The organism is Methylobacterium sp. AC832 (assembly GCF_979256025.1).
Map to the genome: position 1 here is coordinate 168,994 of NZ_CEEDMV010000006.1, position 54,059 is coordinate 223,052.

Annotated in this window: 53 protein-coding genes; 17 read left to right on the top strand and 36 right to left on the bottom strand. The window is 64.8% G+C overall.

Features of this window, described 5'->3' with window-relative positions:
- The first annotated feature begins 80 nt into the window (after window positions 1–80).
- Window positions 81–671: an orotate phosphoribosyltransferase gene (pyrE, locus tag AC0IXR_RS19765; protein ID WP_056423759.1), complete on the top strand. Its 591-nt coding sequence runs from the start codon at window positions 81–83 to the stop codon at window positions 669–671.
- Between the two features lie 352 nt (window positions 672–1,023).
- The gene (locus AC0IXR_RS19770) at window positions 1,024–1,722 is read left to right on the top strand and encodes a LabA-like NYN domain-containing protein (RefSeq protein WP_056423758.1); all 699 of its coding nucleotides are present in this window, start codon (window positions 1,024–1,026) and stop codon (window positions 1,720–1,722) included.
- 79 nt (window positions 1,723–1,801) lie between these two features.
- Here the strand turns inward: AC0IXR_RS19770 and AC0IXR_RS19775 are convergent, their stop codons facing one another.
- Window positions 1,802–2,608 (bottom strand): prephenate dehydrogenase/arogenate dehydrogenase family protein, encoded by an 807-nt coding sequence (locus AC0IXR_RS19775; RefSeq protein WP_471761907.1) that lies wholly within the window; start codon window positions 2,606–2,608, stop codon window positions 1,802–1,804.
- Between the two features lie 30 nt (window positions 2,609–2,638).
- Between AC0IXR_RS19775 and AC0IXR_RS19780 the strand changes: the two genes are divergently transcribed.
- The gene (locus tag AC0IXR_RS19780; RefSeq protein WP_471761911.1) at window positions 2,639–2,812 is read left to right on the top strand and encodes a hypothetical protein; all 174 of its coding nucleotides are present in this window, start codon (window positions 2,639–2,641) and stop codon (window positions 2,810–2,812) included.
- A gap of 223 nt (window positions 2,813–3,035) precedes the next feature.
- Here the strand turns inward: AC0IXR_RS19780 and smpB are convergent, their stop codons facing one another.
- Both smpB and dapA read right to left on the bottom strand, forming a co-directional pair.
- Window positions 3,036–3,509, bottom strand: coding sequence for an SsrA-binding protein SmpB (gene smpB, locus AC0IXR_RS19785; RefSeq protein ID WP_018044478.1), 474 nt, complete (start codon window positions 3,507–3,509; stop codon window positions 3,036–3,038).
- 136 nt (window positions 3,510–3,645) lie between these two features.
- Window positions 3,646–4,545: a 4-hydroxy-tetrahydrodipicolinate synthase gene (gene dapA / locus AC0IXR_RS19790; RefSeq protein WP_056424428.1), complete on the bottom strand. Its 900-nt coding sequence runs from the start codon at window positions 4,543–4,545 to the stop codon at window positions 3,646–3,648.
- Window positions 4,546–4,730: 185 nt separating this feature from the next.
- On the opposite strand from dapA, the gene AC0IXR_RS19795 reads away from it, so the two are divergent.
- Window positions 4,731–7,037, top strand: a complete 2,307-nt coding sequence (locus AC0IXR_RS19795) for a lytic transglycosylase domain-containing protein (protein WP_471761877.1) — start codon at window positions 4,731–4,733, stop codon at window positions 7,035–7,037.
- 28 nt (window positions 7,038–7,065) lie between these two features.
- Here the strand turns inward: AC0IXR_RS19795 and AC0IXR_RS19800 are convergent, their stop codons facing one another.
- From AC0IXR_RS19800 to AC0IXR_RS19820, 5 genes are all read right to left on the bottom strand, one after another.
- A complete protein-coding gene (locus tag AC0IXR_RS19800) occupies window positions 7,066–7,449 on the bottom strand; it encodes a hypothetical protein (protein ID WP_471761878.1) in 384 nt (127 codons plus the stop codon).
- 12 nt (window positions 7,450–7,461) lie between these two features.
- Complete coding sequence (locus tag AC0IXR_RS19805) at window positions 7,462–9,471, bottom strand: BON domain-containing protein (protein WP_471761879.1); 2,010 nt, start codon at window positions 9,469–9,471, stop codon at window positions 7,462–7,464.
- Window positions 9,472–10,282: 811 nt separating this feature from the next.
- On the bottom strand, window positions 10,283–12,097 hold the full coding sequence (locus AC0IXR_RS19810) for an ABC-F family ATP-binding cassette domain-containing protein (protein ID WP_419952682.1): 1,815 nt from the start codon (window positions 12,095–12,097) through the stop codon (window positions 10,283–10,285).
- 370 nt (window positions 12,098–12,467) lie between these two features.
- Window positions 12,468–12,785 carry a polyhydroxyalkanoic acid system family protein gene (locus tag AC0IXR_RS19815; protein WP_027172816.1) on the bottom strand — a complete coding sequence of 106 codons (318 nt, stop codon included), beginning with the start codon at window positions 12,783–12,785 and terminating at the stop codon, window positions 12,468–12,470.
- Between the two features lie 213 nt (window positions 12,786–12,998).
- Window positions 12,999–13,304, bottom strand: a complete 306-nt coding sequence (locus AC0IXR_RS19820; RefSeq protein ID WP_018044485.1) for a septal ring lytic transglycosylase RlpA family protein — start codon at window positions 13,302–13,304, stop codon at window positions 12,999–13,001.
- Between the two features lie 646 nt (window positions 13,305–13,950).
- On the opposite strand from AC0IXR_RS19820, the gene AC0IXR_RS19825 reads away from it, so the two are divergent.
- On the top strand, window positions 13,951–15,144 hold the full coding sequence (locus AC0IXR_RS19825; protein WP_280136564.1) for a site-specific DNA-methyltransferase: 1,194 nt from the start codon (window positions 13,951–13,953) through the stop codon (window positions 15,142–15,144).
- Between the two features lie 67 nt (window positions 15,145–15,211).
- Here AC0IXR_RS19825 and mutY read toward each other — a convergent pair whose 3' ends face one another.
- Window positions 15,212–16,537: an A/G-specific adenine glycosylase gene (mutY, locus tag AC0IXR_RS19830; protein ID WP_471761908.1), complete on the bottom strand. Its 1,326-nt coding sequence runs from the start codon at window positions 16,535–16,537 to the stop codon at window positions 15,212–15,214.
- Between the two features lie 136 nt (window positions 16,538–16,673).
- Between mutY and AC0IXR_RS19835 the strand changes: the two genes are divergently transcribed.
- The 9 genes from AC0IXR_RS19835 to AC0IXR_RS19875 all read left to right on the top strand — a co-directional run bounded on the left by AC0IXR_RS19835 (window position 16,674) and on the right by AC0IXR_RS19875 (window position 22,797).
- Complete coding sequence (locus AC0IXR_RS19835) at window positions 16,674–17,165, top strand: DUF721 domain-containing protein (protein WP_311274722.1); 492 nt, start codon at window positions 16,674–16,676, stop codon at window positions 17,163–17,165.
- 130 nt (window positions 17,166–17,295) lie between these two features.
- Window positions 17,296–17,949, top strand: coding sequence for a DsbA family protein (locus AC0IXR_RS19840; RefSeq protein ID WP_056430592.1), 654 nt, complete (start codon window positions 17,296–17,298; stop codon window positions 17,947–17,949).
- 204 nt (window positions 17,950–18,153) lie between these two features.
- A complete protein-coding gene (locus AC0IXR_RS19845) occupies window positions 18,154–18,549 on the top strand; it encodes an AtpZ/AtpI family protein (protein ID WP_471761880.1) in 396 nt (131 codons plus the stop codon).
- Between the two features lie 82 nt (window positions 18,550–18,631).
- The gene (locus AC0IXR_RS19850) at window positions 18,632–19,387 is read left to right on the top strand and encodes a F0F1 ATP synthase subunit A (protein ID WP_018044492.1); all 756 of its coding nucleotides are present in this window, start codon (window positions 18,632–18,634) and stop codon (window positions 19,385–19,387) included.
- Window positions 19,388–19,477: 90 nt separating this feature from the next.
- Window positions 19,478–19,705 carry a F0F1 ATP synthase subunit C gene (locus tag AC0IXR_RS19855; RefSeq protein WP_018044493.1) on the top strand — a complete coding sequence of 76 codons (228 nt, stop codon included), beginning with the start codon at window positions 19,478–19,480 and terminating at the stop codon, window positions 19,703–19,705.
- Window positions 19,706–19,811: 106 nt separating this feature from the next.
- Window positions 19,812–20,375 (top strand): F0F1 ATP synthase subunit B family protein, encoded by a 564-nt coding sequence (locus AC0IXR_RS19860; RefSeq protein ID WP_207410551.1) that lies wholly within the window; start codon window positions 19,812–19,814, stop codon window positions 20,373–20,375.
- Window positions 20,376–20,447: 72 nt separating this feature from the next.
- Window positions 20,448–20,933 carry a F0F1 ATP synthase subunit B family protein gene (locus AC0IXR_RS19865; RefSeq protein ID WP_207410765.1) on the top strand — a complete coding sequence of 162 codons (486 nt, stop codon included), beginning with the start codon at window positions 20,448–20,450 and terminating at the stop codon, window positions 20,931–20,933.
- Window positions 20,934–21,082: 149 nt separating this feature from the next.
- Entirely contained in the window at window positions 21,083–22,009 is a 927-nt protein-coding gene (locus tag AC0IXR_RS19870; protein WP_471761881.1) for an ABC transporter ATP-binding protein, read from the top strand.
- A 26-nt stretch (window positions 22,010–22,035) separates the two neighbouring features.
- The gene (locus AC0IXR_RS19875) at window positions 22,036–22,797 is read left to right on the top strand and encodes an ABC transporter permease (RefSeq protein WP_207410766.1); all 762 of its coding nucleotides are present in this window, start codon (window positions 22,036–22,038) and stop codon (window positions 22,795–22,797) included.
- Between the two features lie 6 nt (window positions 22,798–22,803).
- Here the strand turns inward: AC0IXR_RS19875 and AC0IXR_RS19880 are convergent, their stop codons facing one another.
- Window positions 22,804–23,568, bottom strand: a complete 765-nt coding sequence (locus tag AC0IXR_RS19880) for an alpha/beta fold hydrolase (RefSeq protein ID WP_471761882.1) — start codon at window positions 23,566–23,568, stop codon at window positions 22,804–22,806.
- A 263-nt stretch (window positions 23,569–23,831) separates the two neighbouring features.
- Here AC0IXR_RS19880 and AC0IXR_RS19885 point away from each other — a divergent pair, with 263 nt between their 5' ends.
- On the top strand, window positions 23,832–24,278 hold the full coding sequence (locus AC0IXR_RS19885; RefSeq protein ID WP_419952677.1) for an SRPBCC family protein: 447 nt from the start codon (window positions 23,832–23,834) through the stop codon (window positions 24,276–24,278).
- A gap of 81 nt (window positions 24,279–24,359) precedes the next feature.
- Here the strand turns inward: AC0IXR_RS19885 and AC0IXR_RS19890 are convergent, their stop codons facing one another.
- Window positions 24,360–25,706, bottom strand: coding sequence for an MFS transporter (locus AC0IXR_RS19890; RefSeq protein ID WP_471761883.1), 1,347 nt, complete (start codon window positions 25,704–25,706; stop codon window positions 24,360–24,362).
- 422 nt (window positions 25,707–26,128) lie between these two features.
- On the opposite strand from AC0IXR_RS19890, the gene AC0IXR_RS19895 reads away from it, so the two are divergent.
- On the top strand, window positions 26,129–26,977 hold the full coding sequence (locus tag AC0IXR_RS19895; protein ID WP_419952675.1) for an FkbM family methyltransferase: 849 nt from the start codon (window positions 26,129–26,131) through the stop codon (window positions 26,975–26,977).
- A 353-nt stretch (window positions 26,978–27,330) separates the two neighbouring features.
- Here the strand turns inward: AC0IXR_RS19895 and AC0IXR_RS19900 are convergent, their stop codons facing one another.
- From AC0IXR_RS19900 to AC0IXR_RS19965, 14 genes are all read right to left on the bottom strand, one after another.
- Window positions 27,331–28,512, bottom strand: a complete 1,182-nt coding sequence (locus AC0IXR_RS19900; protein WP_471761884.1) for a calcium-binding protein — start codon at window positions 28,510–28,512, stop codon at window positions 27,331–27,333.
- 751 nt (window positions 28,513–29,263) lie between these two features.
- Window positions 29,264–30,796, bottom strand: a complete 1,533-nt coding sequence (locus AC0IXR_RS19905; protein ID WP_471761885.1) for an acyl-CoA carboxylase subunit beta — start codon at window positions 30,794–30,796, stop codon at window positions 29,264–29,266.
- 116 nt (window positions 30,797–30,912) lie between these two features.
- Window positions 30,913–31,701, bottom strand: coding sequence for an ATP12 family chaperone protein (locus AC0IXR_RS19910; protein ID WP_471761886.1), 789 nt, complete (start codon window positions 31,699–31,701; stop codon window positions 30,913–30,915).
- Window positions 31,702–31,777: 76 nt separating this feature from the next.
- Complete coding sequence (locus tag AC0IXR_RS19915) at window positions 31,778–32,491, bottom strand: HAD-IA family hydrolase (RefSeq protein ID WP_471761887.1); 714 nt, start codon at window positions 32,489–32,491, stop codon at window positions 31,778–31,780.
- A 7-nt stretch (window positions 32,492–32,498) separates the two neighbouring features.
- The gene (locus tag AC0IXR_RS19920; RefSeq protein WP_471761888.1) at window positions 32,499–32,876 is read right to left on the bottom strand and encodes a hypothetical protein; all 378 of its coding nucleotides are present in this window, start codon (window positions 32,874–32,876) and stop codon (window positions 32,499–32,501) included.
- A 112-nt stretch (window positions 32,877–32,988) separates the two neighbouring features.
- Window positions 32,989–34,407, bottom strand: a complete 1,419-nt coding sequence (locus tag AC0IXR_RS19925) for an RluA family pseudouridine synthase (protein WP_471761889.1) — start codon at window positions 34,405–34,407, stop codon at window positions 32,989–32,991.
- An 86-nt stretch (window positions 34,408–34,493) separates the two neighbouring features.
- Window positions 34,494–35,741 (bottom strand): Hsp70 family protein, encoded by a 1,248-nt coding sequence (locus AC0IXR_RS19930; protein WP_471761890.1) that lies wholly within the window; start codon window positions 35,739–35,741, stop codon window positions 34,494–34,496.
- A gap of 77 nt (window positions 35,742–35,818) precedes the next feature.
- Window positions 35,819–36,376, bottom strand: a complete 558-nt coding sequence (locus AC0IXR_RS19935) for a tellurite resistance TerB family protein (protein ID WP_471761891.1) — start codon at window positions 36,374–36,376, stop codon at window positions 35,819–35,821.
- 153 nt (window positions 36,377–36,529) lie between these two features.
- Entirely contained in the window at window positions 36,530–38,026 is a 1,497-nt protein-coding gene (locus AC0IXR_RS19940) for a carboxypeptidase M32 (RefSeq protein WP_471761892.1), read from the bottom strand.
- A gap of 67 nt (window positions 38,027–38,093) precedes the next feature.
- Complete coding sequence (locus AC0IXR_RS19945) at window positions 38,094–39,410, bottom strand: replication-associated recombination protein A (RefSeq protein ID WP_056430586.1); 1,317 nt, start codon at window positions 39,408–39,410, stop codon at window positions 38,094–38,096.
- A 258-nt stretch (window positions 39,411–39,668) separates the two neighbouring features.
- Entirely contained in the window at window positions 39,669–41,120 is a 1,452-nt protein-coding gene (locus tag AC0IXR_RS19950) for a DegQ family serine endoprotease (RefSeq protein WP_056430390.1), read from the bottom strand.
- A gap of 73 nt (window positions 41,121–41,193) precedes the next feature.
- Window positions 41,194–41,946, bottom strand: coding sequence for a hypothetical protein (locus AC0IXR_RS19955; protein WP_471761893.1), 753 nt, complete (start codon window positions 41,944–41,946; stop codon window positions 41,194–41,196).
- Between the two features lie 171 nt (window positions 41,947–42,117).
- A complete protein-coding gene (locus AC0IXR_RS19960; protein ID WP_311274735.1) occupies window positions 42,118–42,477 on the bottom strand; it encodes a phasin in 360 nt (119 codons plus the stop codon).
- Window positions 42,478–42,788: 311 nt separating this feature from the next.
- Window positions 42,789–44,039 (bottom strand): glycosyltransferase, encoded by a 1,251-nt coding sequence (locus AC0IXR_RS19965; protein ID WP_471761894.1) that lies wholly within the window; start codon window positions 44,037–44,039, stop codon window positions 42,789–42,791.
- 216 nt (window positions 44,040–44,255) lie between these two features.
- On the opposite strand from AC0IXR_RS19965, the gene AC0IXR_RS19970 reads away from it, so the two are divergent.
- A complete protein-coding gene (locus AC0IXR_RS19970; RefSeq protein ID WP_056430377.1) occupies window positions 44,256–44,438 on the top strand; it encodes a hypothetical protein in 183 nt (60 codons plus the stop codon).
- Between the two features lie 73 nt (window positions 44,439–44,511).
- On the opposite strand, the gene AC0IXR_RS19975 is transcribed toward AC0IXR_RS19970, so the two are convergent.
- From AC0IXR_RS19975 to AC0IXR_RS20025, 11 genes are all read right to left on the bottom strand, one after another.
- Complete coding sequence (locus AC0IXR_RS19975) at window positions 44,512–45,315, bottom strand: succinate dehydrogenase iron-sulfur subunit (RefSeq protein ID WP_056430374.1); 804 nt, start codon at window positions 45,313–45,315, stop codon at window positions 44,512–44,514.
- A 62-nt stretch (window positions 45,316–45,377) separates the two neighbouring features.
- Window positions 45,378–47,198, bottom strand: a complete 1,821-nt coding sequence (gene sdhA / locus AC0IXR_RS19980) for a succinate dehydrogenase flavoprotein subunit (protein WP_056430371.1) — start codon at window positions 47,196–47,198, stop codon at window positions 45,378–45,380.
- A gap of 28 nt (window positions 47,199–47,226) precedes the next feature.
- Entirely contained in the window at window positions 47,227–47,640 is a 414-nt protein-coding gene (gene sdhD / locus AC0IXR_RS19985; protein ID WP_056430368.1) for a succinate dehydrogenase, hydrophobic membrane anchor protein, read from the bottom strand.
- 11 nt (window positions 47,641–47,651) lie between these two features.
- The gene (sdhC, locus tag AC0IXR_RS19990; protein WP_207410576.1) at window positions 47,652–48,053 is read right to left on the bottom strand and encodes a succinate dehydrogenase, cytochrome b556 subunit; all 402 of its coding nucleotides are present in this window, start codon (window positions 48,051–48,053) and stop codon (window positions 47,652–47,654) included.
- 156 nt (window positions 48,054–48,209) lie between these two features.
- A complete protein-coding gene (locus AC0IXR_RS19995; RefSeq protein WP_471761895.1) occupies window positions 48,210–49,532 on the bottom strand; it encodes an SLC13 family permease in 1,323 nt (440 codons plus the stop codon).
- A 159-nt stretch (window positions 49,533–49,691) separates the two neighbouring features.
- Entirely contained in the window at window positions 49,692–50,327 is a 636-nt protein-coding gene (locus AC0IXR_RS20000) for a response regulator transcription factor (RefSeq protein WP_207410580.1), read from the bottom strand.
- On the bottom strand, window positions 50,324–50,872 hold the full coding sequence (locus AC0IXR_RS20005; RefSeq protein ID WP_471761896.1) for a hypothetical protein: 549 nt from the start codon (window positions 50,870–50,872) through the stop codon (window positions 50,324–50,326). Before AC0IXR_RS20005 ends, AC0IXR_RS20000 begins: the two co-directional genes overlap by 4 nt.
- Entirely contained in the window at window positions 50,869–51,822 is a 954-nt protein-coding gene (locus AC0IXR_RS20010) for a YncE family protein (RefSeq protein WP_471761897.1), read from the bottom strand. Before AC0IXR_RS20010 ends, AC0IXR_RS20005 begins: the two co-directional genes overlap by 4 nt.
- Window positions 51,819–52,370, bottom strand: coding sequence for an SRPBCC family protein (locus AC0IXR_RS20015; RefSeq protein WP_056430350.1), 552 nt, complete (start codon window positions 52,368–52,370; stop codon window positions 51,819–51,821). Before AC0IXR_RS20015 ends, AC0IXR_RS20010 begins: the two co-directional genes overlap by 4 nt.
- Window positions 52,371–52,373: 3 nt before the next feature.
- On the bottom strand, window positions 52,374–53,363 hold the full coding sequence (locus tag AC0IXR_RS20020) for a vWA domain-containing protein (RefSeq protein WP_471761898.1): 990 nt from the start codon (window positions 53,361–53,363) through the stop codon (window positions 52,374–52,376).
- Window positions 53,360–53,926: an MxaK protein gene (locus AC0IXR_RS20025; protein WP_471761909.1), complete on the bottom strand. Its 567-nt coding sequence runs from the start codon at window positions 53,924–53,926 to the stop codon at window positions 53,360–53,362. The genes AC0IXR_RS20020 and AC0IXR_RS20025 overlap by 4 nt, the downstream gene beginning before the upstream one ends.
- Window positions 53,927–54,059: the final 133 nt, after the last annotated feature.

Sequence of the window (54,059 nt, forward strand, 5' to 3'; positions counted from 1 at the left end):
CGTCGGCGCGCGCCTTGCGCCAGGTGGCCCGCGCTGCCACAAACGCGGCCCTCACTCGCTATCCAAGGAACACGTTTCTCATGACGCCAGACGCGGTGCTCGCGGAATTCCGCGATGCAGGGGCTCTGCTCGAAGGACATTTCGTGCTCAGTTCCGGGCTCCATTCCGGCGTCTTCCTGCAGAAGATGGCGATCTTCTCCGATCCGGTCCGGACCGAGCGCCTGTGCAAGGCCCTGGCGGAGGTCATCGTCGCCCGCTTCGGCCCGATCGACATCGTCGTGTCCCCGGCGATCGGCGGGATCGTTCCGGGATACGAGACGGCGCGTCATCTCGGAGCACGCGCCATCTTCGTCGAACGTGATCCCGGCGGGCCCTTCAGCCTTCGTCGCGGCTTCAGCATTCCGGCCGGCCAACGCGCCGTGATCGTCGAGGATATCGTGACGACGGGGCTTTCCGCCCGCGAATGCCTCGCATCGCTCCAAAGCGAGCCCGGGGAGGTCATCGGCGCGGCCTGCCTCATCGACCGTTCGGGCGGGCGCGGCGAAATCGGCCTGCCGCTCGTTACCCTGGTCACTCTCGACATTCCGGCTTATGCTGCCGATGCCTTGCCGCCGGAACTTGCCGCGCTGCCTGCCGTCAAGCCGGGTAGCCGGGTGATGCCTCCCGCCTAATCTTAAGCAAGGCTAAAACTGAATGTGGTCGATGAACTGATGCGCAATTGGGCGCAACAGTTGTAGACCGTCAAATATTCTCGGCAGAACCTGGTTTTATCCTCAATTTCAGGTGATTGTATACCAATCGTGGTTGACAGGTATGTCAATCCGACAATAACAAAGGAGAGGCTTGGCCGTTGCCTGTGGCATTCGACCGGTTCTTAGAATTTATTATTAATTCTAACGTTCTGTCCGTTATCAACCTTGGGTTGTCAAGGCATCGGGCGGCGAATGATCAGTCAAATGTGACGAATTATTAGGACTGCAACATCTTACGTCTGAAAATTCTGATGAGAAAATGGATCTTTCAATGAGCGCACAACAGCGCAGTGCTCTGTTTATCGACGGAGCGAATCTTTACGCGGCAACGAAGGCGCTTGGCTTCGATATCGATTATCGCCGTCTGCTTAAGGAATTTCAAGCTCGCGACAATTTGATTCGGGCTTTTTACTACACAGCCATGGTCGAAGACCAGGAATATTCATCGATCCGCCCGCTGATCGATTGGCTCGATTATAACGGTTATCGGGTTGTGACCAAACCGGCTAAGGAATTCACCGATTCCGCCGGTCGTCGCAAGATCAAAGGCAATATGGACATCGAACTCGCCATCGATGCCCTCGAACTCGCGCCCCGCATCGATCATATGGTCCTGTTCTCGGGCGATGGCGATTTTCGCTCCCTGGTGGAGGCGATGCAGCGCCGCGGGGTCCGGGTCACCGTCGTCTCGACGATCCAGACACAGCCGGCCATGATCGCCGACGACCTTCGCCGACAGGCCGACGAGTTCGTCGACCTCGTCCACCTCATTCCCCGCGTCGGTCGCGATCCGGGCGAGCGCGGCGTCCGGACCCAGGGTGAGGGCCTGGCCCGCAATCCTCGGGACGTGCCGCGGGAGGCTCCACGGGACATGACGCGCGACGTGGCCGAGCGGCCGGTCGCCCGCGCCAATCCCGGACTGGAGACCCGCTACGGTATCCGTCAGGGCGACGACGTTAGCGAGCAGTAGACGTTCACTCGACCGGGGGAAGTCTGCGTCTCGCCTCCCTCCCCCCGGTATGCGGATGGCCGAAGCCGCGATTGCCGGTTCACCCCATGGCGTTGGAGCGAGGCTCCGAGAGTTCACGCTCCAGCCGTGATGCATGCGCGAAGAACCGGCGGCGCACATCCGCCGCGTAGGGGTTCGCGCGCTCGATCGCGTCGAAGACTTCCGGGGCATCGTTCCTGATCATGCCCACCGCCTGCATTAGCAGGTCGAAGCTCTTCGTCGTCATCCGGGTCGGGAGCGGCTCCATCTCGACGAAGACCTTGGCGATGAGATGCGTCAGGCCCTGAACCGAGGCGGCTGCCCGGTCATGTGCCTCGGGATCCGTGAGGATGACATCGAGGCCGAGATGCTTCCGTAGGAAGGCCGCGGCGCGCAGGCCTCCCCGCCCCCGGATCGGACATACGGCGATCTTCAGCCCCTTCAGGCCGGAGCGCGCGCTTTGCGGGCCGAAGAGCGGATGCGTGGCGACGATCCCGACGTGATCGGGCAACCCTTCCGCCATGATCCGTGCGGCGACCATCTTCACCGAGGCGACATCGAGGACGAGTGCGCCCGGCCGCAGATGAGGTCCGATGGCGGAGACCACCTCGGCGAGCTTGGAGACCGGAGCGGCCAGCACGACCACGGGACAGGAAGCCGCCTCGGCGAGCGAGCCGAGCCGCACCCCGGCTTTCCTCGCCCCTTTCTGCGTACCGGATTCACATGTCTGGTCGCCGGCCGTTCTCCCTTCCCAAGTGGGTTCGACATGAGGCGCGACGGGCTCCCTCTCCTGGAAGGAGAGGGCTGGGGTGAGGTGTGGTCCGCCTCCGAAAAGGTCACACACCTCTCCCTGTCCCTCTCCTTCCAGGAGTGTGGACCCGCGCATCCCGCGAGATGTGTGAACGCCGTAGCCTTCCAGGAGAAGAGACCCGTGCTGCCCGCGAGATGCCTGAATATCGTCGGCGTGCGGCAGGGCGGGATCGTAGGCGCGCAGCGCGAAATACCGCCCGAGATGTTGGGCGATCAGCTGGCCGAACGCGCCGAATCCGATGATCCCGACGGTGATGCGTGATGGAGGGGACGTAACCAAAGACACGGAACTGACCTCTATGGAGCCGAGGGGCCAGCGGTGCTTGGAAAAGGGTCAACCGCCGACGACCGGGGCGGTTGAGACGTGACAGAGCACCTCGCCGCTAAGGGAGCGGCGCGTAATACAATCCAGAAAGGATCGGGTTCGTCGTCATGGGCGGTGTCTTGGCAGGACGGGCATCGCCCGTCAACGGAGCGTTCGCCGATCAGCCCTTGTCGCGCATGATCCGGGCGCGGTCGCGCTCCCAGTCCCGCTCCTTGGCGCTCTCGCGCTTGTCGTGGAGCTTCTTGCCCCGGCCGAGGCCGAGTTCGATCTTCGCGCGGCCCTGCTCGTTGAAGTAGATCTTCAGCGGCACCACCGTGTAGCCCTCGCGCTTCGTGGCGCCGATGAGCTTGTTGATCTGTTTGCGGTGGAGCAGCAGCCGGCGCGGACGCTTGGTCTCGTGGTTGAACCGGTTGGCTTCGAGATATTCCGGGATGTAAGCGTTGAACAGGAACAGCTCGTCACCCGACGGACCGGCATAGGCCTCGCCGATGGCCGCCTTGCCCTTGCGCAGGGATTTGACCTCCGTCCCGGTCAGGGCGATGCCCGCCTCAAGGACGTCGGAGATTTCGTAATGGAAGCGGGCGGCGCGGTTGTCGGCGACGACGCGGCGGGTGTCTTGCGGTTTGGGAGCCATCACATCGTCGGTTCTGGTGCATCGGCCTATCCGAGCCGATGCCCCTTGTCTGGAAGGAAGCTGATGCCGTCGCCGGCCGCGCGACGCGGCCGATCGACACTCATATGGTTCGCGGGGGTTTCGCCTGCGAGGGGGCTCAGCCGTCGATCAGGCCGGCATGGCGCAGGGCGGAATCGACGATCGCCTTCGTGGCATCGCTGACCGTGAGGAGCGGGAGGCGCACCTCGTCGCTCATATGGCCCAGCCGCGAGAGACCGTATTTCACCGGTGACGGGTTCGACTCCGCGAACAGACCCACATGCAGCGGCAACAATTGGTCCTGGATCCGCAGGGCCGTGGCGTAATCGCCGGACAGGGTCGCTTCCTGAAGCTTGGCGCAGAGGCGCGGCGCCACGTTGGAGACCACCGAGATGCAGCCGACGCCGCCCTGAGCATTGAATCCGAGCGCCGTCGCATCTTCGCCCGAAAGCTGGATGAAGTCTTCACCCATGGCTTGGCGTTGCAGGCTGACACGGTCGAGCTTGGCCGTGGCGTCCTTCACGCCGGCGATGTTCTTGAGTTCATACAGCCGCGCCATGGTTTCGACGCTCATGTCGACCACGGAACGCGGGGGAATATTGTAGATGATGATCGGAATACCGATGGCGTCGTTGACGGCCTTGAAATGCGCGTAGAGCCCGGCCTGCGTCGGCTTGTTGTAGTAGGGCGTCACGACGAGAACGGCGTCGGCACCGGCCTTCTCCGCGTTGACGGCCCGGTCGACGGCCTCGGCCGTGGAGTTCGAGCCCGCGCCCGCGATGACCGGTACCCGGCCGGCGGTCTCGGCGATGCAGGCAGCCACGACACGGTCGTGCTCGTCATGGCTCAGGGTCGGCGTCTCGCCGGTGGTGCCCACGGGCACGAGGCCATGGATGCCCTGCTCGATCTGCCAGTTCACGAATTTGCGAAAGGCGTCCTCGTCGAAGGCGCCATCGCGAAACGGAGTGGCGAGCGCGGTCATGGCGCCCCTGAGGCGCTGTGTCGTGGTGTCGGTCATCCTGGCGTTCCCGGCCGTCGATTTTTCGGTGGGCCGGTGTGCCGGCCGCATCACCGCTCTCGCGGACGGGCAGACATAGGGCCTTGCCGGCACGCGCGCAAACGCTCTGTCGGCGCGGTTAATGACTTCTTAATGCCCTCCGGGACAGCTTAGGCATGTCCGCATCTGACGGGACTTGAAGAACCATGGCGTTCTGGACACGCTCGCATCGTGCCGCCCTCCCCGTTTCCCTCGCCCTTGCCTTGGCGGGGACGACGATGCTGGTCGTGCCGAACACGATCTTCCCGGCCGCCGCGGCTCAGGGGGAGGATGTCACCACCCGCCCGTCGAGCGACGCCGTCGCCCCCTCCGTCATGGTGCCGGACAGCAAGGCCGCGGAGACCGAGGCGGTCGCCGCCGATGCGCTGAAGCTGGATGACCGCAGCGCCGAGACCGTGGCGAGCAAGGCCCTGCCCGCCGCCGCCAAGGCCTATGCCTCCGCCGATCCGGAAGCGCCGATCGCCTTCCCTCTTCCCGACGCCGCCATGACGCCGGCCGCGCCCGTACCGGAAGTGCCCGACCCCGCCCGCGCGGCGCAGGTCGCGCCGGATGTCGACCTCCCCGCTCTGCGCCAGGCCATCGACGCCTATCGGCGCGGCAAGGTCTCCGAAGGCGACCGCCTGCGCGACGGCTTCACCGATCCGGCGGCCCTCGCTCTGCTCGAATGGGTGGCAATCCGCGCCGGCTCCGGCATCGGCTTCGAGCGCACTGTCTCCTTCACCCGGACGAACCCGGAATGGCCGGCAGGTCCGCTCCTGCGCCGCCGTGCCGAGGAGGCGCTTCTCACCGAGCGCAAGAACCCGGCGACCGTGCGCGCCTTCTTCGCCGGAACACGTCCGTCGAGCGCTCCCGGCAAGTTCGCCCTCGCGCTCGCCTTCCGGGCCGATTCCCTCGACGAGGACGCCGCCTCCCTGGTCCGCGACCTGTGGCGCTCGGAAACCTTCGGGCGCGCCCTCGAGACCAAGGTGATGGATGCCTTTCCGAATGTCCTCACCCGCGTCGATCACCGCTTCCGCATGGAGCGCGCGCTCCTCAAGGAGGATTACGAGACGGCCGGGCGGGCCGCCTCCTATGCCGGCGGCGGCTACGCCAGTCTGGTCCGCGCCCGCCGTGCCGTGGAAGACAAGAGTTCCTCGGCCGCCTCCGCGTTGAACGCCGTGCCGCCGTCGCTCCGCAGCGATCCGTCCTACATCCTGTCGCGGGCGCAATACCTGCGCCGAGCCGACAAGGCGGTGGAAGCCGCCGCGATCCTCGCCACCGCCCCCACCAACGGCGATGTCCTGGTGGATGGCGACGAATGGTGGGTCGAGCGCCGGATCGTCGCCCGCAAGCTCATCGATATCGGCAATCCGAGCCTCGCCTACGAGGTCGCCGCCGGCCATAGCGGCCGCACCGTGGAGAAGCGGATCGAGGCCGAGTTCCATGCCGGCTGGATCGCCCTGCGCTTCCTCGACGATCCGGCCAAGGCTACCAACCATTTCGCCAAGGCCGCGACCATTGCCGAGACGCCGATCTCGCTGGCCCGCGTGGCCTATTGGCAGGGCCGCGCCGCCGAGGCGGCCGGCGAAGCGGGCCTCGCCAAGACCTTCTACGAGCGCGCCGCGCTTCAGCCCATCGCCTATTATGGGCAGCTCGCGCGGGCGAAGCTCGGGCAGGCGAGCCTGCCGCTCCGCGTCGTCCCCGATCTCGAGCCCGCTGCCGCGGCCGCGTTCGACAACCGCCTGACCACGCGGGCGCTGCGGATGCTGGAGGCGGCTTCGCTGAAGGATCTGGCGCTGCCGCTCTACATCGACACGGCGAATCGCCTGACCAACCCGGCCGAGCTCAGCGCGCTCGGCAACCTCGCCGTGGAGGTGCGGAATTCGCGAGCCCTCGTGGCGGTGGGCAAGCTCGCGGTGCAGCGTGGGCTGCCCCTCGATGCCCATGCCTACCCGACCATCGGCATTCCCGAGTACGAGGCCTCCGCCGCCGTTCCCCTGGTGGAGAAGGCCATGGTCTTCGCCATCGCCCGCCAGGAAAGCCAGTTCGATCCTCGCGCCCAATCGAGCGTCGGCGCCCGTGGGTTGATGCAGATGATGCCGGCCACCGCCCAGCGCACGGCGCGACGGGTCAGCGCCTCCTACGACCAGGACCGCCTCACCAGCGATCCCGCCTACAATGCCCGCCTCGGCCAGGCCCATCTCGGTGAGCTGATGGAGGATTGGCGCGGCTCCTACATCCTCGCCTTCGCCTCCTACAATGCCGGTGGCGGCAACGTGAAGAAGTGGATCGACGCGTATGGCGATCCGCGCCGGACCGGCGTCGATCCCATCGACTGGGTCGAGCGCATCCCCTTCACCGAGACCCGCAACTACGTCCAGCGCGTGATGGAGAATTTGCAGGTCTATCGCAGCCGGCTAGAAGGCAAGAGCGCGCTGCTGATCGAAGGGGACCTTCAGCGCGGGGCGCGGTGAGCGGAGGGTTTATCCTCCCCCGGCCACCTCATCCCGAAACTTTCCCTCGAAGCTTCTGCTCGGCACTGGCAGCCCGTCTCGGTGATGGAGCGAGGCGGTCGGGGGAGCGGCCGACACCGTCGAGGCCCGACACCCTCGGCGATGGACGCGCCAGCCTCGCCAGGGCTCCGGTTCCGGCGCCGACGAGGTAGGCCGTCAGGTTCAGCGCTGCGCTCTCCACCCAGAAGCCCGGACGGCCCGGTACGAGCCCGCTGAACGCGAGCCCAGCGAGCGCAACGGCCCCGGATCCGGGTCCGAGCCCGATGGCGGTCGAAAGCCGATCGCGTGGCGGTCCGAAGTGCCATCCGATGGCGGTGCCCAGTGCGAAGCTGGCGGCCAGCGCGGGCCAGAGAATCGTCAACAGCAGAAGCATCGGGACGATCTCTCAGGAGCGCAGGGCGAGGCCGACGCCCTGCCCGGTGGCATTGGCGCGACCGGCGAGCGCGGCGACGATCCTGTCCGCCGGGATGCCGGCTTGGAGCAGATACTCGACGATCACAAGCGCTCGCTGTCGAGCCATGTCGGGTTCCGGCTCCGCCGGTTTCGCCTCTTTCGGGGCCTCCGTCTTGGTATCCTTCTCCTTCGCCGCCTTGTCGCCGGTCGCCTTGTCCTTGCCGTCCTTCGCCGATGCTGGTTTGGGATCTGCGGGCTTCACCGTGGGCTTGTCGGCCTTCGCGACCACCGGTTTCGAGGCCTTGTCGGCGTCCCGAGCCTTCCCCGAATCGACGGAAGAAGTGTTCTCCACTCCCGCATCGAGGGCGGGTTTCGGTGCGCCCGCGGCACCGGCCGGGTCGACATGCCCCGTCACCTCGATGCGCAGGCCGGTGCAGGCTTTCGCGGCTGAAGCCACCGCGTCGAGGGTCGGATAGAACTCCGCCTTCAGGGTGACGCTGCCGGGTGCAAAGAGCAGGCGGCGCCCCTCGATCGCGCGGTCGAACGAGCCCCGGCAGGCCTTATCCTCCATGGTCTCGCTGGCTGGCGGCTTGACCTCGGCCTGCCCCTGCCAACCGGCCGGCATCCGCCGGGAGAGGTCCATTTCGAAGCGTCCGGCGCTCTCGCGGTAGAGGCTATTTCCGGAGAGCGCGAGAGTCCTGTCCGAGATGCGGATTTCGCCCGTGGCGAGCAGGGACAGCGCGCTGATGCCGGCCTCGATGGCGCCGGTGAGATTGGCCGGCGCGCCCTCCGCGATGCGGCTTTTGTCGACGATGCGTTCGCGGAAGAAGCGCGGTCGCAGCGTTGCCAGGATACGGTCACGTGTCGTGCTGTCCGGCAGATGCCCGGTCAGGGTCACCGCGTCGCTCTCGCGGCGGACCATGAAACGATAGGGCGAGAGCGGCATGGCTGCGAGATCGACCGGCCCGGCCCTGGTGCCGGACGGTCGCCCGTCGCGCAAAAGCGCGTCGATCTCGCCGATGGCCTGCCCGTCGAGGGCGGTTCCTGAGACCGACAGGCGCGAGTCGGAATAGGTAACGCTGCCGTCCTGCAACAGGGACGAAAGCTGGAAGGCGAAGCGGCCGAGCGTGGCCGGATCGATCCCATCCGCGAGACCACGGGCGGTCTGCATCCGGTCGTCCACCGTGGCGCCATCGGCGGCGTCGTCGGCCATGGCGCGGATCTCCTCGCGTGCCGTCTCCGACACGACATTACCCGAAAGGACGAGGTTGCCGCCGCGCTCGCGGGTCACTGCAAACCGGAAATCGGGGGTCGCTGCCGGCCGGATGTCGACCTTGCCCATGGTGAAGCCGGTCGGGGGATGGGCCAAGGCCTGCCTGACGGCCTCGTAATCGGCCACCGTCGATGCCTCGCCGCTGAGCGACACCGTGGTGTCGGCGATGGTGGCGCTGGCGCCCGGAGCCAGCGGCTTCAGCTGTTCGAGCGCGAAGGCGGAAGCAGCGGAAAAGTCCGGCGGTGCCCCGCGCGCGGCTTTCGCCTGATCGACGATCCTGGTCTCGGAGGGAAGTTCCGGGGCGAGCTTCGCGGCAAGGGCGCTCGGACCGATCTCGACAGGCCGGTTGCCGGTCAGTTCGATCCGTTCCGGGCTGGTGCGTGTCGCCGTCCAGACGAAGGGCGAGGCATCCTCGACGATACCGATACGCCCGACCACGTGGCGCAGGCCAGGCAGGCGCTTGAGCCTGTCGAGGGCCGCGACGCGCCCGGCCTCGTCCGGCGCCTCCCCGGTGGCGATGAGGTCACGGCCCCGTACCGTCAGGCGCAGCCAGGGCTCCAACCCCATCTCGGCCGTCGCACGCACGACCGCCCCGGCGTTGTCTTCGAGCCGCCGCTCCGCGCGGCTGGCGAGGAACGGCGTCGCAACGCCGACGATGAGCGCCAGTCCGGGCAGGCCGACGGCCCAGCCGAATTTCTGGAGCAAGGGGGAGGACGGGAGGGCGGGCAATGCGAACCTCGGGGATCGGCCGCCACCAGACACCCGCTTCGCGGCATCTTGAAGACGCCGCAGGCTCATTCCCATCGATCGCCGCCTCTTTCCTCGTTCACATGCCTTCACCCCCGCGCGCGACAGCGCCGGGGGCATGGCCCAAGAGAAAACCCAAGAGGGGGACGCGGGACGCCGCGGAACCCATTGAGCGCTAGAATTGTTTGCCGGTCCCTCGGCGTCCCGTCAGGCTCCGGCGTTCCCGCCGGGGCCTGTTTTGTCGTCACGGTGTCTCCAGCGGTCCTCGCGTTGCGTCGCGCCTGAGGTGGTCGTGTTGCATCCCAGCCCGGCTGTTCGAACGGACTTTGCCCCGCACGCCCTCTCGTATTGGAGGGGCCGCAAACCTCGTCATGGCAGCCCAGAACGGGGTCAGTGCCGGGGCATTTAACTCCCGACCTACCGCGCCCCCATTCGAGCCCCCAGACTATCGAGCCGCCGCCCGGGGCGATGGTGACCGACACCACCGACGCAGGCACCGCCCCACCGCCCCTTTCGGCCCACACGGTCGGTCACCGGACAGGCCCCCTTCGCTGGGCGGCAGGTGCGGGGATATAGGCATAGAATAGGAATTTTATCAAGGAGTTTCATGTGGCGGAGAACGGTCTCGGCCATGGGACCCATATCGGGAAGCCTCGGAGTTCTCTGGCATCCCATCGGGGGCGAAGGTCTCGTGAACGCTCCGTCTTCCCCCGGTCGAGGGGCGCGCGTCATCGAGCGGGGGAGCCCGAGCCGACACGCTCTGCCGGGCGTCCGGTGCGAAGGGCGACCCGCCTCACCCTTCCCGCTGCATCTCCAGCTCCAGCCAGCGGTCCTCGGCCGCCGAGAGGTCGGCCTCCGCCGCCGCGAGGGTCGCCGAGGCCTTCTGGAACAGGGCCGGATTGCGGCTGTAGAGCTGCGGGTCGGCAAGGACGGTGCGGATCTTGGCGATCTCGGTCTGTAGCTTCGCGATTCGCTCCGGCAGGGTCTTCAGCTCGTGCTGGTCCTTGAACCCCATCTTCGTCTTGGGCGCCGGGGGCGCGGACGTGCTGACGAGGCGGCCCGGCTTCACCTTGCCGTCGGGGCGAGGCGCGGTGGCACTCTTGCGCGCCTCGACGCCCTGGCCGCGCTGCGTCACCATGTCGGTATAGCCGCCGGCATACTCGACCCAGCGCCCCTCCCCCTCGCTGACGAGGACGCTGCCAACGACGCGGTCGAGGAAGTCACGGTCGTGGCTCACCAGGATCAGCGTGCCGGAATAATCGGACAGCATCTCCTGCAGGAGGTCGAGGGTCTCTAGGTCGAGGTCATTAGTGGGCTCGTCGAGGACCAGGAGGTTGGCGGGCTGGGCCAGGGCTCGGGCGATGAGGAGGCGGTTGCGCTCGCCGCCGGAGAGCACCCTCACCGGGGTCCGGGCCTGTTCCGGGGCGAACAGGAAGTCCTTGAGGTAGCCGATGACGTGACGGCTCACGCCGCCGACGACTACGCTGTCGCCGCTGCCGCCCGTGAGCACCTCGGTGACCGTCATCGATGGGTCCAGCACAGCCCGGGCCTGGTCGAGGAGCATCATCTTGAGGTTCGTGCCCAAGGCGACGGTGCCGGAATCCGGTGCAGATTGTCCCGTGAGCAGGTTGATGAGGGTGGTCTTGCCGGCGCCGTTGGCGCCGACGATGCCGAGCCGGTCGCCACGCATCACCCGGATCGAGAGATCGTCGACGATACGGCGCTCACCATAGGCCTTTGCGGCATTCTTGGCCTCGATCACCAGGGCGCCGGAACTCTCCGCCTCGGTGGAGGTCATCGTCGCGGTGCCGACGGGGCGGCGGTCCTCCCGTCGATCCTTGCGCAGGGCGTGGAGGTTGCCGAGCCGCCGGACGTTGCGCTTGCGGCGCGCCGTGACGCCGTAGCGCAGCCAATGCTCCTCGTCGGCGATCTTGCGATCGAGCTTGTGCCGGTCGCGCTCCTCTTCCTCGAAGAAGGCGTCGCGCCAGGCCTCGAAGGTGGAAAAGCCCTGCTCGATCCGCCTCGTGATGCCGCGATCGAGCCAGACGGTGGTCTTCGACAGGGCGGAGAGAAAGCGTCTGTCGTGGCTGATGAGAACGAGTGCGCCGCGCACGGACTTCAATTCCGCTTCGAGCCATTCGATGGCCGGCAGGTCGAGATGGTTGGTAGGCTCGTCGAGCAGCAGGATGTCGGGCTCGGGTGCCAGCGCCTGCGCCAGGGCCACGCGCCGCCCCTCCCCGCCCGACAGGCTCGCCGGGTTCTCGGCGCCGGTCAGGCCCAGGCTCTCCAGCAGGTAGCGGGCGCGGTAGGCGTCGTCGCCATGGGTGAGACCGTGCTCGACAAAATCAAGGGTGGTGGTGAACCCCGAGAAATCCGGCTCCTGCGCAAGGTAGCGGATCGTGGTGCCGGGCTGGACGAAGCGCACGCCCTTGTCGGGCTCGATGAGCCCACAGGCGATCTTCATCAGCGTCGACTTGCCCGAGCCGTTGCGGCCGACGAGGCAAGTCCGTTCACCGGGGGATATCGCAAGGTCAGCCTGTTCGATCAGCGGAGTGCCGCCGAAAGTGAGCGCGACGTTCTGGAGGGTGAGAAGCGGGGGAGCAGCCATGATGCGGGCTTATGGCAGCGCAGCCGCTCCCGAACAAATGCGGTTTTGCCTGTGAGGCTACATCGTCGGGTTAGCCGGGCCGGTTGGCGACGGATCGGGCGAGACGGGAGCGGGGCTCGGGTCGATCACGGGGATCTCCGTTGGGCTCTCGGTGGGCGCCTCGGCCGGCGTAGACGCGGGGATATCCGGCCCTGGAGCCGGCGGCGGCGTCTGGGGGGCCTCGTAGGGCGTATCGGGAACCGGAGCTTCCGGGATGGGCGCGGGATCTATCGGGCCTGGATTCGACATGGGCGGCGCCACCTGCTCGCGAAGTTTCGGGAGAGGGCTGGAAACGGGCGAGTGCCCGTTGCCGTTCCCCCGATGGCGCTCCTCAGCCCTTCTTGATCAGGAGCTGGTTGCCTTCCTTGCCGATGATCTTCTTCATCCGCTCGGCGAACAGGGCCAGCAGCATCGGCAGGCGCACTTCGATACGGACCGTCTCGGGAAGGACGTCGACCTCGCCGTCCACCTTCTGGCCCATGGCGGACATGGCGAAGTTCAGACGGTCGTCTGTCCAGGTCATGTGTTCGACATTGATTCCGGCCTTGGCGCAGGCCGCCTTCGCCTTGTCCAGCCCGCTCGAGATCCGCCGTTTCGCCTCGACGGGGCCGATCTCGTGGGGAATCTCGACGATCAGGGGCTTTGCCATGGGGGAACCATCCTCAAACACGCATCCAGCCGTCAAGATGGGGCCGATCGCCATCCATGCAACGGCAACCGGCCCCTTAGTTGATCAAGCGCGGCAGTGAAACCCGCCTTTCGCGGAATCACCATGCGGCATCAGGAGGATGAGGCATGCCGCACGTCGTCGCGACCCGGCACCGCCATCCTCTGGCATGCCCATGACGTCACGGGTTCCGCGTCAGTTCACGACCTTGAGCGAGACGTAGGTCGTGCCGCCCATGCCGAGCGCTCGGGCAGAGCCTTTGGCGAGATCGATGATCCGTCCGCGCACGAAAGGCCCGCGATCGTTGATGCGCACCACCACCGAGCGGCCGTTGCGCTTGTTCTCGACCCGGACACGGGTGCCGAACGGCAGGCTGCGATGGGCGGCGGTCATCCCGTTCGGATTGAAGCGCTCGCCATTCGCGGTCTTGCGACCGCTGCCGTACCAGGAGGCCGCGCCGGATTGGGCTGCGGCCGGTGCACTGAGTGCGGCGAGAGACATGGCGGTTCCAATAGCGGCAGCGGTCCAACGAACAGGCTTCATATTCATCCGCATTCCCTTTGTTGTTGCAGAGGCTGCGGAGCATAGAGCCAATGAAGGCTGAAATGAGATCAGTAGAATGTGGCAAGGCCTGCCTTCATTAGCCTTCGTCGGTCTCATGACGTGTGAATAAAATCTAAAGATATTGCAAATCGGGCGTACGCTGAAATTCTATATTGAGAGCGGATGGAGGCGGTCGTTGACAGCTTCGTTCCCGTTCTCCAACTCCGTCACGGCCCCTGCCACATTGATGGCGAGACATCGCCGTAACCCGGCGTGCGGTGCATGGGAGGCGCGCGTCGCCCGTGACCCTGACGATGCGGGAATGGCTGCCGATGGGGTGCGCGTGGGCTGAAAGCATCCGCGACGGGCTCGGACGAAGTTCCAAGTCGAACTCCAGATCGGCTGGTTGATATACGTTCGACTGTGATTTCATGGTGAACGGATAGTTAGATTGGTCAAGCAAGAGATGAAAATTCGTCAGTATTGGAGCGGGTAGGCAAAATCTGCAGCCCCAAATCGAGACGCATTGTCTACACCCCGGCAACCTGCCCTTTACGTTAACGGCCCCATGGTCTGCCGGTCAGTCGCGTAACCGGTGTTTGCCATGGCTTCCCTGCGTACCGCGGTTGCCGACACCGTCGCCCGGAAAAGTGTCTCGCGTACCGGGCGACTCGTGTCGGCGCCGCGGATGGGTCTCGTACCCGCCGCCCAGCGTCTTCCTCTCGACGAAATCCTCGTCGGGGATTGCATCGCCGCCATGAACGCCCTTCCGGCGGCAAGCGTCGACTGTGTCTTTGCCGACCCGCCCTACAATCTCCAACTCGGGGACGGCTCGCTGTTGCGGCCCGACCAGAGCCGGGTCGACGCCGTCGACGACGCCTGGGACCAGTTCTCGAGCTTCGCTGCCTATGACGAGTTCACCCGTGCCTGGCTCACCGCTGCCCGCCGGGTGATGAAGCCGAACGCGACCCTCTGGGTCATCGGCTCCTACCACAACATTTTTCGCGTCGGTTCGGTGCTTCAGGACCTCGGGTTCTGGATCCTCAACGACATCGTCTGGCGGAAAGCCAACCCGATGCCGAATTTCCGCGGCAAGCGCTTCACCAATGCCCACGAAACCCTGATCTGGGCCTCCCGCTCGGCGGAATCGAAGAGCTACACCTTCCATTACGAGGCGCTGAAGGGCGGCAACGACGACGTCCAGATGCGTTCGGACTGGTTCATCCCGCTCTGCACCGGCGACGAGCGCCTGAAAGGCGCCGACGGCCAGAAGGTCCACCCGACCCAGAAGCCCGAAGCCCTGCTCGCCCGGACCCTGCTCTCGGCCACGAATGCCGGCGATGTGGTGCTCGACCCGTTCTTCGGCACAGGCACCACCGGGGCCGTCGCCAAGCGGCTCGGCCGGCGCTTCATCGGCATCGAGCGGGAGACGGTCTATGCCGAGGCGGCCCGCGCCCGGATCGACGCCGTGGAGCCCCTGTCCAAGGCCGCCCTCCTCGTCGCCCCGACCAAGCGGGCCGAGCCACGCGTCGCCTTCCTCAGCGTGATCGAGGCCGGCCATATCCGTGCCGGCGAGATCCTCACCGATGCGCGCGGTCGCCATGAGGCCGTGGTACGTCCCGACGGGACGCTGATGGTCGGGCCGGCCATGGGCTCGATCCACAAGATCGGCGCCCTCGTCCAGGGCTTTCCCTCCTGCAACGGTTGGGATTTCTGGCACGCCAAGCGTGACGGAAAACTGGTTCTGATCGACGTGTTCCGGGGCCGGATGCGGGCCGCGATGGGGTCGGCCGCATAGTTCTCTCAACGGTGAGAAGATCGGACGCGAGCCGACTTCTCCCGCAGGGGAAGGGTTTGCGCTTGTCCTATCGAGGACGCGTTTTCGGCCTGCCGCGCTTGCGCGGCGCCACAGGCGGGGGCGATTCCTCCGGCTCGTTGAAAAACCCCTCCCCGTCCTCGATCGGCGGCTTCACCACCGCGCGCGGCGCCGGCTTGGGCACTGGGCGAAAGCTCGGGCGCGGCTCGGGCGGCGGAGCCTCGACTTCTGCGAAGAGTGGCGTGTCCTGGACCGCCCGCATGGCCTTCGGCCGTCCGCGCTTCACGGCCTCTGGCTTCGGATCGAACGCATGGGCCAGCACCTTTTTCATGACGCCGGGCAACGGTTCCTCCTCGAGGTCGCGTCTGGGCGTGAAGCGCATGCCGGCCGGTGCCTTCGTGGCGAGGCCGACGCGGGCGACGAAGACGGTCAGTCCCAACGGGAAATGCGTGAAGACGTGGCGCACCACGCCCGGTAGCCGCTTCCATCGCGCGTCCAGCGGAGCGTCGAGCAGGGCCTGGGCGACATCGTAACCGCTATCCCATGCGCTGGTCGGAGGCTCCGCCATGGCACCGAGCAGCCCCTCGGGGGGGCGGGTCCGCAGCAATACGGCCTCGTCCCCGCTCCGGATCGCCACGAACGCGGCGCCATAGCGCTCGACGCCCTTCGTTTTCTTGATCTTGCGTGGAAACGTTTCCTGCAGCCCCAGGGTGCGGGCCTCGCAGGGTGCCATCCAGGGGCAGAGGGCGCAGGCCGGTCGCTTCGGCGTACAGATGGTCGAACCGAGATCCATCAGGCTCTGGGCGAAGTCACCGGGCCGCTGCGCCGGGACGAGGCTCTGGGTCAGCCGTCGGATCTCGGGACGCGCGGCGGGGATCTGCGTCTCGATTGCGAAGAGCCGGGTCACCACCCGCTCGACATTGCCGTCCACTGCCGCTTCCTGCCTGTCGAAGGCGATGGCCGCGATGGCGCCGGCCGTATAGGCGCCGATCCCGGGCAGCTTGCGCAAGCCGTCGAGCGTATCGGGGAAGGCTCCCGCTTCCACGACCGCCTTGGCGCAGGCATGGAGGTTGCGGGCACGGGAGTAATAGCCAAGGCCGGCCCAAGCCGACATGACGCTCTCCTCCGGCGCCGCCGCGAGGGCCTCCACGGAGGGGAAGCGTTCGATAAAGCGCAGGAAGTACGGTTTGACCGCCGCGATCGTGGTCTGTTGCAGCATCACCTCGGACAGCCAGACCCGATAGGGGTCCGGAGCTTCCCCCGGCAGGGCGCGCCAAGGGAGGACGCGGCGATGCCGGTCGTACCATGAAAGGAGATCGGCGGCCTGCGGGCCTCCAACAGAAGAACCGGTCGCTGCCGTGAAGTCCGGTGACATGAAATCCCGCGACATGAGATCCGGCGTGTTGGGCGCCCGTCCATACAGGGTGGCGGCGAACGATCAAAGCATTCGAAAGCCGACGCCGTTCGGGCTATCATGCGGCGTCCGCCCGCATCGGAAACTCTCGGAGCTCATGGCCCGCATCAAACCCCTCGCCGAGCTGATCGAGACCTGTATCGGACCGGCTTTCGCCGCGCAGGGGTTCGCCTCCACCGATATCCTCGCGGCCTGGCCCGATATCGTCGGCGAGCGCCTCGCCCGTTTCTGCCAGCCCTCGAAGCTCGAATGGCCCCGCCGCGCCCGCCGCGAGGAGCAGGGCCGGCCGGATCCAGGCACGCTCGTGGTGCGGGTGGAGGGTGTCTTCGCCCTGGAATTGCAGCATCTGGCTCCCGTGGTGATCCAGCGCATCAACGCCCATTATGGCTGGGCCTGCATCGGCAAGCTCGTCCTCAAGCAGGGGCGCGTTCATCAAGCCGTTCGCAAGCGGGTCGTGCCGCCCCTCGATCCGGTGAAGCGCGGGGAAGTCGCCCTGGCCGTGTCGTCCATCGGCGACGACGCGTTGCGTGACGCCCTCGATAGGCTCGGCGTGGCGATCGTGGCTTCCTCACCACCGCAATCTCGCTGAATCTCACTTCCGACACCATCCGTGTCGCGGCGCATGGAAGCGGGACCGCAGGTCCCGTCTTGTCAGATTGTTCGCGGGTCTCTACCGCAAGCCGCATGGATCGGATCTTCGAGCGGAGCCCGTCGACATCATGATCACCCGTCGCGACACCTTGAAACTCACCGGCATGGCGATCGGCGCGGCCGCGCTCCTGCCCCGGCTGACCCTCGACGCCTTCGCCCAGGATGCGAACCTCGCTTCCCTGATGGAGCCGGGTCCCCTCGGCGATGTCTGGCTGGGGCCGAAGGACGCCAAGGTCACGATCATCGAATATGCCTCGATGACCTGCTCGCACTGTGCCGCGTTTCACAAGAACACTTGGCCGGCTTTGAAGGAGCGCTACGTCGACACCGGCAAGGTGCGCTTCACCTTGCGCGAATTTCCGCTCGATCCTCTGGCGACCGCGGCCTTCATGCTGGCCCGCTGCGACGGCGACGCGAAATACTATCCCATCACCGATCTGCTGTTCGACCAGCAGCAGGGCTGGGCCTACGTGCAGAAGCCGCAATCGCCGGTGGATGCCTTGGAGCAGATGTTGCGGCAAGCCGGATTCTCGAAGGAGAAATTCGAGACCTGTCTCAAGGATCAGAAGCTCTACGCTGCCGTGAACGCGGTGAAGCAGAAGGGGCTGGACACCTTCAAAGTCGACTCGACGCCGACCTTCTTCATCAACGGCGAGCGCTTCAAGGGTGAGATGACGATCGACGGGATGGAAAAGGTCATCAAGCCGATTCTGGGTGCCTGAGACCGAAGCTTGGCCTCCGATTGCCCTTCATGCACGGGGCGCATCGTTCAGGATCGTCGCAAGGGCCTGTTTATCTATATTTTACAGGAACTTAAGGCCCATTCGGCGCGCCTTGACACCCAAGATGGGCGAAACTATGGTGCGCCGCGCTTGACGGGGTTTTCAGGCCGGTTCCCTCCACTCTCGCCAATGTGAGTTTTCGCCGTGAGCGGTAACGACGCAGGGGATGGGAATGGAGACGGACGGCAGAAGCCGGACGAGGATCTCTCGGCGAGACTGAAGCGTCTCGAGAAGCGGATCGAGGAGAAGCGGCCCGCCGCTCCTTCTCGCCCCTCGTCGGGTGCCGGTGGCTCCAACGGGGCGTCATCCTTGGGCCTGGCGATGCGACTCTCCACGGAGTTCATCGCCGGTGTCCTCGCCGGAGGCATTCTCGGCTGGTTGTGCGATCAGTTTCTGGGGACGAAGCCCTGGGGTCTGATCGTTCTGCTCATGCTGGGCTTCGCAACCGGCGTCTATAACGTCATGCGTGTCTCGGGCTCGCTCTCGAGGCCGGCCGCTAAAAACGCGGTCGACAAAAACCGGGATCGGGAACGGTCCTGATCGGCGAATTTTGCCGCTTTCGAGCGGTCCTGAGGCAAAGCGGGCATCTCGCCCGCTCGTGGACAGAAGGACGGTAGCGGCAATGGCCGTAAAGATGGATCCGATCCACCAGTTCGAGCTCAAGCCGCTCGTATCCTTCGGTCATATCGGCAATCAGGAAATCGCGTTCACCCAGTCGGCGCTGTACATGTTCGCCGCCGTCGGGATCATCGCGCTGATCACGATCGTGGCGACGGCGCAGCGCTCGGTGGTGCCGGGCCGGATGCAGTCCGTGGCCGAGGTGTTCTACGAGTTCATCGGCTCGACCCTCCGTCAGTCGGCCGGGCATGGATCCGAGCGGTTCATGCCGCTGATCTTCTCCCTGTTCATGTTCGTCCTCGTCCTGAACATGTTCGGCATGATCCCCTATGCGTTCGCCGTGACAAGCCACATCATCGTGACTTTCGCGCTGGCGCTTCTCGTGATCACCACCGTCATCGTCTACGGCTTCATGGCCCACGGCACGAAGTTCCTGAAGGTGTTCGTGCCCTCGGGTGTGCCGGGCTGGCTGATGCCGATGATCGTCGCCATCGAGATCGTCTCCTTCGTCTCGCGGCCGATCAGCCTCGCGGTGCGTCTCTTCGCCAACGTGCTCGCCGGCCACATTGCCCTCAAGATCTTCGCGGGCTTCGTGCCGGCGCTTCTCGCTGCGGGTGCCTGGGGTGCGATCTCTCCTCTGCCGCTGGCTCTCAGCGTCGCGGTGACGGCCCTCGAGTTCCTCGTCGCCGGTCTGCAGGCCTACGTCTTCGCGACGCTCGCCTCGATCTACCTCAGCGACGCCCTCCACCCCGGCCACTAGGCCCCGGCGGTATCCCCTTCCGTCCCCGGTCCGCGGTTGCGGCCGGATTCCTCTCCACGCAACGAACGAACCGATACCAGGAGCAATTTGATGGATCCCTTAGCCGCTAAGTACATCGGTGCCGGCCTCGCCTGCCTCGGAATGGCGGGTGCCGCCATCGGCCTCGGCAATCTCTTCGGCCAGTTCTACGCCGGTGCCCTTCGCAACCCGTCGGCCGCTGACGGCCAGCGCGGCAACCTGCTCCTCGGCTTCGCGCTGACGGAAGCGCTCGGCATCTTCTCGCTGCTCGTCGCGCTGCTCCTCCTGTTCGCCGTCTAAGTCAGACGACGTTCGTCGACCCGACAGCAGACCCGGACCGGGCGCCCCATTCTTCTGGACGCGCGCCCGGTCCTCATTCACGAACTTACTTTGAGCGAAGGACGTCATGGCTCAGCCGGCCCATCCGACCGCAACCCATGAAGGCATCATGGCATCGCCCGCGTCCGAACATGGCGGCGGCTTTCCGCCGTTCGAGAGCCATACCTTTCTCTCGCAGCTGATCTGGCTCGCACTGGCCTTCGGCCTGCTCTATTACCTGATGGACAAGGTGGCCCTGCCCCGCATCCAGGCGATCCTGCACGACCGTGCCACGCGCCTCTCGTCCGATCTCGACGAGGCCCAGCGCATGAAGTCCGAGGCCGAGGCAGCCGGAGCCGCCTACGAGAAGTCGCTGGCCGATGCCCAGGCGAAGGCCCGCACCATCGCCACCGAGACCCGCGCTGCCCTGAGCTCCGAGGCTGAAGCCCGTCGCAAGACGCTCGAGGCCGAGCTCAACGACAGGATCGCCGCCTCTGAAGCCACGATTCGCACCCGCACCGCCGAAGCCATGGGCAGCGTTCGCTCCATCGCCGGCGAAACGGCCTCCGCCATCGTCGAGCGCCTCACCGGAACGGCTCCCGACCAGGCCAGCCTCGATACCGCATTGAACCGCGTCGCCATCCCGCACTGAGTGCGCCTGCAGCAGACGTGACCGGTCCGGCCCTGCCCTGCCGGACGCCAACGAAATAGGACGACGAGAATGTTGTTGGATGCCGAGTTCTGGGTCGCCGTCGCCTTCGTCCTTTTCATGGGCGTCGTGTGGAAGGTCGGCGGCTTCGCTCAGATCACCAAGGCCCTCGACACCCGCGGCCGCCGCGTTCGCTCCGAACTCGACGAGGCCCGCCGCCTGCGCGAGGAGGCCGCCACGGTACTGGCCGACTACAAGAAGCGCCGCAGCCAGGCTGAGTCCGAAGCCGAAGCGATTGTCGCCGGAGCCCGCGAAGAGGCCCAGCGCATCGCCGACGAGGGCCACGCCCGTCTGAACGAGTTCATTGCTCGCCGCACCAAGTCGGCCGAGACCAAGATTGCCCAGGCCGAGGTTCAGGCGACCGCGCAGGTTCGCGCCGCCGCCGCCGATGCTGCCGTAAAGGTGTCCGAGGTGATCCTGCGGGAGCGCCTCCGGGGCGATGCGGCTCTATCGCTCGTCCGCTCCAGCCTGGACGAGGTTAAGGGGCGCCTTCAGGCCTGAGTGTCACCTCCATCGACGTTCGGAGAAAGCCGCCGCAAGGCGGCTTTTTTGTTCTCCGGCGTGCCGCTTCACACTCGTCCGCGGCACCCATCTCCATGGTATGGCAGCGCCGTTAGTCGCTCCGAAGAAAAATAATCCACGGAGATTCGATGCCGCCAATCATCTCCATCGCGGGCTTGTCCAAAGTCTACGCATCGGGTCTCCATGCCCTGAAGGATATCAACCTCGATATCGCTAGGGGTGAAATCTTCGCTCTGCTCGGCCCCAACGGCGCCGGTAAGACGACACTGATCAGCATCGTCTGCGGACTCGTCCGGGCAAGCGGCGGCACCGTTACGGTGGACGGCAACGACATCGCAAAAGACTATCGTAATGCGCGAAGAGCCATCGGCCTCGTGCCGCAGGAGCTCACTTCGGACGCGTTCGAGACGGTTTGGGCGACAACGAGCTTCAGCCGGGGACTGTTCGGTATGAAGGCCGACCCTGGTCATATCGAGCGGGTGCTGCGTGACCTGTCGCTGTGGGACAAGAAGGACAGCCGCATCATGACGCTGTCCGGTGGCATGAAGCGGCGCGTACTCATCGCCAAGGCCCTCAGCCACGAGCCGCGTATCCTGTTCCTGGACGAGCCGACCGCAGGCGTAGACGTGGAACTGCGTCAGGATATGTGGCGCTTGGTGCGGAAGCTGCGTGACCAAGGCGTCACCATCATTCTCACGACGCATTACATCGACGAGGCCGAAGAGATGGCCGACCGCGTCGGCGTGATCCGAAAAGGGCAGATCATCTTGGTCGAGGAGAAGGCCGAGCTGATGCGCAAGCTCGGCAAAAAGCGGCTGACTCTGCAATTGCAGGCTCCGCTCCCTGCCCTGCCGGTCGAATTGGCCCAACACGGCCTCGCGCTATCGGCGGATGGTCAGGAGCTCGTCTACACCTACGATACCAAGGGCGAGCGCACCGGCATCACGACTTTGCTCACCGACCTCGCTGCGGCGGGAATCCCATTTCGCGATCTCTCCACGAGCCAAAGTTCCCTCGAAGACATCTTCGTCGATCTCGTGAGGGAGCAGGCATGAAGGTCGCCCCGATGAATCCGCTTGCGATGAATTGGCCGGCGATCCGCGCCATCTACCTCTTCGAAATGGCGCGTTTCTGGCGGACGGGCCTTCAGAGTATCGTGGCTCCGGTCATCGCCACCTCTCTGTATTTCGTGGTCTTCGGCGCAGCGATCGGTGCACGCATGGCTTCCGTGGATGGAGTCGCCTATGGCGCCTTCATCGTGCCAGGCCTGATCATGCTCTCTTTGCTGACGCAGAGCATCGCCAACGCATCCTTCGGCATCTACTTCCCGCGCTTTGCCGGGACGATCTACGAGATCTTGTCGGCACCGGTCTCGCCGTTGGAGATCGTGCTCGGCTATGTCGGTGCCGCGGCTTCGAAATCGATCCTGATCGGCCTAATCATCTTGGCGACGGCGGCCCTGTTCGTACCGTTGAGGATCGAGCATCCGCTTTGGATGGTAGCGTTTCTCTTGCTGACCGCGACCACGTTCAGCCTGTTCGGTTTTTTGATCGGATTGTGGGCAGATGGGTTCGAGAAGCTGCAACTGGTGCCGCTTCTCATCGTCACGCCGCTCACCTTTCTCGGCGGCAGCTTCTATTCCATCGAGATGCTGCCGCCCTTCTGGCGGACGGTGAGTCTCGTGAACCCGGTGGTCTATCTCATCAGCGGCTTCCGCTGGAGCTTCTTCGGCACGTCCGATGTCGGGGTGGAGATCAGCCTCGCGATGACGTTGATCTTCCTCGCCCTTTGCCTTGCCAGCGTGACGTGGATCTTCCGCACCGGCTATCGGCTGAAAAGCTGATCGCCGTCACGGCCGCTCGTCGAGGAAGGCCAGAACGCCCTGCCGGTGCAGCTTGTCGCCGACAGCCGTGCTGTGATCGCGGTTGGGGAGTTCCAGGCTCTTCGCATGGGGCATGAGCGCCGCCAAAGCCGGGGCCGAGCCCGCTACAGTATCGAGGGTGCCCACCGTGACGAGCGTGGGAGCGTCGATCTGAGAGACTTCCTCCCGTGACAAGGTCTGGCGTGAGCCGCGCATACAGGCGGCGAGCGCCCGAAGGTCGCTTTTGGTCTGTTCGGCGAAGGTACGGAAGGCAGCGGCCGTGAGATTGGGCGCCTTTTCGCCAGCCGGAGCCTCCAAAGCCTCGGCGATGCCATTTGGCAGGCCTTTTCCCTCCACCAGATGCAGGCCGAGGCCCCCTAACAGCACCGAACGCACCCGCTCCGGGTTGTCGAGTGCGAGATAGGCCGAGATCCGCGCGCCCATGGAATACCCCATGATGTCGGCGCGCTCGATACCGAGATGGTCGAGGAGCCGCCTTGTATCCTGCGCCATGATGTCGGAGCCATAGGCTTCCGGCTCGTAGAGCTTCTCGCTCTCGCCATGGCCGCGATTGTCGAGAGCGACGACCCGGCGCCCCGCCTCGGACAGGGTCTTCACCCAGAGTGTATTGACCCAGTTCACGGAATGGTTGGAGGCGAAGCCGTGGATCAGTACGATCGGATCACCGCTGCCGCCCTTCGCCGGCACGTCGATATAGGCGATGGTGGTCCCGTCGGAATCGAACGTCTGCATCGCGCTGCATGCTCCTGTCGGAAGGTCGATGGCGGCTCGAGGGCCATGCCTATTGGTCGCCAAAATCGTCCTTGAGCGGCATTGAGGCAAGGCGCGAGTGATCAGAGGGGTGACAGGACGGCCTTTCCCTTGTCCTCATCGTGCTCCAACCGTCTTCCTCCCCTTGCCGCACGGAACTTGCGGGGCGAAGAACGATCTGGCCGCCCCAGCTAAACGATTCAGGGCGTGCCATGCGGCTCGATCTTTCAGGATATGGACGGCCCATGATTCAGATCGTTCCCGTCGTCGTTCTCAAACACGTGGTGCGCGCCCCGCAGCCGGACGTCTTCCAAGCCTGGACGGACCCATCGCTCGCGCGAGGCTGGATGGCGCCGGTCGGAACCGTGGCGGATCATGTGGAGATCGACCCCCGAGTCGGGGGGACATTCCTGCTGCGGGGGCGGGATGAGGCGGGCGCACTTCACGCGGTTACCGGTTATTTCGAAGAGATCAGACGCGGGCATCACCTGCATCAGACGTGGACTTATGACGGGCCGAACGAGATGCTGCGCATCGGCGAGACTATCGTGCAGGTGGATCTTCTGTCGGTGGGTGACAAAGCCACGGAGATCACATTAACGCACCGCCGGATCGTCAGCGTGGACGTACGCAACGCCTATCGGTTGCATTGGCGCGACCGCTTCGAGAAGCTCCACGCCTCGCTGGCCTGAACGAGCTCCGCGGCGTCTAAAGCCGACAAGGGGGCAACGACTAGCGTCGCTGCTCCCCTTGTCGCGGATGCGATGAGCGATCTAGGCGAAGGCGGGCTGGCCGCTGGCGACGGCGCGTTGGGCGACCGCTTCGTCGTACAGCTTCTGCTCGTTCTCCTTATGGGTGAGCGAGAAGCGCACGGAGATCGCGCAGAGCGACGAGATCAGCACGGCGATGCCGAGAATGAACAGCGCGCCGGGCAGGTTGCCGACCCCCTTGAGCAGGAATCCAGCCGCCACGGCGCCGACATTTCCACCCGCGCCGATGATGCCGGCGACACCGCCCAGCGCCTTGCGATCGATGAACGGTACGAGGGCATAGGTCGCGCCGCAGGCCATGTGGGTGAACAGACCGAAGGCGAGCATGGCGATGACGGCGAGCGCGACCGACCCCGCATAGGCGAAAGCGAGAAGGCCGAGACCCTCGCCGACCATCAGGACGAACAAGAGCAGGGTGCGGCCGTCGAGGCCTTTCTGACGTGCGACCCGGTCCGACGCGATGCCCCCGAGCGCACGGGCGAAGAGAGCGAGAAGTCCGAAGCTGCCGGCCGCCATTCCGGCCTGGGTCAGGTCGAGGCTGAATCGTTCGACATAATACGTCGCCGCTACCGCATGGATGAAGATCTCGACTCCGAAACAGGCGCCGTAGGTGATCGCGAGCATCCAAACGCGATAGTTCGCCATCGCCTGTTTGAAGACGGCCCAGCCGCCCTTCTTGCCGGCGTCAACCGAAACGCCGCGCGCACGAAGCTCGGTGATGTTGCCCTCGGGCGTGTCCTGCGTGAAGCGGTAATACAGGAATGCCACGACCAGCATCATGACGCCGGGCACGATCATCGACAGGCGCCAGCCCATCGTCTTCTCGACGCCGATGCTGACGAGGGCCGCCAGAATCAGCGGCATCACGCTCTGGGTGACACCACCGCCGGCATTGCCCCAGCCGCCGACCGTGGCGTTGGCCGTACCGACCACGTTCGGTGCGAACATGACCGAGGTATGAAACTGCGTGATGACGAAACTCGCCCCGATGGCGCCGATGGCGAGGCGAAAGAACAGGAAGCTCTCATAGGAATTGGCGAAGGCGATGCCGATCACCGGAATCGCACCGAGGGTCAGCAGACCCGTGTAGGTCAGGCGCGGCCCGAACCGGTCACACATGGGACCTATCAGGAGGCGCACCAGGATGGTGATACCGACTGCGGCGATGTTGATATTGTAGACCTGATCGTTGGTCAGCTTGAACTCACCCTTGATGACCGGCATCAGCGGAGCGACCGCGAACCAAGCGAAGAAGCAGACGAAGAAGGCGAGCCAAGTGATGTGGAAGGCCCGCATCTGGGGCGTGGCCAGACTGAAGAGATCGATTCGGGTCGCTTTTTGGGACTGCATGCGGAGAGGCTCCAGGCGATCGGATATCTCCCGGCACTCCTCGCGAGTGGCCCCCATGAACGGGGTGGGGAGAGATTGGTCGCTCACGCCACAGTGAGCACGAGCCGCCCGTCATCGAAGGCGTCTCTCGCAGGCGCCGTTGCCCACCTGAAGCCATCTGCATGGTATGTGCCAGCTGCTCTAAGCGATTCCGTAAGGCCGCCCGTCACTGCGGCTTTCCCTGGGGCTGCATTGTTCCCCTACCCTTTTCATGAAGGCGCCAGTCCTACGGAGGATGCCTCCCGGATAACCGTTTGCGCAGTCGATAATCGGGGACGTGCGCCGTTTGTGGGCATGGCGTCGGATTATGCAGGCTTCAGGGGCGGTGCTGGACGACAGGAGAAGCTTGCCGTCAGGCTGCCGGGCTGGCATCACCCGGCGCAATGACCGATACGCATTCTTCCGGCATCCCACCCTTCGGCACCCACGCGCCCAAGGGGCTTGTGGCACGCATCACCAAGCGCACGGTGAACCTCTCGGGCAAAAGCTGGGCGGGGCGGCGTCTCGGCTTCCTGCTGAGGCGACTCGCGATCACGATGCTGCAGGGTCAGCCCCTCGACGTGGAGCGTTTTGGCGCACGGATGCGGCTGCACCCCTACAACAACAATTGTGAGAAGAAGGTGCTGTTCACGCCGCAATTCTTCGATCCCGAAGAACGTGCGCTTCTGGCGTCACGGCTGGAGCCCGGCTGCACCTTCCTCGATATCGGGGCCAATATCGGCGCCTACGCCTTGTCCGTGGCCGCCTTCGCCGGTCCCCGCGCGCGGATCCTAGCCGTGGAACCTCAACCCGACATCTTCGATCGGCTCACCTACAATATCGCCCAGAACCCGTTCGGCACGGTGAAGGCCGTGGCTTGCGCGGTGGCCGATAAGGCCGGTGAACTGACCTTGTTCGTCGATCCGCGCAACCGGGGCGAATCGAGTCTGAAGATTGTCGGCACCAACGAAGGTGCACAGATCCGAGTGCCTGCAGTCACCCTTCTGGGCCTTGCCCAGGGCGAAGGCATCACCCGGATCGATGCGATCAAGCTCGACGTGGAGGGGGCCGAGGACCTGATCCTGGAGCCGTTCTTTCGTGAGGCGCCGGTCTCCCTGCACCCTCGCCTGCTCCTCATCGAGGATGGCACGGCGCAATGGCAGATCAACCTCGTCGGCCTGCTCGAATCGCGCGGCTATCGCCAGATCGCCCGCACGCGGCTGAACCTGATCTTCGAGCTGAGAGGCGCCTGAAGCGATTGTCGCCCACTCGAATGGCTCGAGCGGACTCACCGCACGGTCAGGGTGGCGACGGACAAACACTGCCACGCTTGGCCAAGCGGAGTTTTGCGCTCACGATCGACCGCTCAGCGCCATCCACCTACCCTGCCGCCAGAATACCTCACATGGCCTCACGAGCGATAAGGGCGTCTTCAGGGGGCGCGACCGACACCGCCGCTTGAGTACAGTACCCCAAGGCCATTGTAAAAATGCGCCTCTCTCGAGGATCCGGCGACTGCGTCGCCGGAATGCACTCGTAGCAGGAAGCAATGCCTGCCTGTCAGGCGCATGCTGATGCTTTCTGTAAAGTTGCCGTGTAGGAACAGCTAGATAATAAAACTACCGTCCGTCAGGCTCGATGCCACGACATCGTGCAAGATGATTTTCTGCGCAGGGTCTGCAATCCCAGCAAACGTAACTTGCGTATCCTGCCCGCCGTTGATCGCTTTAATTTTAATGTCACTGAAGTTTTTCGCGATGAGTGTTACATTAAGGCGATCGATATCGACGTCGAATTTATAAATATTGTCTCGGCCGAAATTACTGTCCGTATAGCCGAAAATGGTTTCGCCCGAACCTGCAAACAACTTATCGTTGCCGGCGCCGCCAGTGATACTGTCGTTGCCGTCGCCGGACAAGATCCAATCATTGCCCTGGGTGCCATAGATGACGGTGCTATTTTCCAAAGTCGTCTGAGATACGATGGTTTGACCTTGCGTTACGAACTCGAACGACACATCACCGCCGTTCCGAACGTAGGTCCTTTCGATACTATTGAAGTTGCTGTTTGTGAGTTCGATAACGCCCGTGACAATCAGTACGTCTTTCCCGGTGCCTCCGTCGATGATGACGGGATCCTCGGAAACGACGAGGCGGTCATTGCCACCTAGGCCGTAAAGAGAGTCGTTTCCTCCGTTGCCGATCAAAGTGTTGGCGGCGGCGTTGCCCGTGAGATGGTCTCCATGGGTGCTGCCATTGATCTTGGAGATACTGATCAAGACGTCGCCTTCGGCATCGCCACCTCGATTGACGCCCGTGCTCAGGTTGACGGTGACTCCCGCGGAGGAATGCTCGTAGCTCGCCGTGTCGGTTCCCAAGCTGCCGTTCAAGATGTCAGCGCCAGCGCCTCCTTCCAGCACGTCGTTGCCGCGACGACCGTTGAGCGTGTCGTCTCCGAGCCCTCCAAGAAGACTGTCCGAGCCGGATCCACCGGTCAGGACATCGGCGAAATTTCCACCCTCGAGTGTCGTTTTTCCAAGGCGGTCGGAGAAGTTGAAATCGTAGCCTCCCGAAAACGCCGTAGCATGGTGCGACAAGCGATCTTCAGAAAAGTAGAATAATGTTGTCCCGTCTCCATCGCTATCGCGAATCACGAGTCGCTCATCGACCCCGACGGAGCGGACATAAATATCTGCTTCCGGATCGTCGTCATACCGTTGCGGAGGAAATACAGTGATGGAATCTTCATCATTGTAACCTGTACCTACCGTGATTTTAATGGTCGGCATGGCGAATCCTAGAATCTATCCAATAAGGATCTCGATCACTAGGTTGAGCGTAGCGGTCAAATTTAAGGTTGCAACTGAAAAAAGAGAGGCAGGTTGTTTTTAAGGCAATAATCGTTGGAGCGGTTTATTTCTGTATTGATGAGCCGGTAACCGGTGATAGCGATTTGCGGGTTTGTTCACGGCAGTGCTGACAATGCCCTTGAAAGAAAAGGTACTGTTTGTCTTGCCACGATGGGGCGTTGGGGAAGCTCAAAAGCGGAGATTCCGGTCCAACCCAACCCAGCGAGCTGGTAGCCGGCCCTTGCCGGCGCAAGCCGCGAACCATCGGCGCAAGCTCTCGATCTGTCCCTCCTGCGTCGGATCATCCTGGCAGCATCCGGGAACAATCGCGATATGGGTGAGAGTGCCGAGCCTTTGGTAGGTATGGCGGCTTTCCGGGGCGACTGTCAGATCACCCGGACCGGACGGAGCCGGAACTTCGAGCGGACGGTCGGCTGGGCACGTTCGCCCATCGCATCGAACCACCTCATCCAGATGTGCCCCGCGTATGTGGGTCTTGAGGAACTCGTTCGTTCGCTCAGGTCCGGCTGGAGCCTTTCTCATCGTCAGGTGCCGCGGCACCTGACGATGGGGTCGAGATTGGGATGGCCGAAGATGTCATCGCGGCTCCCGCACCCCACGTCATGGCCCACCATCCACTTCGCGGCGGGCCACTGGGAATAGGCTTCCCCGGTGGGAAGCCTTCCACCGCTTAGAGCGGGATGTTGTCGTGCTTCTTCCAGGGCTGCTCCATCTCCTTGGTGCGGAGCATGCCGAGCGCCCGGGCGATGCGTTTACGCGTCGAGTGGGGCATGATCACCTCGTCGATATAGCCGCGCTCGGCGGCGACGAAGGGCGAGAGGAAGCGGTCCTCGTATTCGCTGGTTCGTGCCGCGATCTTGTCGGTATCGCCGATCTCACTTCGGAAAATGATCTCGACCGCGCCCTTGGCGCCCATGACTGCGATCTGCGCGGTCGGCCAAGCGTAGTTGATGTCGGCACCCACGTGCTTGGAGGCCATCACGTCGTAGGCGCCGCCGAAGGCTTTGCGGGTGATGATCGTCACCAGCGGCACCGTGGCTTGGCTGTAAGCGAAGAGGAGCTTGGCGCCGTGCTTGATGAGACCGCCATATTCCTGTGCGGTGCCGGGTAGGAAGCCGGGGACATCGACGAAGGTGACGATCGGGATCGAGAACGCGTCGCAGAAGCGCACGAAGCGGGCCGCCTTGCGGGAGGCATCCGAATCGAGCACGCCGGCCAGCACCATCGGCTGGTTGGCGACGAAACCGACGGTGCGGCCCTCGAGGCGGCCGAACCCGGTGATGATGTTGCGCGCATAAGTCGACTGGATTTCGAAGAAGTCGCCTTCGTCGGCCACCCGGCGGATCAACTCACCCATGTCGTAGGGCTTGTTCGGGTTGTCCGGAATCAGGGTATCGAGGGACTTATCGAGCCGGAGCGGGTCGTCGAAGCTTTCGATCTCCGGCACGCCGTCGATGTTGTTGGCGGGCAGGAAGTCGAGCAAGCGGCGGATCTGAAGGATCGCCTCCACGTCGTTCTCGAACGACCCGTCGGCGATGGAGGACTTGGTGGTGTGGACCTTGGCACCGCCGAGCTCCTCGGCCGTGACGACCTCGTTGGTCACAGTCTTCACCACGTCCGGGCCCGTGACGAACATGTAGCTCGTGTCACGGACCATGAAGATGAAGTCGGTCATGGCGGGCGAGTAGACGTCGCCGCCCGCGCAGGGGCCCATGATGACGGAGATCTGCGGAATGACGCCGGAAGCGGCGACGTTGCGGCGGAACACCTCGCCGTAGCCGCCCAAAGCAGCGACGCCTTCCTGGATGCGGGCGCCGCCGGCATCGAAAATGCCGATGATCGGGGCGCGCATCTTCAGCGCCATATCTTGGACCTTGACGATCTTGGCGGCATGCGTCTCGGAGAGCGAGCCGCCGAAGACGGTGAAGTCCTTGGAGAAGAGGAACACGGTGCGGCCGTTGATGGTGCCCCAGCCGGTGACCACGCCGTCACCGGGAATCTTCTGCTTCTCCATCCCGAAATCGGTCGAGCGATGCTGCACGAACATGTCGAATTCCTCGAACGACCCATGGTCGAGGAGGAGTTCGATACGCTCTCGTGCCGTCAGTTTGCCGCGCTTGTGCTGGGCCACGACGCGGTTTTCGCCGCCGCCGAGACGGGCTTGAGCGCGCCGCTCTTCCAGCTTCTCGAGAATATCCTTCATGCGTGGTGAGCCTTGAGATGGGTTCGTGGGGGTGAAGCCGTGCCGTGTCCGACAGCATGGCTTGGCGGTATACTTCAAAAGCGCCTTAGCACGGGGGAAAGGCAGCGAAAATGAATTTAACGAGCCAGGGTTGCCAGCGTCGCTGCGGCCTCGAATTCAGCCTTCCGCAGGGCATGCCGAGCCTCAGCTTCGGCATCGCTACCCCAGACGCTGGCCTGATAGGCCTCGTCCACATGCGCCGCCGCCCAGGCCTCCATTGGAGTGAGATGTCCGCGCAGCGTGGCGAGGGCGATCAGGAGAGAGCCAGTCAAGGTCGTCATCGTGTGGAGCGCGGCCAGCCGGAAAGGCCCTTCGACGGCAGCGATCGCAGCGCGAAGTGCGTTCACCGACGTCTCCGGCTGGGTCACATGCATCACGCCTTCGCTGAGGATCAGGCGTACGCCCAGGGTCTCGTGCGCCCAGTCGATCACGGGGTTCCAGGCACGGGCTTGATCGGCCACGAGACGTTCCGGGTCTCCGGCGCGGTAGGCGACGAGATCCGTCCCTGCATAGGCCGAGAGATCATCGATCACCGCGTCACGGCGGGGAGCGACCCCGTCGATGGCGGTGTTGGCGAGGCGAGTCAGCGGCATGGTCGAGGGGTCGATGAACTCGGCCTGCGCTGCCCATTCTGCGGCGATAGCTTCGCCAAGTGAGCGGGTCGGCAAGGTCAGCGGATTACGGGCCGGTGTATTGGCAGATCGCCCGTCGAGAATCAGGCGAAACCCCTCCTCGCTACCCGCGAGGCCGGCCACTTTGTAGAACCGCTTCGGCAATGCGGGGCGGGTTTGTGCGCGCACGGCCTTGTGCGGATCGTGCACCGGAGGGGCGTCGCCAAGCCATTCGGCAGGATCGTCTGTACTCATGGCGAGAGGTTCTAGCGCATCGTCTCGCAGCCTGCGAGCAGGAAGCCGGCGCGATACTGAATGGCTGTTGCGAACTTTACTCCCGGGTAAGATCCGCAATCGTCATGTCTACAGCGACCTTCCGAATTCCGCCCGTGAACAGATCTGCCAGCGCGGAAGCGGTTTCGACCACGGTCACTGCCCCAGCGCCAAGCAGCGCTCCCGGCGGATGGTAACCCCAGGCGACGCCAATGGCGGCCGCGCCGGCACTCACCGCCATATCCATGTCGTAGGTGGTGTCTCCGATCATCACTGTCGTCTCTGGCGTTGCTCCAACCGCGGCCATGGCCTGATGCAGCATCGCCGGGTCGGGCTTGGATGGCGCGTCGTCGGCAGTCTGGATGGTGGCGAAGACGTCGCCCCAGCCATGGCTTTCTACGAGCCGATCGACACCGCGCCGGGATTTCCCCGTGGCGAGTCCGAGGCGCAGATCGTCTCGGGCATGCAGACGTTCGATCAGATCGCCCATTCCGGGGAACAGTGGCTCTTCATAGGCCGGATCCAGGCGCAAGGTATTGAAGGCCCGCTTGTAGCTCTCGGACAGGCCTTCCACAGGCCCATCCTCGCCTACGAGACGCCGGAAGGCCTGCGGCAGTGAAAGGCCGACAACGGAAAGGGAGACTGATCGCGAGGGTGGAACGATGCCGTGCTCGGCGAAGGCCATGCCTTGGGCCGCAACGATGAGGTGCTGGCTATCAACCAGCGTACCGTCAACGTCGAAAACGACGAGCTTCACGGAAGAGTCCTGCATGGCCGCATTACGGCTGACGCCCTGGCTGCAGTTGTTGCGCCGCTGCCTGGCCTGGCTTCTGGCGTTCGTAGCCGAGCTTGCAGCGGATCAGAAAGCGCCGCCGTACCCCGCCGCGCAGGCCGCGCGCGTGCGAAAGCCGGTTGCAACTGGCATAGGACCGCCGCCTGCGTTCGCCCGCCCGCGCCTGTGATCCATGGCGGCCGACGGCGGGAGGTGGCGGAGCTGGGTTCGGCGTTGCCGGAGCGGGAACCGCTTTTACCGCGGGACTTGGCGGGGTCTGTTGTGGACCCGCCGCCTGCGCGGCAGCCTCGGCGGTCAGCGACGCTGATCCGAAGCACACGAACAGGCCGATCAAGGCGGTGCTGGCCATGGTCGCGAACGTCATCGGCATTATGTCTCGCTGCAACGACGGGTGAAGTCGACCACAAGGATAAGGCATGGCGCCCAATTGCCAAGGCGCATCCATAGACGCTTCTCGCCGATGCGCACCGGGCGGATCACGCCTCCGGCGCCTCGACGATGGGATCGTAGCGCGAGGCGTCGAAGCCCAGCAGGTTCCAGCTCTGCGCCATATGCGGCGGTAATGGTGCCGTGACGTCCACCGGCTTCAGCGTGCGCGGATGCGGAATGACGATGCGACGTGCCAGGAGATGCAACCGGTTCTGGATGCCTCCCGGCAAAGCCCAGTTCTCGACGCTGAAATACTTCGGATCGCCGACGATGGGGTGGCCGATATGCGCGGCATGGGCACGGAGCTGGTGCGTACGCCCCGTCACAGGCTTCAGGGAGAGCCAGGACAGCTTCTGCGCCGCATTGTCGACCATCGCGTAATAGGTCAGCGCGTGGGCCGCGCCTTCGTCGCCATGCTGGGCGACCCGCATTCGCGCATCGCCGTCGTGAGCTTCTTCCTTGGCCAGATAGGTCGAGATCCGGCCTTGGGGCACGCGTGGGACGCCGGCGGTGAGTGCCCAATAGACCTTGCGGGCGGACCGCGAGCGGAAGCTCTTGGCGAGGGTCGCTGCTGCGAGGCGCGTCTTGGCGACGATGAGGCAGCCCGCAGTGTCCTTGTCGAGGCGATGAACGAGGCGCGGCTTTTGCCCGTCCGGCCCGGTCAACGCCTCGAGAAGCCCGTCCACATGGCGTACCGTGCCGGAGCCACCCTGGACCGCGAGGCCGAAAGGCTTGTTCAGCACCATCATGTCCGCATCCTCGTAGAGGATCAGCGAGCGTAGGAAGTCGGCATCGGTGGCGTCACGCGCGACACTGCGCGGTCGTTCCGCCACCGGGTCGAGCTTGAGGGGGGGCACGCGCACGCTCATGCCCGGCAGGAGCCGGTCGTTCGGCTTGGCGCGCTTACCGTCCACACGCAGCTCACCCTTGCGGACGATGCTTTGAACACGGGTGAAGGGTAGCTGCGGGAAACGCGTCGTGAGGAAGCGGTCGATCCGCATTTCGGCTTCGTCTTCCTCGACGATCAGTGTCTGTACGCCGGAGGCCAAAGTCGCGGAGGCGGCGGCGCGCTGTTCGCGCCGGGTCGGTCCTTCGACCACTGGTTCCGGGGACTTGGCACCAGCGCGGCGCGGACGCGGCGCGTCCAACGATTTCTCCACGACCTCATTGCGGGGCGCCCGCGTCCGAGGCGCACGGGCCACCGGGATTTCGTCATCGGACGGCGTCTCCGGGGCATCGCCGGGGCGCCAGGGCGCGCGCTTGTCGGCCTCGCCGCGCAACTGCGCCGCGCGATGGGCGGCGTCGAGGGCGCTGGTGCGGGGGCCAGTGCCTTCGCGGTCTGGCCTGCGGAACGCGCCGGGCTTGCCGGGACGGTAAGGCTTGCCGCCGCTGCCGGGCGGCCTGCCTTTGCCGGCGCCGGAACCTTTACGTCCGGCATTGCCGCGTGATGGTGGTCTGGTGGTCATCGCGTGCTCGTAACACCCTCGCCCCTCTGGGCAAAGCGCTTCGAGGATGGGGCGCTTCGAGAACGCGACGTTGCATGAACCGCAGTTCAGGCGGCGCGGCGGCCCGCCTCAATGGTCAGCCCGGTCCCGACGGAGCCGAACGTATCACCGTCCACAACTCTGGCATTCGGGACGCCCGCCACCAATGCGGCACGGACATGCGGCAGGCCCGTGGACCCGCCGGTCAGGAACAGGGCGTCGATGCCCTCGGCCGGCAAGCCCGCCTGATTCAGGCAGCGCCCGATCCTCTCGGCGATTCGCCGAGAGAGCTCTTCCGTCTGCGCCACGAGGCCGGCATGGTCGAGGTTGGCGGCGAGACCCGGCTCGACCCAGCCGAGCGCGACGCCGCCCTGGCCGGCATCCGAGGCAGCGATCTTGGCGCCCTCGACTTCCATCGCCAGGGAATGCCCGCGTTCGGCTTCCACCACGGTGTAGAGCCGAGCGATCAGGTCCGGCCGGCGCGCGTCGCGGCGGACCTCCTCGATCTCGCGGAGGGTCTTGGCATTGTAGAGCCGGTTGATGCTCGACCAGGTGGCGAGGTCGTGGAAATACCCGCTCGGCACGTCGAGGTCGCCTCGGTTCATCGGGCTGCCGAGGCCGAAGAGCGGCATTACCGTGCCGAGGCTGAGCCGCCGGTCGAAATCGGTACCGCCGATGCGTACGCCGTCATTGGCAAGGATATCGCCGGACCGGTCGACCTTGGTATGGCGCTCCGGTGAGAGCCGGACGATGGAGAAATCCGAGGTGCCGCCGCCGATATCAGCGATGAGCGCGATCTCCTCCCCCGTCACCTGCTGCTCGTAATCGAGCGCCGCCGCGATGGGCTCGTATTGGAACGAGACGTGGCGGAAGCCGATGCTCTGGGCGATCTCGCGCAGGGCATCCTCCGCGCGGGCGTCGCCCTCCGGGTCGCCATCGACGAAGTGGACCGGGCGGCCGTGCACCACGGTATCGATGCCCGTTCCCGCCTGCGCCTCGGCGCGCGTCTTCACAGCGGAGAGGTAGCGGGCGATGACGTCGCGGAAGCGGATTCGCTCACGCCCGACTGGCGTCGTCTCCTCGAGTAGCGAGGATCCGAGCACTGACTTCAGGCTGCGCATCAGCCGGCCCGGCGTGCCCTCGACGTACTCCGCCATGGCCGCGCGGCCGACGAGGGGCGTCCCACCCGGCGGGAAAAAGATCGCGCTGGGAATTGTCACGTGGTCGCCCTCCAGTCGCAGCAGGGCGGGCCGTCCCTCGGTGACAAGGCCGAGCGTGGTGTTGGACGTGCCGAAATCGAGGCCACAGGCCGCCATGTAGGATCTCCGGACGCTGGTCCGCTGGAATGGGGGGCCGTCGACCTACAGGCTGGGCCCGTCCCGGTCCACCGGTCTCAGCGCTCGAAATCGCCGGCCCGGCTCGCCTTCAGCGCAGGGCTCCCAGCCGTGAGCCGCCGCTTGAGCCGCACGATCGCCTCTCGCTGCAACTCGCTGGCGGCGGAATGGGCGTTGGCGACCTGTGAAAGCATGTCGATGAAATGCAGACGCTCGGCCGCGGTCAGGTTGTCCCGCAGTAGGGGCAGCATTTCGTCTGCCACGAGGGAGAACGGTCGTCGTGCCTCGGTGTAGGTCCACGCTCGCTCGAACGTGGCCGAGATAGTATCGATCTGGAGCGGAGAATCCATGAATTCCAGGATCTTGGTCTTCTCGGCGGCGGTGACGGGGCTACCCGTGCGGACCAATTGAATCATCAGGATCACCGCCGCCAGCCTGACGTCCCGCACTCGCTTCAGTGGCGTGCCGATGATGTCCTCAAGGGTTGATTTCGCCCTCCTCTGAAGGCCCTTTGTGTCTCGATTGACCTCCCTCAACGCCGTCGCGGTTCCGTGCGCGCGGATGATCCAGAACAGGATGGCACCCACGATCCCGATCGCTGCGACGATGACGACCATTCAAGCGAACCTTTCCCCAGATCCGATCCGGCTCGGACGATTGTTTCGGCTCTGAGCATAGCGCCATGGCTCCAGCGGCAAACCCCGAGGGACGTCCGACCCCGCGAAGGATCGCCACGCAGCAACCGATTCGCAACCAGCCGATGCGAGCGTTCAGCCTTCCCCGAGATAGCGGTGGCGCAGGTGGCGCATGTAGTCTTCTGCGCCCAGGGGCTTGCCGGTGGTGGCAACGAGCAACTCGTCCGTCTCCAGGAAACTGCCGCGTCCGTGCACGTTCTCGCCGAGCCAGCCGCGCATGGCGGTAAAATCGCCCTCGGCCAGGTCGGATGGGATTCCGGGCAGGTCCTCACAAGCGGCGCGGAAGAACTGCGCCGCCGCCATGGCGCCTAGGGTATAAGTCGGGAAATATCCGAAACTGCCCCCGGGCCAGTGGATGTCCTGCAGGCAGCCGAGCCGGTCGCTCGGTACCGCGAGACCAAGTAGCGAGCGCATGCCTTCATTGAATGCGCCCGGCAGATCGGTGATTGCGAGATCACCGGCGATCATCGCGGTTTCGAGATCGTAGCGGAGGAGGATGTGAGCCGGATAGGTCACTTCGTCGGCATCGACTCGGATCAGGCCCGGCTCAACTCGTGTGTAGAGGCGGTGCAAGTTGTCGGCATCCCAGTCGCTTCCCTGCCCGCCGAACGCCTCGCGCAGCCGAGGTGCCAGGTAAGCACAGAACTCGGCTGAGCGGCAGGCCTGCATCTCGATCAGCAGCGACTGGCTTTCATGCAGGCTCATCCCCCGGGCGTTCCCCACGGGCTGGTGAAGCCATGCGGCCGGCCGGCCCTGCTCGTAGAGCGCGTGGCCGGTCTCGTGCAGCACGCCCATCAGGGCGCGGGTGGCGTCGGCCTCGTCGTAGCGCGTGGTGATGCGCACGTCGTCGGTGGCCCCGCCGCAGAACGGGTGCAGGCTGATATCGAGCCGTCCGCGCTCGAAATCGAACCCGGCAGCGCGCATCAGCGCCAACCCCAGGGCCTTCTGCGCCTCCACCGGGAACGGTCCCGGCAGTGGCATCGGCGCCGGCATCTTCGCCTGTCGGTCACGGATCGTTCCGATCATGCCCGGCAGGGTCGCGCGAAGCTCGGAGAAGAGCGGGTCGATCACCGCCCGGCGCATGCCGGGATCGTAGCCGTCGAGGAGCGCGTCGTAGGGCGCGAGGCCCAGAGCGGCGCCCTTCGCCTCCCCGACCTCTTGTTGCAGGCGCAGGGTCTCGGCGAGATGAGGCGCCAGCATCGCGAAGTCGGATGCCGCCCGCGCTTCCCGCCAGACCATCTCGGAGCGGGACGACGCCTTGGAACTCGCGGCGACGAGATCGCCCGGCACGGCCGAAGCATGAAGGTAGGCGCGGCGCATCTCACGCAGGTTGGCCCGCTCCCAGGCACCGAGGCCGGCCTCGTCGTCCGAGGCCTGCGCGATCAGGTCACCGGTCTCGGCGGCAGTGAGGATCTCGTGGGCAATGACCCGCAACTGGGCGAGCTGCTCGGCCCGGCCTTCCGCCGCGCCATTGGGCATCAGCGTCTGGGCGTCCCAACCGAGGATGCCTGCAGCATCCTCGACGGCGCCGATGCGGGCAAAGCGGGTGGCGAGGCTACGATAGGCGTGCATGGTCGTGGCTGGCCTTCTGGATGACTGAGCGCCGCCCTATCATGGGATCAAGGAGCGGACGACGAGATCAGCGCTCCTCGTCACGGCGCTGCTTTCGCAAGGCCTCCCAATGGGCAAGGCGGTCACCGTAGCGGGTTTCCATGCCACGGTCGGTGGGCTCATAGAAATACTGGCGACCGAGCGCCTCGGGCCAATAATCCTGGCCCGAGAACGCATCCGGCTCATCATGGTCGTAGCGGTAGCCCTCGCCATAGCCGATCTTGCGCATCAGCTTGGTGGAGCCGTTGAGGATGGTCCGGGGCGGCGGCAGTGAGCCGTGCTCCTTAGCCACTCGCGTCGCCGCCTTGTAGGCATTGTAGACCGCGTTCGATTTCGGCGCGCAGGCGAGGTAGACGGTGATCTGGGCGAGCGCCAATTCCCCTTCCGGCGAGCCAAGGAAGTCGAATGCGTCCTTAGCGGCAGTGGCGACGACGAGGGCCTGGGGGTCGGCGAGGCCGATATCCTCCACGGCCATGCGCACGAGGCGCCTTGCGATGAAAAGCCTGTCCTCGCCTCCATCGAGCATGCGGCAGAGATAATAGAGCGCCGCATCGGGGTCGGAACCACGCACAGTCTTATGCAGTGCGCTGATGAGGTTGTAGTGCCCCTCCTGGCTCTTGTCGTAGATCGGCGCCCGGCGCTGGACGATCTCCTGCAAGGTGGCAGCGTCGAAGATCTCGTCTCGCTTGGCAGAGCGCCAGACCTCTTCCGCCAGGGTGAGGCAGGCCCGTCCGTCACCGTCGGCCATGCGGACGAGGACGCCGCGCGCGTCTTCGTCCAAAGGCAGCGAACGCCCCGTCAGTTCCTCTGCCCGGACCAGTAGCTTGGCGATGGCGACGTCGTCGAGCGAGCGGAACAGCAGGACGCGGGCGCGCGAGAGAAGCGCGGCGTTGAGCTCGAAGGAAGGGTTTTCGGTAGTGGCGCCAACGAGCGTTACGGTTCCGTCTTCCATCACGGGAAGGAAAGCGTCGAGCTGAGCCCGATTGAAGCGGTGGATCTCATCCACGAAGAGCAACGTCCCCTGACCCATCGCCCTGCGCTGGCGCGCCGCCTCGAAGACCTTTTTCAGATCGGCGATGCCGGAAAAGATCGCCGAGATCTGTTCGAACTTGAGGTCAGTCTCGTGGGCCAGAAGGCGGGCCACCGTGGTCTTGCCGGTACCCGGCGGCCCCCAGAATACCAGTGAGCCGAAGGATTTGCCGTTCAGGAGCCGGGTGAGCGATCCGTCCGGTCCGGTGAGGTGCTCTTGTCCCACCACCTCGGCGAGGGAGCGTGGACGCAAACGGTCCGCAAGCGGGCGAGGCGCATCGTTCTGCAGACCGGCGGAGGCGAAGAGATCGGACATCGACGCATAGAAGACGCGGGCTGCGCCATCCCGCAATCTGCAAATGACCTCGTCCCCGCGTTTCGGTGGACTTGCCGACCTGCCTTGCAGTTAGGATGCCGAGCAAAGACCGGATCGGCGCCTCGCACGTCTTCCTCATATGGGCATCCAGCGAATCACACGCGATCCCGGCCTCCTATGACCAACGTTTAATTCGCCAGGGCACGCCTCCGGAGCCCGGTGCCGGAGGATACCGGCTGCGTGGACTGAATGAGGCCTCTAGCCTCCGAACACCGAGGTCAACACTGTGCCGCCGCGATTAATCGTAATCTCCCAAATGCCGGGATTGGTCCGGATCAGGCGCTCGAGATCTTTCGTGGCGGTCACTGGGGCTCCGTTGATCGCCACGACCACGTCTCCGACCTGGAGTCCGTTGCGAGCCGCGATGGACCCTTCCTCTACGGACGAGACCGCTACTCCCTCGGAGGCGAAATCCTTCTGCAATTCTTCCGCGACGGCCGGCGAAGTGTTGACCAGGGTGGCGCCGAACATGGGCGAGCGAGTGCGCAGCTTCACCGCCTCGCGTGGTCGTGTCTCTGGAGCCGAGGCGAGTTTGACCGAAATCGTGGAGCGGGAGGTGCCGCGCAGGATGCCGAACTTGGCACTTCCGCTGATTCCCTTCAGGGCAAAGCGGTAACCAAAGGCTTCCGGATCATCGACGACTTTGTCGTCCACCGTGAGGATCAGGTCGCCGCGCTTCAGGCCGGCCTCTTCGGCCGGGCTTTTCGGCTGCAGGCTCGCCACCAAGACTCCGGTCGGATGGTCGAGGCCCATGCTCTCGGCGATGTCCGGTGTCACGTTCTGCACTCGCGCCCCAAGCCACGGGCGGCGTACCGTCGTGGCACCACCCTTGGCTGTTTCGACCACGGCGCGAACCATGCTTGTGGGGATGGCAAAGCCGATGCCGTGGCTTCCACCGGATTGTGAGTAGATCGCCGTATTGATGCCGACGAGCTGCCCTTGCAGGTCAACGAGAGCGCCGCCGGAATTGCCCGGGTTGATCGCCGCATCGGTCTGAATGAAGAATTGGTAGTCCGAAGACCCGACCTGGGTACGCGCCACCGCCGAGACGATGCCCTGCGTCACTGTCTGGCCGACGCCGAACGGGTTGCCGATCGCCATCACGAAGTCGCCGACCTCCAGCGCCTCGGAATCCCCCATCGGCATCGGCACGAGTCCGCCAACGGGACTCTTGATCTTGATGACGGCAAGGTCAGTCCGGGGATCGCGCAAGACGATACTGGCCTCGAACTCCCTTCGGTCGGAGAGCGAGACACGAACCTCATTCATGTTATCGATGACGTGGTTGTTGGTGATGACGAGCCCAGATTCATCCACGATGACGCCGGACCCCAAGGATTTCTGTGCCCGCTCGCCCGGCATGCCCTGGCCACGACCAGAGCCTTGCTCGCCGAAGAACCGGCGCATGAACTCGTCCATGGCGCTACGCGACGTGCCCCGTTGCTCCACATGCGACGCGTAGACATTGACCACCGAGGGAGCGGCTCGCTTCACCACCGGCGCGAAAGAAAGATGGACTTCGCCCTTCGAGCCGGGAACGATCTTGGCCGGAACGTGCGTTTCCGGCGTCTTCATCATCTGCGCTTGAGCGTTTGGCGAGACGACGATGGACGCCGTGACGAGGCAGGCGAGCAGCGGCCGATGAATCATCGCGATCTCCCGGATGGTAGGCGCAGACAGCGGAGCCGCTGCGGAATCCGAGATATCTAGACGCGCCGGGGCGTCAGCGCGAGGGGTGTCCGGGGCGTCGAAGCGTGGCGGCGATGCGGCCCGCGCGGCGGGCAAGACTCGCAATGCAGCTGAGAGAGGCGTCGGCTGCACGTTGCATTTCATTCACTTGAAGACGGAGAGCATCAGCGGGGTTCTTTGCCGCCGATAAGGAACGCCAATGTGCAAGAGTGGCAATGCTCTCGTTGCGGACATAGGTCGCAAACGTATCGTTGGCGGCGGTTATTTCCTTCAATGCCGAGGGGGCCTCAATGGTTGGCGACTGAGCGGCAAGATCTTTCGCCGAGGCGATCGCACTTTCAATCTCGGCAGGCAGGAGAGATGCGAGTTCCGCCTCGTGCTCCGTTCGCGCCTCGCCATTGCCGGCATGCCCTGGCGCATCATCTTGCGCGGCGATGGATACGTTTACGGCGGCAGGCGCGTGGACTTCGGATGCCCCATCCTCCGCGAGCGTCTCTGCTCTGCCGGAATGGAGCTCCGTCACAGACTGTCCGGCCGTCAAAGCATCTGAAGACACGGTCTCCAACAGGGGCGCGATGACCGGGGTAGAGCCGTCAGGCAGAGATGCCCCGACCAAGGCAGAATCGATACTCGACGATTGATAGGTCGGAGCCACCTCGAGCGACTTCGTTACGATATCCGGCGCTTCGGCTGTCGTCGGAGCAGCGTCCGCATTGGCAGGCTGGGTCGATCGATTGGCTTTACTTTTGGGGCGCTCTACGGAGCGTGCTGGTCGGCGTATTGCCATGATTCGCGTCCCCTTCATCCATCGTCGGACATGCATCGCCAGGTACCGGTCGGCACCCTCCGCGGTTCATGCCGGAACTCCAGTTGGACCGCATTTACTGCGCCGACACCATACCGCTTCTCCGGTTTGCGCGCGAACCGGCAATCGGCCAGTCCGCGCATGGAGGCAAATTCAGGCGCCTTTGGTCGCTTTCTGCGCCAGGGCGCCGAGATCCTTGGCCTGGGTCTGAATCGCGGCAATCTGGCTGTGCAGGAACGCGCTCTGCAACTCGAACGCTTCCTTCACGTCGCGGGTACGCACCAGCTTTTGAGCGAAGTCGAACGTCGAGCTTGCATTCGCCTGGACTTGGTCAAGGCCCTTGGCGATCACGGACTGGATCGTCTCATGCACCGTGTTGGACGATGTCTGAAGCTGTTCGGCGGATTTGACCACCGTGCCGAGCAGACTGCTCACGGCAGTCCGGGCCTGACTGACGCTCTTCTCCGCGAAGTCGCGAAGCTCGGCAGGAATCTCGTAGGTTGGCGCGTTCATGTCGTTCCTCTCTGAATGAGCGGTGGCGACACGGGATGACGCGCCGCACTATCGATATGTTGCAGTGCAATATGGAAGTCAAGATGGGGCGTTTAGCGGAAGCCCACCAGTAGCAGTGCCATCACGGTGCTGGATTCAAATTAGCGGGATGCCGAAGGATCTGAGCATGCAATGTAGGCCAGCAAGTTAGGAATTGTGAAATATGACGTCCGCAGTAACGATTCATTGGCGGCTGTGTTGAGCATGTTGGGCTCGAGGATGATCCTTTTCGATGGATCTCACGTGGGAGCCGACGCACAGGTTTTCTGCAGCTATCGATGACTTGGTGTTTCTAAGACATCGGGCGTTGCAGGCGATACGTTTCGGGTGATCCTTCGATAGAGGCGGACAAGTGCATCGGCATGGGCGTCGATCGACATCGGCGCGTTCCAATATCTAGCGTGAGCGGAACGTCCGAGCGTCTCCGCTGTCATCGCGTCGAGATTTCGGAAAGCCGCCGCGAGGGTTGTCCGCTCCGGTGCGACTACATAACCGGTGACGCCGTTGACAACTTTTTCGGCGGCACCGGAGCGGTCTGACGCGATGACAGGAAGCCCGGTCGCCAAAGCCTCGTAGACGGTGAGAGGTCCCGTCTCGTACCACCGGGACGGCGCGGCCACGGCACGCGCACGTTGAGCAAGGATGGTCCATACCTCGCCGGGAGATCGCCATCCCAGCATTTCCACATGCGGCTGCACGCTCAGTTCCGCCTCTAATGGTCCAGTTCCGATGAAGAGGGCCGGCATGCCGGCATCGCGTGCCGCCTCGGCGACGAGGTCCGCGCCCTTCTCGCGCGTCAGGCGACCTACATAGGCAATGGCCGCCGCCGCAGCCGGGTTGGCCCGTACTCCCCTTTCCACCCGGACGGGATTGTCGACCCGATGATGCGTCACGGAGAACGAGCCTTGGAGATCGTCAGCGCGGCGGAGGCTGGCATCGCAGACATGAACCAGATCGAGATGGCGCCGTCGCAAGGCACGGCTTTGAACGACGCTTCGCCCTACCCGGATGGCCTTGTGAAAGCGGCTCCTCGGATCGCAAGGCGCTACGACACAGGACTTTGAGAGTGGCTTCAGTCCACATGGGCGATCCTGGTCGAACCGGTAATAGACGCCGTTGGGGCAGGAAAGAAAGTAATCGTGCAACGTCACCGCCACGGGGACGCCGCTGTCGAATAAGACAGGGAACACGCTGGGTGAAAGGCTCCGGGTCCATTGATGCAGGTGGATAACGTCTGCTGGCCTTGGGAGGCTGCCTAGTATGGAGCGCAGGCGTGCTGCGGATTGCCAATTCCAAAGGCCAGACAAGGCCGCCTCCATAGGGGGGCGACTCCAGATGTCTGCGTTACCGAGGGTAATGTGCCGGATGTTCGGATGATCGAGTAACGGATCCACCGCGCCGTCGATGGCTTGGATGTAGGTAATGTCGATCCCCGCCTTAGCGAGGCCGTGCGCAGATTCGACCGCCACCTTCTCAGCACCGCCACTCGCTACGGCGAACTCGGCGAGGATCACGATATGCATGGCGCGCCCGATCCCTCGGCCAGCTCGATGAATCCAGGAAGCTCCGGCCGGTATGGCCAGGGTAGCGACGATCGACTCATGTCCGGTAAACGCCACCGTCGCAGAGACGAGACGCCGTACCGCCAGCGATGAAAGGGATCGGGCGTCGTCCCATCCGCGTTGGTCGAGGTGAATGCGCAACCCCGGTGATGACCGGGCAAGCACCAGGAGACGCTGATGTCCGACCCGAAGCCAAAAGCCACGTCCGATGCCGACGAAAAACCTCGCGTTGACCCGGCGCGCGGCGGTGACAAGACGAATCCCGGTAATAACCAGGATGAGATGAGCGAACGACTCGATGAAGCGTTGGAGGAGACCTTTCCTTCAAGCGATCCGGTCTCGGTAAAAATCACGAAATAGGGCTACGAATAACCAAAGCCGAGATGTTGGGCATCTCGGCTTTGGTAGCGGTTCGGTGTCGTGGGCTCAGGTATCAGATTTCGCGCGACACCATCATCTTTTTGATCTCAGCGATGGCCTTTGCGGGATTGAGGCTTTTCGGGCAGGCATTGGCACAATTCATGATCGTATGGCAGCGATAAAGCCGGAACGGGTCATGAAGAGCGTCGAGCCGCTCGCCGGTGTTCTCGTCACGGCTGTCGATGAGCCAGCGATAGGCTTGAAGTAGGGCAGCGGGACCCAGGAAGCGGTCGCCGTTCCACCAGTAACTTGGGCAGGACGTGGTGCAGCAAGCGCACAGGATACATTCGTAGAGACCATCGAGTTGGGCACGGTCCTCCGGGGTCTGCTTCCACTCACCTTCGGGGGCCGGTGTCTCGGTTTGGAGCCAGGGCTCGACCGAGGCATGCTGAGCAAAAAAGTTGGTCAGGTCGGGTACCAGATCCTTGAGGACCGGCATGTGCGGGAGCGGGTAGATCCGCACTGCGCCGGTCTTCTTACCCTTCGCATGCTCCTGGCATTCGTCGATGCCCATGGTGCAGGCGAGCGCGTTCTGACCCTCGATATTCATAGCGCAGGAGCCGCAGATGCCCTCGCGGCAGGAGCGGCGGAACACCAGCGTCGAATCGACCTTGGCCTTGATCCAAAGGAGGGCGTCGAGAACCATCGGCCCGCAATCGTCGCGGTCGACTTGATAGACGTCGACACGCGGGTTGGCGCCGTCATCTGGATTCCAGCGATAGATCCGGAATTCCTGAAGGTTGTTGCCCCCGGTCGGCCGAGGCCAAGTCTTGCCCTCGGTAATCCGGGAGTTCTTGGGTAAGTTGAATTGGGCCATGGTTCGGCGTGCCTAAATCCGTCTCGTGAGTACCATCGTCGGGAACGACCGCAGCCGCTTTCCTAGTAAACGCGAGCCTTCGGCTCGATGTATTGGATCTCGTTAGACATGGTGTAGGTGTGGACTGGACGGTAATCGATGTTCACCTGCTGAGATTTGTCGTCTAGCCACGACAGCGTGTGCTTCATCCATTCCTTGTCGTCACGATCGGGATAGTCCTCGCGAGCATGAGCGCCGCGGCTTTCCTTGCGGTTGGCAGCCGATTCCATGGTGACAACGGCTTGACCGATCAGATTATCGAACTCGAGCGTCTCGAGCAGGTCGGTGTTCCAGATCAGCGAGCGATCGGTGATCTTGATGTCGGCTTCGCCTTGCCAGACCTTATGGATCAGAGCCTTGCCTTCTTCCAGAACCTCGCCGGTGCGGAAGACCGCGCAATTGTTCTGCATGGTCTTCTGCATCTCGGCGCGCAGTTCCGCCGTCGGCGTGCCGCCATCAGCATAACGGAAGCGGTCGAGGCGGCCGAGCGCCTTGTCGGCCGAATCCTTAGGCAGATCCATCTGGCGACGGCCCGGCTCGACGATCTCGGCGCAGCGTAGGCCGGCTGCGCGGCCGAACACCACCAAGTCGATGAGGGAGTTCGAGCCGAGACGGTTGGCGCCGTGCACGGAGACGCAGGCAGCTTCACCCAACGCCATCAGGCCCGGCACCACCGTGTCGGGGTTGCCGTTCTTCAGGGTCAGTACCTCGCCGTGATAGTTCGTCGGGATGCCGCCCATGTTGTAATGTACGGTCGGCAGGACCGGGATCGGCTCCTTGGTGACGTCGACGCCTGCGAAGATTTTGGCGGATTCTGAGATGCCCGGCAGGCGCTGGTGCAGGATCGCCGGGTCGAGATGGTCGAGATGCAGGTAGATGTGGTCGTTTGACTTACCGACCCCGCGCCCGGCCCGGATCTCCATGGTCATCGAGCGTGAGACCACGTCGCGCGAGGCGAGGTCCTTCGCGCTTGGAGCATAGCGCTCCATGAAGCGCTCGCCCTCGGAATTGGTCAGGTAGCCACCCTCGCCGCGGGCACCCTCGGTGATGAGGCAGCCGGCGCCATAGATACCGGTAGGATGGAACTGCACGAATTCCATGTCCTGCAGCGGAAGGCCGGCGCGTAGCACCATCGCGTTGCCGTCACCCGTACAGGTATGGGCCGAGGTTGCCGAGAAATACGAGCGTCCGTAGCCGCCGGTGGCCAGGATGGTCATCTGGGCACGGAAACGGTGGATTTCACCCGAGGCCTGATCGATGGCGATGACGCCGAGGCAACGGCCCTCCTCGTCCATGATGAGGTCGAGGGCAAAGTACTCGATGAAGAAGTTGGTGTGGTTCTTCACCGCCTGCCCATAAAGCGTATGGAGCATGGCGTGGCCGGTGCGGTCGGCCGCCGCGCAGGTGCGCTGTGCGGTGCCTTTGCCGTAATCGGTGGTCATGCCGCCGAAGGGGCGCTGATAGATTTTGCCTTCCTCGGTGCGGGAGAAGGGGACGCCCCAATGCTCCAGTTCATAGACGGCGGCGGGCGCATTACGCACCAGGTACTCGATGGCATCCTGATCGCCGAGCCAGTCCGACCCCTTCACGGTGTCGTACATGTGCCAGCGCCAATCGTCTGCGCCCATATTTCCAAGGGAGGCAGAGATTCCCCCCTGCGCCGCCACGGTATGCGAGCGGGTCGGGAAAACCTTCGAGATGCAGGCCGTGCGGAGACCAGCCTGAGAGCAGCCCACCGTGGCGCGAAGACCGGCCCCGCCGGCGCCGACGATCACCACGTCGAAGGTGTGGTCGATGATGGAATAGGCGGGCGCGCCGTTGCCGCTGGTTCCGTTGGTGGCCATGCGCAGATCCTTCGGGTTCGTGGGCGGGTCAGACGAGCTTGCCGAGGCTCACGCGCAGGATCGCGTAGAGGCAGGCAACGGCGACGACGACCGCGTAGGCATTGTTGGCGAACAGGCTCAGGAATTTCAGTCCCTTGTCGTGGACGTAATCCTCGATGATGACCTGCATGCCGATCCTCATGTGGAGCGTGACCGAGATCACGGCGAGGATGAGAACGAGTGCAACGAGCGGGTGCGACATCAGCGCGACCGCCTCGGGGTAAGGCCGATTGGCCATCATTGCGACGATGACGACAAAGCCGAGCATCAAAGGCGCGTTGGTGGCGGCGGTCAGTCGCTGCTGCCAAAAATGCCCTGCGCCGTGGCCGGAGGCGCCGAGACCCTTCACCCGCGCGCGCGGGGTACGCATCGTCACGTTCGTGTTCTGGCGGTTGTCTACCATGGAGTCGCTCCTCAGCGCAGGACGAGGGCGAGCGCCCAGATCAGGACGGTCAGGATCACGGAGCCGATAAGGGTCGCGCGAGCCAGACCCAATCGCCGTTCACGGTCGAAGCCGTAGCCAAAATCCCAGATGAAATGGCGCAGGCCACCGAGCATGTGGTGCATCAGGATCCAGGTGTAGGCGAAGAGGACCAGCTTCCCGATGATGGAGCCGAAGAACCAAGCGACCCAGCCGTACGCAGCTGAGCCGGAGGCAAGTGCGACGAGCCAGATCGCTACCAGGGCGGTTCCGCCGTAGAGCGCGGTACCGGTGACGCGATGGAACACCGACATCGCCATGGTCCAGGTCCAGCGGTAGATCTGGAGATGGGGCGAGAGCGGCTGCGCGACCGTGGGTCTGACGGTGGGGGCCATTCTGCGAAAGTCCTCGGCGCTTTGGGGCCAATGTCAGCAGGTATGCTGCTCAGATTGGACCGTCTCTAAAGGGGTAAGGGCCATGCGCCAATGCGCAAGCCGGTTAGATGTGCATTGCGGTGTGACACACTCACATGATCGTCATTCGGCTCGTCCTCATGGAATCTGGCCGAGAATACGCCACCAGAGGTAGTCGAGCGGCGTTACAATGAGCAGTGACGACAGACCGACTACGAGCGTCAGAATGGTCGCCGATCGGAGCGGTACCCGGCCGAGATCCATTGCCATCACGATGGGCGGAGCCTGGTAGGGAAGGAACAGGGTCGAGTATCCGACGACCTGGATCATCACCACGCTCGCGAGGTCCAGACCGCTCGCGCGGGACATCTCACCGGCCAAGGCTGTGTAGAGGGCGGGAGCGCCGTTGGCTGTGACGGCGATGGCAAAGAGCGCCGCAATGATCGTCAACACGCCGAAATTCTGCGCCGATGCTCCGTGTTCCAGCGGAGCTACGGCAAGTAGGACATGGCCTAACCGAGCGCCGAGACCCGTCTCATTGATCACGGCGACCAGCCCGAGGAGAGCGGCCACGTAGAAGCAGGTTCTCAGGTTCACTGCGCCAAAGGCTTCCGCCGGAAGGACGCCGACGCGCGGCAGGAGGCAGATCACTGCTGCGATCAGCCCGATCCAGGCCGGGGCGATATGGTGAAGGCTGTCCGTCACCCAGAAACCCAGCGTCAGTGCCAGGATGATCGTCAATTGCACTTCCGGCGCGGAAAAAGCTGGTCCTGTCTCGCCGATACCGATGGTGGCTGGGCTCATCCGGTCTGGAAAAAGGCGCACGATGACAGCCACCAGAAGGATCCCCTTCACACCGGCGAGGATCGGCGCGTGGAGCAGCAGATAGGGCAGGTAGCCGACATGCAGGCCGTATTGGGTCTCCGCCGTGCCAGCCATGACCAGGTTGGGGACGTTGGCGGGGAGGATCGCCGCTGAGAGCAATGGTGTCGCCAGGGCTACGGCGAGGACCGCGCCGTTTCGCCCGGGGCGGCCAGGCTCCAGGCCGAATGCATCACAAAGGGCCAGAACCACCGGGATCAACAGGGCGATGCGCCCGAGATTGGACGGCATGACGAAGGCAAGGGCAAACGACAGGGTGACGATGACCGCTACAAAGCCGGTATAGGATCCGGTCAGCCGGCCCGCGAGGCTTCGCGCCAAGCGAGTGCCAAGGCCTGTCCGGGTGATCGCGAGACCGACTACCATCCCGCTCAGAACGAGCCAGAAAGCGGATGATGAGAAGCCAGAAAAGACCGTCGCTGCAGGAGCGAGCTTGAAAAGCATGGCTGCGGCGAAGAAAATCATCGCCGTTACCACTTCGGCCACGATGCCACTTGCCCACAGACCCATGCAGACGGCGAGCAACAGCGCGGTCACGACCATCGTCCAATCGCCTGTCAGGGTGGTCGCCGCCTGCATCTGCCGGGAACGCTCCGCTCGGGCTGTGAAAAGCGGTTGCCCGGTATCGTCGGAGGGGACAGTGCTCTCGAATTGGAGTGGTTCGCAATTCGGATATCGCTGACCGATCCTTCGCCAAGGGCGAAGGATCGTCGCGCTGCATGGGTCTCAGGCCATCGTTCAGCGCAATCGATTTTCCTGATCTACCGCGATACGAATGAGGTCTGCCAGCGTGCTGACACCGAGCTTCTGACGCATGGCGGAGCAGGTGTTGAGAACCGTTCGGTACTTGATAGATAGCGCGTCGGCGATACTTTGATACGAGGTGCCGCGGCTGAGGAGCGAAAGGATTTCGCGCTCGCGACTGCTCAGATCAGCCAGGGGCGAGCGACGGGCTCCGGCCTGCAGCACTGCAATCTCCACGGCGAGGTCGTGATCGAGGTAGCTACGCCCGGCGCGTACCGCTTCGAAGGCCTTGAGGAATTCCGCTGTCCGAACATCCTTGAAGACGTATCCGATGGCGCCGCTTTCCAAGGCGCGCGAGACGATGATCGGGTCGTTGTGCATGCTGAAGGCGAGGATCCGCGTGTCCCGCGCGAGATTATGGATGCGCCGGATCAGCGAGAGGCCGGACAATCCCTCGCCCTGCAAACTCAGGTCGGCGACTACCATCTGCGGGCGCAGGCGGTGGAAGATCCGGTAGGCGGACATGATGTCGGTGGCCTCATGGATCGTCTCTACGCCCGCATCCTCCATGAGGCGCCGGAAGCCGCGCAGGACCACGGGATGATCGTCCACGACGAGGACGGCCGTCATTGCCGGTTCTCCCGTTCACGGGGGGCTCGTCCCTCACCCTGGAGCGAGTAACGCTCCTTCAGCCTAGCCAGAGTCGTTGCCCGGTCGGCTCCCTGCTGGCGCGTATTGTAATAGTGCTGGCACATCTCGCCGAAGAGCTGCTTGCGGTGGGTGGCGGCGGCGACCTTCTCCAGCCCGTCGAGAAGATCGGCATAGGGTTCGGGCTTTCCCGCCTCGGCCAGCATCTCGCCGAGCTGGACGATGCGGTTGGCCATCATGCGCGGATCCTCGATGAAGACCTCCTTGGCGCGAGCGAGGCTGTGGCGGAGATGCTCGGTCTGCGAGCCCACCTCCGCGGCGGGCCTGCCGATCTCGCGGCTCGCGAGCCACCGGGCCGGCTCGGTCGGGTCCGTATGCGAAAGCCAGGTCGGGACGTCGGCGGCGGATTTCGTGGCGACCAGGGCCTGATCCTCGGTGCTCGCGGCCTCGCCGCCGGCCTCGTCACCCTTGTCGCAGGCCGCCAGGGCGAGGGGGAGGCACAGGATCGCGCGTGTGACCCGTTTCATCGCACCGCCTCCGGGTTCGAGCCGACGGCGAGGCTGCGGGGGCCCTCCGCCACGGGGATGCGGGCGGTTTCCTTCAACGATTTCAGGTCGATGACCGAGACCGAATCCGAAAACCAGTTCGCCACATAGGCGAAGGCCCCATCGACGGCGATCCCTTCGGGGTAGCGCCCGACCGGGATCGTCGCCTTGAGACCGAGGCTGCCCGAGTCGAGCACCGCTACGGTGCCCGCCTGCTGGTTGGTGACGAGGACGAGGCTGCCATCCTCGCTGGTCGCGACGCCGTAGGGCATCCCGCCGATCTTCACGGTGGTCGTCACCGTCAAGCTGCCCGTGTCGACGACGCTGACGTCGCCGCTGCGCACATTGCCCACGTAGAGCCTGTCTTCGCCGGGGCTCAGCCCGAGGGCGAACGGTCCCTCGCCCACCGGCACCGTCGCCACCCGCTCCATGCGCGCGGTGTCGATGACGCTGACCTGCCTGCTCTCACGGTCGGCCACATAGAGGCGGCCCCGCCGATCGAGGACGAGGCCGGCCGGGTCCTTGCCCACGGGGCAGTCGCCCTCGACGGCGCCCGTCGATACGGAGAGCCGGACCACCCGTCCCCCGGCCCAGTCGCCGACGAAGAGGCTCGCCCCATCCGGCGCCGCCGCGATGCCGAAGGCCTGGCCCGGAAACGGCAGGCGCCGCAGGACGACACGGGTTCGCCCGTCGACCACGTCGATCCCCGCGTGGTCCGGTTGACTCAGGTAGAGGCGGCCGTTCGGTCCGGCCGCCACCTGCGCGATCCCCTGCCCCACCGCGATGGTGGCCGCGACCGTGGTGGCCCCGGCCTCGATGCGGCTCAGCGTCCCGGCTCCCTGGCTCGCCACATAGACGGGCCCGGCCTCCACCCGAGGGTTGGAAAGCGTCAGGACGAGACCGGCAAGGAGCATCGGGCGCAAAGGTCTCATCGCGCCGTCTTGCCCTCCAGGCGCGCCTTCAGCCCCTTGAGCCCGTTGCTGAAATAGAGGTTCATCGCATCCTTGCCGGCGGCATCGCTGAGCTCCTCCGGCGGCTCGTTTCCGGTGTCGCCGCGATAAAAGCGGCCGAGCCACTCGACCTTCGAGCCCTCGCCGTCCGGCGAGACGGTGATCGTTGCCGAGTAGGAGGAGACCGGCAGCGCCTTCAGGTCGGCATCGCCGAGGCGGTAGGAATAGCTGCGCTTGGCCGCGTCCCACTCGTCGAGGCCTTCATCGAGGGTGCCGCCGTTCTTCAAGGTCAATGTACGACGACCGCCCGAGGCGTTGCCGCCGGTGCCGACGCTTTTCGCCACGTCCGGATGCCAGTTCGAGATGCCGGCGAAGTCGCCGACCACGGCCCAGACGGCATCGGGCTTTGCCGCGATGGCGATGGACTGGTCCACCTTCTGCGGCGTCGGGCCGTGCGCGAGAGCCGTGGTTGCGAGGAAGGCGGTGGCTGCCAGGGGAGCGAGGAACGCGGACGGCAGGGCAAAACGCATCGATCAGACCTTTTTTACCAGGACAAAACGGCCGGCCCCGAACAGAGGGGCGGCGAAAACGGCAAGGATCAGCGCGAGGGCGATCCCGCCGAAGACGGGGCGCAGGTCGAGGCTGCCCGGGAGCGGGCGCGGGGTCGCCGCGCGGACCAGCGCGGGGCCGACCCCGGCAGGGCCGTCGAGATGGGCGTAGGTCAGGCCCGTCGCCTGAGCGAGGGTCTTGAGGTAGGGCTCGCGCACCGAGGAGAGATGCTCTGTGCCCGAGGCCGCCGCAGCGCCGAAGGGGGCGTTGCGCGGGTTGTAGCCCTCGCGGCTCTCGGCATCGGCGGGGGGCGGGCCGAACCGGTTCTCCTGCTGGACGTCGCCCGAGCCATAGAATCCGGTCTCGCGGCCGCGATCGTTGTAACGCGGGATCGGCGACAGAGCGTAGGCCCCTGCTCCGACGATGAGGCCGCGCACAGCGCCCGGCTTGCCGTCGAAGGCGGGTCCGCCGGTGCTGGGCAGGGGCGGCGCTTCGTGGCCATCGGTGATGAAGATGAGGTCGGTGCCGAGACTGGCCGCCATTTCCACCGAGCGGAACAGCCCGGCCGAGATCCGGCTGTCGCCTTCCCAGGCCATGCGCCAATCCAAGGCGCCCAGCGCCCCGTCCAGGGGGGCGAAATCGGCGCAGACTTCGATGGGGGTGAACAGCAGGAACGGCCGGCGCTCGGTGAACAGTCCCAGTGCCACCCGCGACCCGCAGGGCAGCGAGGTGACGAGTTCGCGTAAGGCCGCCTTCGCCGTCTCCAGACGGCTCTGCGGTTTGCCGTCCGCCCCGACGTAATCACGGACGTTCATGCTGCCGGTGATGTCGAGGACCGCCAGAATCTCCACGCCGTTGCGGGTCAGCGGAAGGGGGCGAGCCACGAAGGTCAGCCCCACGAGCGCCAGTGCGGCGGCCAGGAGTTGGAACCGCCGGTCGCGCAGGTTTCGCCGGACGAGGCCGGGCGCTCTCATGGCTCGCCCCGCGGCTGGCCGGGGATCTCGGTCCAGATCTTCTTCGGCTCGGCCTTCAACTCGTCGCCGGTCTTGCGGTCGAATTCGGGAAAGTCGCGGAGCAGGCGCGAGGCCACGTCGAGGTTGAACTTGGCGTCCCAGAGGTCCGGTCGACCCTGGAGCGCGCGCCGATAATCCTGACGGGCCAAGGTGATGAGCGGTCCGGCCGGATCGAGGTTGCTCCGTTCCAGATGGTCGAAGGCCTGGCGCAGACGGGCATTGCCGAGCGCATAACGTGCACGCGCGGAAAGGTCGGTCTCGCCCCGGCGGTCGAGGGATTCGATCAGCGGCTCGATCTCCTCGGTTACGCCGCGACGGGCGAGATGCTGCACCCGCGCCAGCAGGAGCTGTGCCGGGGCGTCGAGGGAGACCGGGACGTCCTTGCCGGCGGCGAGAGCCGCGATCGCGGCGTTGTCGCGCGCTGCCCGCCAGGCCGCCACGCCGAAGCCAAGGGCCACGAGAATCAGCAGGATCGGCAGGGCGAGGAGGAGGTGCGGGCGGGCGCGGCGCAGGGCATTGCCCAGTCCGGCACCGGCTCCCCCTCTCCCCTCTGCGGGAGAGGGTGGCCCTCGCGTCAGCGAGGGTCGGGAGAGGGGAGCGCGCTGTCCGGAGAGGTCGCCCCCGCGCCCCGTCGCTCCGCGCCCACCCGCCCCCCCC

Bases quoted from the DNA above. Each gene is read 5' to 3' on its own strand.
- AC0IXR_RS20020 (WP_471761898.1), bottom strand. From the start codon at position 53,363: ATGAGAGCGCCCGGCCTCGTCCGGCGAAACCTGCGCGACCGGCGGTTC.
- sdhD (WP_056430368.1), bottom strand. From the start codon at position 47,640: ATGGTAGACAACCGCCAGAACACGAACGTGACGATGCGTACCCCGCGC.
- AC0IXR_RS19955 (WP_471761893.1), bottom strand. From the start codon at position 41,946: ATGGCAATACGCCGACCAGCACGCTCCGTAGAGCGCCCCAAAAGTAAA.
- AC0IXR_RS20015 (WP_056430350.1), bottom strand. From the start codon at position 52,370: ATGCGTTTTGCCCTGCCGTCCGCGTTCCTCGCTCCCCTGGCAGCCACC.
- AC0IXR_RS19905 (WP_471761885.1), bottom strand. From the start codon at position 30,796: ATGAAGGATATTCTCGAGAAGCTGGAAGAGCGGCGCGCTCAAGCCCGT.
- AC0IXR_RS19880 (WP_471761882.1), bottom strand. From the start codon at position 23,568: ATGCAGACGTTCGATTCCGACGGGACCACCATCGCCTATATCGACGTG.
- AC0IXR_RS19820 (WP_018044485.1), bottom strand. From the start codon at position 13,304: ATGTCTCTCGCCGCACTCAGTGCACCGGCCGCAGCCCAATCCGGCGCG.
- AC0IXR_RS19815 (WP_027172816.1), bottom strand. From the start codon at position 12,785: ATGGCAAAGCCCCTGATCGTCGAGATTCCCCACGAGATCGGCCCCGTC.
- AC0IXR_RS19915 (WP_471761887.1), bottom strand. From the start codon at position 32,491: ATGCAGGACTCTTCCGTGAAGCTCGTCGTTTTCGACGTTGACGGTACG.
- AC0IXR_RS19945 (WP_056430586.1), bottom strand. From the start codon at position 39,410: ATGTCCGATCTCTTCGCCTCCGCCGGTCTGCAGAACGATGCGCCTCGC.
- AC0IXR_RS19810 (WP_419952682.1), bottom strand. From the start codon at position 12,097: ATGGCTGCTCCCCCGCTTCTCACCCTCCAGAACGTCGCGCTCACTTTC.
- AC0IXR_RS19770 (WP_056423758.1), top strand. From the start codon at position 1,024: ATGAGCGCACAACAGCGCAGTGCTCTGTTTATCGACGGAGCGAATCTT.
- AC0IXR_RS19895 (WP_419952675.1), top strand. From the start codon at position 26,129: ATGACCGATACGCATTCTTCCGGCATCCCACCCTTCGGCACCCACGCG.
- AC0IXR_RS19795 (WP_471761877.1), top strand. From the start codon at position 4,731: ATGGCGTTCTGGACACGCTCGCATCGTGCCGCCCTCCCCGTTTCCCTC.
- sdhA (WP_056430371.1), bottom strand. From the start codon at position 47,198: ATGGCCACCAACGGAACCAGCGGCAACGGCGCGCCCGCCTATTCCATC.
- dapA (WP_056424428.1), bottom strand. From the start codon at position 4,545: ATGACCGACACCACGACACAGCGCCTCAGGGGCGCCATGACCGCGCTC.
- AC0IXR_RS19940 (WP_471761892.1), bottom strand. From the start codon at position 38,026: ATGCACGCCTATCGTAGCCTCGCCACCCGCTTTGCCCGCATCGGCGCC.
- AC0IXR_RS19835 (WP_311274722.1), top strand. From the start codon at position 16,674: ATGGCCCGCATCAAACCCCTCGCCGAGCTGATCGAGACCTGTATCGGA.
- sdhC (WP_207410576.1), bottom strand. From the start codon at position 48,053: ATGGCCCCCACCGTCAGACCCACGGTCGCGCAGCCGCTCTCGCCCCAT.
- AC0IXR_RS19825 (WP_280136564.1), top strand. From the start codon at position 13,951: ATGGCTTCCCTGCGTACCGCGGTTGCCGACACCGTCGCCCGGAAAAGT.
- AC0IXR_RS19900 (WP_471761884.1), bottom strand. From the start codon at position 28,512: ATGCCGACCATTAAAATCACGGTAGGTACAGGTTACAATGATGAAGAT.
- AC0IXR_RS20005 (WP_471761896.1), bottom strand. From the start codon at position 50,872: ATGAAACGGGTCACACGCGCGATCCTGTGCCTCCCCCTCGCCCTGGCG.
- AC0IXR_RS19925 (WP_471761889.1), bottom strand. From the start codon at position 34,407: ATGACCACCAGACCACCATCACGCGGCAATGCCGGACGTAAAGGTTCC.
- mutY (WP_471761908.1), bottom strand. From the start codon at position 16,537: ATGTCACCGGACTTCACGGCAGCGACCGGTTCTTCTGTTGGAGGCCCG.
- AC0IXR_RS19960 (WP_311274735.1), bottom strand. From the start codon at position 42,477: ATGAACGCGCCAACCTACGAGATTCCTGCCGAGCTTCGCGACTTCGCG.
- AC0IXR_RS19995 (WP_471761895.1), bottom strand. From the start codon at position 49,532: ATGCAGGCGGCGACCACCCTGACAGGCGATTGGACGATGGTCGTGACC.
- AC0IXR_RS19850 (WP_018044492.1), top strand. From the start codon at position 18,632: ATGGCCGTAAAGATGGATCCGATCCACCAGTTCGAGCTCAAGCCGCTC.
- AC0IXR_RS19975 (WP_056430374.1), bottom strand. From the start codon at position 45,315: ATGGCCCAATTCAACTTACCCAAGAACTCCCGGATTACCGAGGGCAAG.
- AC0IXR_RS19930 (WP_471761890.1), bottom strand. From the start codon at position 35,741: ATGGCGGCCTGTGGCCTCGATTTCGGCACGTCCAACACCACGCTCGGC.
- AC0IXR_RS20000 (WP_207410580.1), bottom strand. From the start codon at position 50,327: ATGACGGCCGTCCTCGTCGTGGACGATCATCCCGTGGTCCTGCGCGGC.
- AC0IXR_RS19910 (WP_471761886.1), bottom strand. From the start codon at position 31,701: ATGAGTACAGACGATCCTGCCGAATGGCTTGGCGACGCCCCTCCGGTG.
- AC0IXR_RS19870 (WP_471761881.1), top strand. From the start codon at position 21,083: ATGCCGCCAATCATCTCCATCGCGGGCTTGTCCAAAGTCTACGCATCG.
- AC0IXR_RS19950 (WP_056430390.1), bottom strand. From the start codon at position 41,120: ATGATTCATCGGCCGCTGCTCGCCTGCCTCGTCACGGCGTCCATCGTC.
- AC0IXR_RS19885 (WP_419952677.1), top strand. From the start codon at position 23,832: ATGATTCAGATCGTTCCCGTCGTCGTTCTCAAACACGTGGTGCGCGCC.
- AC0IXR_RS19860 (WP_207410551.1), top strand. From the start codon at position 19,812: ATGGCTCAGCCGGCCCATCCGACCGCAACCCATGAAGGCATCATGGCA.
- AC0IXR_RS19965 (WP_471761894.1), bottom strand. From the start codon at position 44,039: ATGCATATCGTGATCCTCGCCGAGTTCGCCGTAGCGAGTGGCGGTGCT.
- AC0IXR_RS19800 (WP_471761878.1), bottom strand. From the start codon at position 7,449: ATGCTTCTGCTGTTGACGATTCTCTGGCCCGCGCTGGCCGCCAGCTTC.
- AC0IXR_RS20010 (WP_471761897.1), bottom strand. From the start codon at position 51,822: ATGAGACCTTTGCGCCCGATGCTCCTTGCCGGTCTCGTCCTGACGCTT.
- AC0IXR_RS19920 (WP_471761888.1), bottom strand. From the start codon at position 32,876: ATGACGTTCGCGACCATGGCCAGCACCGCCTTGATCGGCCTGTTCGTG.
- pyrE (WP_056423759.1), top strand. From the start codon at position 81: ATGACGCCAGACGCGGTGCTCGCGGAATTCCGCGATGCAGGGGCTCTG.
- AC0IXR_RS19970 (WP_056430377.1), top strand. From the start codon at position 44,256: ATGTCCGACCCGAAGCCAAAAGCCACGTCCGATGCCGACGAAAAACCT.
- AC0IXR_RS19840 (WP_056430592.1), top strand. From the start codon at position 17,296: ATGATCACCCGTCGCGACACCTTGAAACTCACCGGCATGGCGATCGGC.
- AC0IXR_RS19890 (WP_471761883.1), bottom strand. From the start codon at position 25,706: ATGCAGTCCCAAAAAGCGACCCGAATCGATCTCTTCAGTCTGGCCACG.
- AC0IXR_RS19875 (WP_207410766.1), top strand. From the start codon at position 22,036: ATGAATTGGCCGGCGATCCGCGCCATCTACCTCTTCGAAATGGCGCGT.
- AC0IXR_RS19855 (WP_018044493.1), top strand. From the start codon at position 19,478: ATGGATCCCTTAGCCGCTAAGTACATCGGTGCCGGCCTCGCCTGCCTC.
- smpB (WP_018044478.1), bottom strand. From the start codon at position 3,509: ATGGCTCCCAAACCGCAAGACACCCGCCGCGTCGTCGCCGACAACCGC.
- AC0IXR_RS19935 (WP_471761891.1), bottom strand. From the start codon at position 36,376: ATGGTCGTCATCGTCGCAGCGATCGGGATCGTGGGTGCCATCCTGTTC.